Raw genomic sequence first — 57,671 nt, 5'->3', positions numbered from 1 at the left:
AACATGACTTTTTTGGGCTCAACTTTTGTACTGTCTTTGTCTGTCATTTTGGCTTCAAATGTATTACTAAGATTGAAACCTAAATTATTTGCATAATTATTACTTGGTGCTCCAAAAATACCTTGTTCAAAACGAGTATATTCTGCCATTCTTCCACTACCATCCGTTGCATAGGTATCAAAATACTGTTCAAAGCTAGGGGTGTAACTGTGAGATACAGAAGGTCTCATTACGTGACGAATGGCCTGAATTTTCTTCGTCTCACCAAAATTAAAAGTACCGTAAATAGTAGTTCCGACACTTGATGAAAAAGAATAGGTTCTAAAAGCATCAAAGCCATTCACATCTTCGGTTACAACATTATTACTTTCAGAATCAAAACTGCGGTTGATGGTTTTTAAATACCATACTTCATTGTAATTCGCACTAGTGGACACACTAAAATACTTAAATACTTTAAAATTAGTACTCAACGGAATCGAATGTTGAAAACCTACGTTAGCATCCCTAAACATTTCTGGCTTAAAAAATAGAGAATCTGTTGTGGCAATTCTGTTTTCTCCTCTCAAATTATATTGTAAGTTGATATTTTTAAAGAATCCTTTTTTTGCTCCGTCTTTTGGTGCAAAAGGGAAGATACGATCAACATTTACTTGCAAGGTTGGCAAAGTCATGTTTATTTCCTGCGTTCTTGAGTTTTGGTTGTGTGTAGCCGTCAAAGACATGTTCACTTGTGGGATAGAATTAAATGTCTTTGAATAGGAAATAGACGAACTTAAGTTATTGTTTAATGCTGAGCCTATATTGACCTGATTCAGTGATTGTTGAAAAAAAGTACTACTTCCCAAATTCACTGAAGCAGAAAAACGAGATGATGGATTTGACTTCGCATCTTGTGAATGCGACCATTGAATATTATAAATTTTTGACTTACTGTAATCAGGAAATCCACGTTCACTTTGAATAAGGTTTTCAAAGCGAATGTTAAAATTTCCTCGGAATTTATACATGTATGCATAGGAAGATTCAAATCGAAGTGCCCAACTCCCATTTGTGTAATAATCACCCATGATGGCCAAATCATAATAATCGCTCAAAGCGAGATAATAACCTCCGTTTTGCAATGAATAACCTTGTCTTTGAGTATCTTGAAAAGTGGGTACAATTAATCCGGACTGACTTGTTTCTGTCATCGGAAAAAAGGCAAATGGAATAGCGATAGGTGTTGGCACATCAGCAATAACCATGTTAGTTAAACCGGTCACTACCTTTTGTTTAGGAACCAATTTAATTTTATTGGTTTGAAAATAATATTCGGGATTTTCAATATCTTTTGAAGTAGTAAATCGTGCTTTTTTTAGAAAATAAACCGAGTCATTTTCTTTTTTTGTGATTTCTGCTTTCACACGAAACTCACCTTGATCAGTTCTAGAGTTCCAAATCAGTGCTTTTTGTGTTTTAGTGTTAAATCGAATAGAATCGGGCTCAACTACATTAGAACCTTGTTTAAAAACAGGTAGTTGGGTATAGGTTCCGGTCGAATCTTTAATTCTTCCGGCATATACTTCGTCTTTTTCATAATTCATCACAATAATACCGGCTTTTAATTCGATGTCTTGATAATAAAGTTCGGCTTTGTTGTATAACGTGAGGAGTTTATTTTTTTGATCAATTTTGGTATAATCTTCTGCGGTGTATTTTATTTTTCCCTCCAACAGCGATTTTTTTTCAAGCTTAGGCAGACTGTCCTTTTTTGTAGTATCTTTTATTTCTGTAAAATTTTCCTTGTTGATTATCAAGCTGTCAGGAGTTTTTTCAGCTTCAATTCGCAGCGACTTATTTGGCAAATCCTGACCGTAATTTTTTTGAATTCCGATTGTTAGGAAAAATGCTGATAAAACGATATGAAATAAGTTTGTACGCAAAGGTTTTAATGCTATTTTTGTAAAATTATGGCTTGATTTTTGGAGTGCCAAACTTACATATAATTTTTGGTCAAAAATAAGTAAATAATAAAATTTAAAACGTAGTGTTTTAATTAAAATTAACTTTTAAAAAAATGTATACCCTAAATAAAATCAAATTATTCAGTTTTCTTCTGGTTTTCATATCGGTAAGTTCTGTTTTTTCCCAGTCCAACAATAAATTTAAAGTGGTTTTAGATGCCGGTCATGGAGGAAAAGACTTAGGAGCCAATTATTATGGCTTTCTTGAAAAAAATATTGCTTTAGCTGTTGCTTTAAAAGTGGGAAAGCAGTTAGAAAAATATACTGATATTCAGGTAATTTATACCCGAAAGACAGATGTTTTTGTGGAATTAATTGAGCGTGCAAGAATTGCCAACCGAGCAAATGCAAACATGTTTTTGTCTATCCACTGTAATGCGGCTCCAAAAGGACAAGCTTACGGAACGGAGACCTTTGTGATGGGTTTAACAAAAAATGCCTCGAATCTTGAAGTAGCCAAGAAAGAGAATGCCGTAATTACATTGGAAAGTGATTATAAAATGAAGTATGAAGGCTATGACCCTAAATCACCGGAAAGTGTTATAGGAATTACACTTTTGCAAGAAGAGTACTTAGATCAAAGTATCACTATTGCTACTAAAATTCAAAATGAATATACCAATAAATTAGAGCGAAAAAATAGGGGAGTTAAACAAGGGCCTTTTTTGGTTTTAAATCAAACAGCTATGCCAAGTGTGCTCACCGAATTGGGTTTTCTTTCCTACAAACCGGAAGGAGCCTATTTGAATTCTGAAAAAGGACAAGATGAATTAGCAAAAGGAATTGCAGATGCCATTTTATCTTATAAAAAAGAATACTACGGAAGTTCGGGACAAGTGATTGAAGAAAAACCGGAAAAAACGAGTGCAGAAATTCCGGATGTTCAAGAAACTCCAACACCAAAAGTAGAGTCTAAAGTTGTTGAAAACAAATCCCAAGATGTAAAAGGGGTTGTGTTCAAAGTCCAAATTTCTGCCAGTGGAAAAAAATTAGAACTACAACCTAAAAATTTTAAAGGTTTGGATCCTACCTCTATGATTGCAGAAAATAGTTTATATAAATATTATTATGGAGAAACCTCAAATTATGATACTGCAAAACAGAACTTAGCCGAAGCAAAAAATAAAGGATATGATTCCGCTTTTATTGTAGCATTCAAAAACGGAAAAAAAATATCCATTCAAGAGGCATTAAAACTGTAATGTGAATTTAGTTTTATAAATTTGTATAAAAACACCATCCATTGAAATTATCCAGAGAAATAAAAACAGCCATTTTAGTCATATCTTCCGTCTTATTATTCATTTGGGGATATAGCTTTTTAAAAGGAACCGATATTTTATCAAACCATAAAACTTTTTATGTGCTTTATGACGATGTAGAAGGACTTATTGCCTCAGCACCGGTAACGATTAACGGACTTACAATTGGAAAAGTAAAATCTATTAATTTCTTGGATAACTCAGGAAAATTGAAGGTTGAATTACAAATTGATACCGATTTTAAAATATCCAAATCTAGTGAAGCGAGGATATACGAACCCGGATTAATTGGTGGAAAACAAATTCAGATTGTTCCTGATTTAAAAGATACTAATCTGGCTCAAGACGGCGATTATTTAAAAGGTGGCGTAAAACCCGGTTTAACTGAACTGGTTTCAGAACGTTTAACGCCATTACAAGAAAAAATTGAAAAGGCCATGTTGAGTGCAGATGGTGTTTTAGTAAATATCAATGATCTTTTAGATGAAAAAGCTAAAAAAGACCTAAAAAATAGTTTTGCGGAGTTGAATAAAACCTTGACGGCTTTAAGTGAAGCGTCCAATTCTGCTAATGAGATTTTAAGTAATAATAAAGGTAAATTAAATAATGTAGTGACCAATTTTGAAAAAGTATCTACTAATTTTGAAAAACTTTCCGATTCTTTGGCACAGACAAATTTGAAACAAACAGTTGAAAATTTAGAAAAAACATTAGCAAGTGTCGATAAAATAATGGCTAATTTGGAATCAGGGAATGGAACAATGGGCAAATTGCTAAAGGATGATAAAATGTATGCCAATTTTACTAAAGCATCTAAAGAACTAGAACTTTTGTTGGAAGATTTACGTTTAAACCCAACCCGCTATGTTAACGTTTCTTTGTTTGGTAAGAAAAATAAACCTTATGTTGCTCCAACAGAAACCGATTTAACCAAAACGAAAAACTAACTTTTATGAGTTATTTAGATAATATATTATTTGCAGTTATTCTTGCTCTTGGTTTTGGCTATTTTGCAATGAATGTAAAAAAGTTAATTCGCAACATCAAATTAGGTCAAGATGTAAATCGAAAAGACAATGCTGCCGAGCGTTGGAAAAATATGGCAATGATTGCTTTGGGACAATCAAAAATGGTCAAACGACCTATTGCAGGAATTCTTCACATAATAGTCTATATTGGATTTATAATCATCAATTTAGAACTATTAGAAATTATTATTGATGGCCTTTTCGGTACTCATAGAGTATTTTCTTTTATGGGAGGATTTTATGATGTACTAATTGCCTCTTTCGAAATATTAGCCGTTTTGGTAGTAGTATCGGTTATAATTTTTTGGTTGCGAAGAAATGTTATCAAACTCAAGCGTTTTGTTAATTCCGATATGAAAGCTTGGCCCAAAAGTGATGCCAATTATATTTTGTATTTTGAAATTGTACTTATGTCACTTTTTTTGGTTATGAATGCATCCGATTATTGGTTACAACAAATGGAGGTTTATCATTATGACGAAGCCGGAAGTTTTCCAATCAGCCAATTCGTTGCACCTTTGTTCGATGGCTTATCAGAGGGTGTAGTTGTAATCATTGAGCGAACCGCTTGGTGGTTGCACATTTGTGGAATTTTAGTGTTTTTGAATTATTTATATTTCTCAAAGCATTTACATATTTTGTTGGCTTTTCCAAACACTTATTTTGCGGATTTAAATGCAAAAGGAAAATTTGACAATCTTGAAAGTGTTACCAATGAAGTGAAATTGATGTTAGACCCGAGTGCTGACCCATTTGCTGCTCCTGCCAATCCGGATGCGGTACCAGCCAAGTTTGGAGCCAGTGATGTACAAGATTTAAATTGGGTTCAGTTACTCAATGCGTACACTTGTACAGAATGTGGTCGTTGTACTTCTTCTTGTCCGGCGAATCAAACCGGAAAGAAACTTTCTCCAAGAAAAATCATGATGGATACACGAGATCGTTTGGAAGAAGTGGGTAAAAATATCGATGCTAATAAAGGTGTTTTTGTGCCTGATAATAAGTCATTATTAAACGATTACATTACACCTGAAGAACTTTGGGCCTGTACATCATGCAATGCATGTGTGGAAGAATGCCCCGTAAATATCAGTCCATTATCAATCATCATGGATATGCGTAGGTATTTGGTCATGGAGCAAAGTGCGGCACCGATGTCGTTAAACGCGATGATGACAAATATAGAAAACAACGGTGCTCCATGGCAATACAACCAAATGGATCGCTTGAATTGGAAAGACGAAAATTAATATATAATCCAAACAAATTCCCATATATGTGAGGCTTGGGAACGTGTTTAATGAATGTGAAACTAATATAAAATTTAAAATGAAAGCGGAAGACATTGAAAAAAAGTTGCAAACCGTAACCGAAAACGGTCAACACCTAAGCCCGATTTTACCGGAGGGAATTAAAAATTATTTAATCGATATCGACGGAACGATTTGTGATGATATTCCCAATGAAGAACCGGAACGAATGCTTACAGCGGAAGTTTATCCGGACGCATTAATCACGTTGAACAAATGGTATGATGAAGGACACATCATCTTCTTTTTTACCTCAAGAACAGAAGCTCACCGTGAATATACTGAAATTTGGCTAAAAAAGCACGGATTCAAGTACCACGGAATGGTAATGGGAAAACCAAGAGGAGGAAACTACCATTGGATTGATAATCATTTGGTTAAAGCAACCCGATACAGAGGGAAATTTACAGATTTGGTAGAAAAAGAAGTTACAATTCAAGTTTTTGATGATGAACATCATGAATAAAACGATTTTTAGATAGTTAGATTTTTGGATTAGTAGACTTTTCGAACAATCTAAGAATCTAACTATCTAATAATCGAACAATCCAATAATCATAAAAGAATATGGCAGAAAATCTAACAGTGCCAACCATGGCAGAAATGATGGCTCAAGGCAAGCAACCCGAAGTTTTATTTTGGGTTGGATGTGCCGGTAGCTTTGATGACAGAGCAAAAAAAATTACGAAAGCATTCGTCAAGATTCTAAATCGTGCCAATGTTCCTTTTGCGGTTTTGGGCACCGAAGAAAGTTGTACCGGAGATCCGGCAAAAAGAGCAGGAAACGAATTTTTGTTTCAAATGCAAGCCATGATGAATATTCAGGTAATGAATGCTTATGAAGTGAAAAAAGTAGTGACAGCTTGTCCTCATTGTTTCAATACCATTAAAAATGAATACCCGGAATTAGGTGGTTTGTATGAAGTAATGCATCATACTCAATTTTTAAAATCATTATTGGATGATGGTCGTTTGACAATTGAAGGCGGTCAATTTAAAGGAAAACGGATTACTTTTCACGATCCTTGCTATTTAGGGAGAGCAAACAATGTATATGAAGCCCCACGCGATTTAATTCAAAAATTAGATGTCGAATTGGTTGAAATGAAGCGTTCACGAGCCAACGGTTTATGCTGTGGAGCTGGTGGAGCACAAATGTTCAAAGATGCTGAACCCGGTAACAAGGAAGTAAACATCGAACGAACAGAAGATGCTTTAGAAACAAAACCGGATATAATCGCAGCCGGTTGTCCGTTTTGCAATACCATGATGACCGATGGTGTAAAAAATAAAGAAAAAGAAGCTTCCATTAAGGTTATGGATGTAGCTGAGTTAATAGCAAATGCTCAAGATCTATGAAAATAAAGTATACACTTTTTTTATTTTTAATTTCATTTTCCATTTTTGGACAAAATCGTGATGCAATTTATGATATCATTGCCAAAGAAACTTGTGAGTGTGTTTCCAATAAAAAATTAGATTTGAAAAACGATAATTCAGAAAAAATACAACTTGATTTTGGATTGTGCATAATCAATAGTTTTTCTAACCATAAAAATGATTTTGATGAACCAATTAATTTAGATTTTAATGATTCTAATTCGATGGGAAAATTGGGTGAAGATATTGCAATGAAAATGGTTCATCATTTTCCTGATATAATTATAGCGTTGGGAAGTCGAGACGACATTACGGGCACAGAAGAAGAAATTCCAATTATTACTTTGGAAGCTGTATTTATTGAATCAAAGAAGAATGAATTTCTAACTATTAATGTGAAAGAGAGTAATGGTAGAATACATACTATGCTTATATTGTCCTACTTTGAAGGAATAAGTATAATCACTGAAGAACAAATTAAAAAAAATGATAAAATTATAGTTGAATATTTTGAAGAGGAGTTTTATGATCCAAAAGTCAATGATTTCAGACACTATAAAGTAATTCAAGGCATTAAAAAACTATAATTCATCCTCAAAAATGTATATTCCATTTGAAAATCTTCCCGAAGAATCCAGAATTTGGATTTATCAGTCCAACCGAAAATTTTCGGATGTTGAAATAGCTGAAATTGAAAGTGATTTAAAAAATTTTATAGAAGATTGGGCTGCTCACGGGACTTCATTAGAAGCATCTTTCATTATAAAATATAATCGTTTTATCATCATCGCGGTGAATCAGGAAGTACAACAAGCTACTGGTTGTTCCATTGATAAATCGGTTGAATTTATTCAATCATTAGAACAAAAATACAAGGTTGATTTGTTGGATAAAATGAATGTGACCTATAAACAGGGAGAGTTTCTCACACACAAATCGCTTTTAGATTTCAAAAGAATGGCGAAAGAAAAAGCTGTTTCACCTAATACAATCGTTTTCAATAATCTTGTCAATACGATTGAAGAATGGAGAGAAAGCTGGGAAGTTCCTGCAGAAGACAGCTGGCATAGCCGTTTCTTTTAAAAACATTTGATATTTAATTTAATTTCCTTTACTTTATTTTTTTAAGTCTATTTTGTGATAGAACTATACAACTAGGCATTAAGTTTGATTATTATCAAGAGAGAAACTCAATTGTATGAAATCCAGATTTGTTCAACTTATTCCGTTACTGCTCACACTGATTGTTGTTGTTAATTGTTCAACAAACAAAGTCAGAAATAATTCTGTTAAAAATACCGAGCCGGTTTCTGTGCGAATAGATGAATCCGGGAAGGAAAAAAATGAAATCCCAAAGTTTGATTATATCTCCGTATCATCAGCAGAAAAAAAATGGATAGATAGCGTTTATAATTCGCTCACAATCGAAGAACGAATAGGACAACTTTTCATGGTTGCGGCCTATTCTAATAAAGATTCTGCTCACATCAAATCCTTAGATAAATTAATTGACGAACAAAAGATTGGGGGCTTGATATTCTTTCAAGGAGGGCCAGTTCGCCAAGCTGAAATGACCAATCGTTTTCAAAAACGTACAAAAACACCTTTGTTTATAGGTATTGATGCGGAATGGGGATTAAGCATGCGTCTCGATTCTGTGAACCGTTTTCCATGGAATATGACTCTTGGTGCCATTCAAGATCTCAAATTAATAGAAGAAGCCGGTAAGCAAATGGCTCTTCAATCAAAAAAACTGGGAATACATTTTAATTTTGCACCCGTTTTGGATATTAATACTAACCCAAAAAATCCAATTATCGGCAATCGCTCTTTTGGTGAAGATAAAGAAAAAGTTACCGAGCGAGCGATGGCTTTAATGACAGGATTACAAAGTAATGGCGTGTTTGCAACTGGAAAACACTTTCCCGGTCATGGAGCAACTTCAACCGATTCACACTTTACTTTGCCGTTCATTGATTTTTCGCAAGAACATATTCGGGATGTGGAATTTTATCCATACAAAAGACTAATTAATAAAGGTTTAGCTAGTGTAATGGTCGCTCATCTTGAAGTACCAAGTTTTGAAACTCGAAAAGGTTTTCCTTCTTCCATTTCAAATGTTATTGTGACTGATTTACTGAAAAATGAATTAAACTTTAAAGGCTTAATATTTACTGATGCTCTCAATATGAAAGGAGCTAGTAATTTTAAAAGTCCCGGTGACATTGACCTAGCCGCTTTTCAAGCCGGAAACGACATTTTACTTTTTCCTGAAAATGTTCCGGTTGCAATTCAAAAAATAAAAGAAGCTTATGAGCAACAATTAATTTCAGAGGAGCGATTAGCTTATTCAGTGAAAAAGATTTTGCAATTTAAATACAAAGCGGGTTTAAATAAGTATAAACCAATTGATATTCTAAGTATTTCTACCACTATGAATACCCCCGAAATGGTAGCTTTGCAAAACAGATTATATGAAAATATCGTAACGGTTGTTCGTAACAAAGCCTCAATTATTCCCATTAAAAATTTAGAGAAAGATAAAATTGCCTATGTTAAATTGGGTGATGATACAAATGGTATCTTTTTAGAAATGTTAAAAAATTACGCTGATGTTACTGAAATTTCTAACTCCAATCTTGATTCGCTTTTAGCTGATTTAACCGATTACAGCAAAGTCATTATCAGTTATCACAAAGCCGATGGAGCATGGAAAAAACATGATCTATCCTCAGAAGAAATTCGCAGCATAAATGAAATTGCTAAACGGAAAAAAGTTATCTTATCCAGCTTTGTAAAACCTTATGCTTTGAGTACTATTCCAACTTTTGAAGATATTGATGGTGTAATTTTAGGGTATCAAAATAATGAAATGGCACAAACTGCCGTCGCTGAACTTATTTTTGGTGCAATTCAAGCAAAAGGAAAACTACCTGTTTCCATTAACGAGGAGTTTAAAGTAAACCATGGTTTAACAACCGAAAAAATCAATCGATTAGGGTTTACACATCCTCAAAATGTTGGTGTAGATGCATTAGTGCTTCAGCGAATAGATGCAATTATGCAAAAGGCAATTCGGGAAAAAATGACTCCAGGCGGTCAAATACTAGTAGCCAGAAAAGGAAAAGTAATTTACCAAAAAGCATTTGGTTTTCATACCTATGATAACCAAGTTATGGTTAAAAATTCGGATATTTATGATGTTGCCTCTTTAACTAAAATTGTTTCTACTTTACCTAATGTGATACAACTATATGATGTAAAAAAGGTTACTTTAGAGACAAAATTAGGCGATATGTTACCTGTTTTTAAAGGAACTGATAAGGAAAATATTATTTTTAAAGATTTGCTTTCTCATTATGCCCGTTTGCAGGCTTGGATTCCATTTTATAAAGCAACCTTGAATGACGAGAAAAAACCATCCGACAAGTATTATAGAAAATTATACAGCGAAGATTTCCCTTTTCAAGTAGCAGAAAATTTATACTTAAGAAAAGATTACCAAGATTCCATTCTGTCTGCTATCGCTACGAGTAAGTTATTGCCCAAAAAAGAATATAAATACAGTGATTTTACATTTATCATTCTCAAACATTTTATTGAAAAATCTACCGGAAAAACCTTAGATGAATTAAGCGAAAAGAATTTTTATGCAAAAATTGGAGCTACTAACACACTTTATAATCCATTAAAAAAAGTGGATATGAGCATTATTCCACCTTCTGAAGAAGATGCTTATTTTCGCTACCAAACCATTCAAGGTTATGTACACGACATGACTGCTGCAATGGAGGGTGGAGTAGGTGGTCATGCCGGAATTTTCTCCAATTCAATGGATATGGCGAAAATCATGCAGCTTTTTCTTCAAAAAGGAAATTATGGTGGTCAGCAATTTTTTACACCGGAAACGTTTGATATTTTTAATACGTGTTATTATTGTCCCGAGGGAAATCGTCGTGGAATAGGGTTTGATAAACCGCAATTAGGAAAGTCCGGGCCAACATGCGGATGTGCCTCGATGACAAGTTTTGGACATACCGGATTTACAGGTACAATGGCGTGGGCAGATCCAGATAAAGAATTGGTTTATATCTTTTTGTCCAACCGAACATATCCCAATGCGGATAAAAATTTATTGTCCCAAAACAATATTCGGGAGGATATTCAGCAAGTGATATATGATGCAATACTTCCTGAGAATTAATTGGTTCTGAATGTTTTTCGAATAATATCATTAGGAAAAACGACCACACTTTCATATCCGTTTTTTCCAACGGTAGCAACACCAAAATAGTAGTTGTCTATAACAATTCCTTTCAATTCAAAATTATCCACATTTCCCACAAAGCGACTATATTCCCATTGTGGTGAAGTGGTGTTTCTCCAGTAAATTTTATAACCGGAAATTGTTTCATCAGTTGACTTTTCCCAACGTAATTTGGTATTTGGTTCTACAATTCCTCCAATCAATACATTGGTTGGAGGCGGTGGAGACCAAGCTAAATTTGCAAGAACTACTGCATTCACCGCAGTTAATTTGGCTACGTAATCAAAATTGACACCGTCTAAAACATCACCGTAGGCAATACCATTTTCGGTTCGCAAATTTTGATGTTGACGGTTGTAATTTTCATGGGCTTCCATAATTCGAATCCCGGCATATCCTAAATCATTAAATGGGCGATGATGACCACCACGACCAAAACGGTCTAATCGGTAAATCATCATGGGATTCATTTCCGGCATATAAGTTTGAATTTGTTTGTGAGTATAACGTGCCAATTGACGCGAAATTCCATCGACTTCCCCACCATAAAAGCGACGTTGATTTCTTTGCTTTTCTGTTTCATTTGGTGGAGTTGGCTCTGAAAAAATTCTGAAACTTCGGTTATCAATCACACCATCTACACCTTCGATGTTACCAATCATATCATTGTTTAACACTCCAATAATTTCCCAATTGTTTTTCTTAGCAAACTCGGCAAAACCTTTTCCGCCAAACAAACCTTGTTCTTCTCCGGACAATCCTAAATAAATGATGCTATTTTCAAAGGTATATTTTGATAAAACCCGAGCGGCTTCAATCGTTCCTGCCATTCCTGTTGCATTATCGTTTGCACCGCGAGCATCTCCTTCATAATCCATTGTATCTGAATTTCTAGAGTCAATATCACCCGTCATAATGATATAGCGATTAGGGTATTTTGTTCCTTTTTGAATTGCCACTACATTCACGATCCAACTGTCTTTAGGTACACGTTCACCCACATTAGTTGTCACATAATCTTTTTGGTAAAAAACCTCTAAACAATTTTTACATTGTTTGGAAATGGTTTCAAATTCTGATTTTATCCAGCGACGTGCTGCTCCAATTCCTCTTGTGTTTGAAAGTGTATCACTAAAGGTATTGCGAGTACCAAAATTAGCAAGTGTTGTAATGTCTTTTTCTAATCTTTTTGTAGAAACAGCATCTATGATATCATAAATTCGACTGTCCGTTTGAGCAAAAGAAACAATTGAAAGAAATAAAAGTATCGGAAGAAAAGAATATTTCATGTCCTTTTCTTTCAAAGATACAAAATATGTATTTTCAAAAAGAAAAGGACTGAATAAATAGAATTGATTTTGTTATAGTTTGTGCATATTTGACGCCAATGTTTCAATAAATTTTGAAATTGGACCTTTAATCATCATCGCCATCATAGGGTTGAATTCGCCTTCAAAAACCAATTGTACTTCCGAACTATTTTCGGATAACGAATTAATATTTCCTGTTAGGGTAAAAGGGAGTTTATCAGAAGCTGCTCCTAAAATCACTTGGCTTGGAGCATTTTTTTCTTTCATTTTTAATTTTATTTCCGGCATTCCTTTTAGTCCGAAAATAAACGAATCTTCTCCGGTTACTTCAAATTTGGCAATGCTATCTGGCATTAATTTTTCAAAATTGCGAACATCACTCAACGATTCAAATAAATAGGGAGCTGCTTTTTCTACGGTAACTTTTGGACTTTCTAAATTCATTTTTTATTGTTGTCGGTTGTTTGTTGTCGGTTGTCTGTTTTCCGAAAGCTGATTAAATTTATTCTGTTTTTATCTATTCTCAAAACTAAACTTCTACACCCCAAGTTGAAGGACTCACTCGCCATTCCTGTAAAGTGTGCTGTTCTTCCTCTGTGATGTATTTTTTTGCAACAGCCAATTCCAATAAATTATCGTAGTTCGAAAGGGTGTGCAGTGTTACGTTGGCTTTTTTAAAATTCTCTACTGAAATATCAAAACCGTAAGTAAAAATTGCAACCATGCCTTTTACATTTGCTCCAGCCTCTTTTAGAGCTTCAACGGCTAGCAAACTGCTGTTTCCCGTGCTAATTAAATCTTCAACCACCACAACGTTTTGACCTTTTTGTAAAAAGCCTTCCACTTGATTTTGGCGACCGTGTTTTTTGGGTTCAGGTCGAACATACACAAAAGGAAGTCCCATGTATTCTGCAACAAGCATGCCAATGCCAATAGCACCCGTAGCAACGCCCGCAATCACATCTGGTTTTCCAAATTCTTTTTCAATATGTTTGGAAAATTCTTCCCGAATATAATTTCGAATCGGTGGAAATGAGAGTGTTACCCGATTATCACAATAAATTGGCGATTTCCATCCTGAAGCCCATGAAAAAGGATTTTTAGGATTTAATTTAATTGCGTTTATTTGTAAAAGCAATTCGGCCGTTTTTTTAGCTGTATCTTTATTAAAAATCATAGTACAAATGTATAAAGTTTTTGTGAACGACAAGCCACTTTTTTTGACAAATCAAATTCAAAAAGAAACAGATTTTCAGCTGTTTTTATTGGACAGTGTTGATATCAAGCAACTTATTATAAAAATCTTTAAAAATAAAGTGGATAAAGCTTTTTTATATCACCCGGATGAAAAGGAAATTCTTAAAAAACTTAAATCAAAAATTCCGATTGAAAAAGCAGGTGGGGGGTTGGTTTACAATGATAAAAACGAAGTTTTATTTATTTTTAGGAATAAAAAATGGGATTTGCCCAAAGGCGGAATCGAAAAAGGAGAGGAAATTGAAGACACCGCTCTACGCGAAGTAGAAGAGGAAACCGGCGTAAAAGGTTTAAAAATTACCCGAAAATTATCTAAAACCTACCATATTTTCAAGCGAAACGGTCGTTATAAATTAAAAATTACCCATTGGTTTGAAATGAAAACTGCTTTTTCCGGAAAAATGGTTGCTCAATTAGACGAAGGAATCGAAAAGGTAGAATGGATCAAACAACAAGATATTTCAACTTGTTTGACCAATTCCTATGAAAATATTAAACTATTGTTTGAAAAAGAAACGGTTTAATTAATTCAAAACCCTGTAAACCGGATAGGTGAGGTGAGAGGACTCATAGTATTGTGAGTTTTTATAAATCCAATCCAATTGGGCTGAACCATTATCTGCAAACGATTTGTCTTCCGCTTTTTTCTTTTCAAATTTTTCTTTCAAAGGTGGGTTTTTAGTTAAAATTTCAACTGCTAAATCTTCAAATACATAAGCTGAATAGCCTTCTTTTTGTTGTAAAATAGCGTCAAAAAAGTTCCAATTAAAAAACGAATCCGGTGCTTCAGGTTCTAGTGTTTCCAATAGATATTTTACGGCAAATTGTTGAGTAGAAATAATAAAGTCTCCTTTTTGGAATAGAACTTTTTCAATCGATTTTGTAACTGTTGTATTCGAATGTTGATAATGACCTTCATAAGCGGCAGTACCGGTTTTGTAATCGGCAATCTTATATTTTTCCACTTCAATCAATGTGTCGTTTTTCAATTGAATCATTTCTACTTTGTTCAATTTTAATAAATCAATCACATTCCACCACGATTTCGGGATGATATAAGCTGAAGGAATTTCAACTTGTTTTTGTGGTTTATAGAATTGGTAATAGGGAATTTGCTTTTTAAAGAGCTTCTTTTGGTCATAAAAAAGGCGTTCTTTTCCCGAAATATCACTTTTTTTATAACCCGATTCAAAACCTAAAAATTCAATTTGTTCCACTTTTGTACTATCAATTTTCCATTGCAAAGTATAGAGCGATTTTGGTTTAAATTGAAATTGATTTTTATTTCTTAAATCTTTTATTTTTGAATAATTTGCGTCTGTATGAGCAATAGTCTCCAACATAAATTCGTACGTAACTTTCACCCGATCTTCATATTTTTTTAGCATATGTGTTTCCGGCATGTATCCAATGGTATGAAAAAGTGATGCATAGCCTGTGGAATACCTCGGAAAGTCCATCATTTGAGTGAACCCTTTTTCGGGTGTTGCTCCATAAACAGTAACATACGGAATACTTTCAATCTTCTTTTTCAATAATTGTGTTCTGATGGCGGGCGTCATTTCATCTTTTAAATAATTTCCCAAATCAGTTCCTAATTTTTGATGTTGGGTTTGAATGTAAGTAAAGACGTATTGATAATCGGCACCATTACTCACGTGATTATCAATAAAAACATCCGGTTTTACAAGATGAAAAATTTCGGCAAAACTTCTAGCGTTTTTGGTATCTGATTTTACAAAATCACGATTCAAATCATAATTTCTGGCATTTCCTCTAAAACCATACGCTTCCGGTCCGTTTTGATTGGCTCTTGAAAAGGAATTTCGATTGTATGTTCCACCTATGTTATAAAATGGAATCATCGCTATAATCGTGTTCTTTGGAATTGGAATAGTATTGAGAACCAAGTCTCTAAAAAGCATCATCGAAGCATCTACACCATCGGGTTCACCGGGATGAATGTTATTATTGATAAGTAAAACCGCTTTAGATTGTTTTTTCTTTAAATCAAAATCTCTGTCCGGATTAAAAATTAGTAGATGGAGCGGTTCACCCGAATCGGTTTGACCCATTTCTATCATTTTAATTGTTTCGAATTGATTATCTAAAGCAATGTAAAAATCAATAGCTTCTTGGTAGGTTGCGGTTTGATTTTTGTTCCCTTTTTCATAGGGAGTAAGCCATTTGTTTTGTTGTCCATACACTGAAAATAGGCTTACCATCAGCATGGCAATAAGTAAAATTTTCTTCATTAAAAATTAGTTAACTTTTACAGAATCAGGCACCAAAACAGTGTAATCTCCACCGTTTCTAATCACATCACGAACTATGCTGGAACTGATGTAAGATGTTTTAGAAGCAGTCAACAAGAAGACCGTTTCAATTTTTGATAATCGTCGGTTGGTATGGGCAATGGCTTTTTCAAATTCAAAATCGGCAGGATTTCGAAGTCCACGCAAAATAAAATCGGCATTTTCTTTTTTGCATAAATCGATGGTTAAGCCTTCATATGAAATCACGCGAACCTTTGGTTCATCTTTGAAGGCTTCTTCAATAAACTTTTTTCGCTCCTCCAGCGAAAACATGTATTTTTTTTCAGCATTCACGCCAATGGCAACTACTATTTCATCAAACAGCGAAACACCACGTTTTATGATATCAAAATGACCTAAGGTGATGGGATCAAACGAACCGGGAAATATTGCTTTTTTCATAATTAATCTCGATCTATAGTATAAATACTGTCTTTTCGATATAAATCTACTAATTCTTTTTTTGAATACGATTTTATTTTATCAGAATAATATCGATCATCTGTAATAAAAAATACTTTTTTAAACCTAGAAACCGCTGTGTCGTTAAGAATAAAATAAACAGAATCTTTTTCAACTGCTGCAATTTTCATAGTGGTATATTTTGAAGGAATACAATTTAAAAAATATACATCGCCTACTTTTGGATTGTTAATATAATTTCCTTTTCTTTCATCTGCATTCGCCGATTGCAAAAATGCCCAAGGAATTAATATTGCTAATACAATTAAACCGGAAAACATCCAAACTTTGTGACGAGCTGGATGTAATTCATTTTCTCGTTGCAATTTGATTTTTATATTTTCAGAGAATTGTTTCTTTTGGAAAACTGAATCGCATTCGTTGCAAAAAACATGTGTAACTTTTTTATATGGAAAAATGGGAATCCAATATAAATGAAAATACGTCGATTCTATAATATATATCATAGAAACATGTTCTTTACACTCACTACAAGTCACGTTTGAAAGTAAGCTTTGCTTTATTATTTTTTCTTTTATTCCAAAATTAACCATTGGCTTATTTCAAAGCTAATTCAATAGCATTATCAAATAATTCCATCAACGAAATTCCTGCAACTTTGGCTTGTTGTGGCAAAATACTTTCAGTTGTCAACCCTGGTACGGTATTCATTTCCAGCATATACGGTTCATTGTTTACGATGATGAATTCACTTCTTGAAAATCCTTTCATTTTTAAAACTTCGTATGCTTTTTTTGCTATAGCAGAAACTTTTGAATGGACTTCATCTGTTATTCTAGCCGGTGTAATTTCTTTCGATTTTCCCAAATATTTGGCTTCGTAATCAAAAAAATCGTTTTCTGAAACGATTTCTGTAATAGGAAGAACGGTCACTTTTCCTTTATAATTAATCACTCCAACTGAAACTTCTACACCATCTAAAAAACTTTCGATGATGATTTCATTGTCTTCCTTGTAGGCATTTTCAATAGCGGGAAGCAAATCATCCTTCGTTTTTACTTTTGAAATTCCAAAACTGGAACCGGATTTGTTTGGTTTTACAAAACAAGGCAATTGAACTGTTTCAATAATTTTATCTAAATCAATTTCATCACCCAAATTCAAATAAAATGAAGTTGCTGTTTTAATTCCATATGGTTTTAAAACTGAAAGTAAATCCCGTTTATTAAATGTTAGAGCAGATTGATAGTAATCGCAACTGTTTTGCGGAATTCCTATTAATTCAAAATAGGCCTGCATCAAACCGTCTTCGCCCGGAGAACCATGAATAGCATTAAAAACAACATCAAAAGTTACTTTTTTACCCTCTACATCAACTGAAAAATCATTTTTATTGATTGGAAATTCTTCCTTTGATTCATTCACATAAACCCACTTATCTCTAGAGATATGAATTTTATAAGGAGAATATTTTGTTTTATCTAGATAGTGATAAACAACACTTCCGCTTGTGAGCGAAATTTGATATTCACTGGAATATCCACCCATGATGATGGCAACATTTTTCATTGAATTGCGTTTGTAAGTTAGGTTTATGTCAAACAAAATTATCATTTATTTATCGAAACAAAAAACGGTTTATAATTTTATATCTTTGCAACAAATAAAATAGAATGAGTTTAAGAAAATATCTCACCAGTAAAGTCTTTTTTCGACAATTTTTGGCAGCTTTAGGAATTATAGCAATTTTAGCTTTTATTTTTTTTAACATGCTATCCTATATAACCAACCATGGTGAAGAAATAACTGTACCAAATCTCAGTAAATTGAGTGTGGATCAAGCGGAAGAAAAACTGGAAAGTTTGGATTTGGAATATGTTTTACTGGATACGCTGGATTTTAAAAAGGACTTTCCAAAGTATGGCGTGGTAGAACAAGATCCAAAACCTGGATCTAAAGTAAAAGCCAATCGAAAAGTTTATATTAAGATAAATTCTGATGGATTTGCTTATGTAAGTTTGCCTAATCTGATTGAAAAAACGTATCGTCAAGCGGAACCGACACTTAAATCGATTGGTTTAGAAGTAGGAACCATTACCTACAAACCTTATTTGGGTAAAGACATGGTTTTGGAGATGAAATACAAAGGAGCACCGGTGAAACCGGGCACCAAAATCATGAAAACTTCAAAGATTGACTTGGTTTTAGGTGATGGAAAAGTCGCTTTTGACGAAACAGAGATAGACAGTCTTATGCAACAACAAGACTTAGAAAACACGGATGAATAACTTGCCAACTGTAGAATTAGAATCTGACGACGAATTATTTGAACACCATCGTTTTGATGTGCCGAAAGGTCAATCGATGGTTCGGATTGATAAATATCTAATGCAAGTTGTTGAAAATACCACACGTAACAAAATTCAACAAGCGGCCACCGCCGGAAATATTTTGGTAAATGATGTTCCGGTAAAATCAAACTATAAAGTAAAACCGTTTGATGTGGTTCGGTATTTAATGGCTCATCCGCCTTATGAATATTTGTTGGAACCTGAAAATATTCCTATTCATGTCGTCTACGAGGATGAGCAATTGTTAATTGTGAATAAAGAAGCTGGAATGGTGGTTCATCCCGGTCACGGAAACTACAGCGGTACATTAGTAAATGCATTAGCATTTCATTTTGAAAATTTACCGATGAACAGTTCCGAACGTCCCGGGTTAGTCCATCGAATTGATAAAAACACCTCCGGTCTATTGGTTGTCGCCAAAACGGAATTTGCAATGTCTTATTTAGCAAAGCAATTTGCTGACAAAACTTCTGAGCGTGAATACATTGCATTAGTGTGGGGAAATCCTGTGGAAGAGGAAGGAACCATTGGTGGCTTTATCGGTAGACATCAAAAAGACCGAATGCAAATGGCCGTTTATGATAGTGATGCTTTTGGAAAGCCGGCCGTAACGCATTACAAAGTGCTAGAAAGATTAGGATATGTTACGCTGATTTCCTGTAAGTTAGAAACAGGAAGAACACATCAAATTCGTGCACACATGAAGCACATTGGTTATCCTTTGTTTAATGATGAACGCTATGGAGGCCATCAAATTCTGAAAGGAACAACCTTTACAAAATACAAACAATTTGTTGAAAATTGTTTCAAAGTTTTACCTCGACAAGCTCTACATGCCAAAACATTGGGTTTTGAGCATCCTACAACCAAAGAATTCATGCGTTTTGATTCTGAGATTCCACAAGATATGGTAGATTGCATTGAAAAATGGAGAAACTATTCAAAATCAAATACATTTGAAGAAGAATAGTAATCTGTAAAAAAATAAAAGCAGCAATCTCATTTGTGATTTTGCTGCTTTTGTTTTAGGATGTTATAATCAGTTTAACCTCTTCTGAAAGAACCAGACGAATCACGAGTTGCAGAACGTTCTGATCTTGAAGAACTTTTTGTTGGTGCACTTATTTGACTGGAAGAAGAACGAGGTGTTGATTCTACTTTCGGTGCTGAACTTCTAGGTGTGCTTATTTGACCGGAATAAGAACGTGGCGTTGATTCTACTTTCGGAGCAGAACTTCTGGGTGTACTCATTGGACTTGAAGAAGAACGAGGAGTAGATCTCACTTTTGGCTCATTAGTAGAATTTCCGGAACCAATACTATTTGTTATCGGTCTATTTCTTGGTGTTGAAAATATACTACTTTCAGATGAAGAATTATTTTTCACTCTTGGTTTAGGGTTTTCTATTGTTGAAGATGTATTATAACTAAATTCTGAACTCCTTGTACTATTTCTTGGTGTGTTAATAGCCATTTCTCTAGTATCAGTAGATGAATTTTCTCTTATTCTTGGTGAACTTTGGTATGTATTAGAACGAACACCGCTGTTTCTTGTTCCTGTATAGGAAGTTTCAGAAAGTTGGTTATTTCTTGTATTTCTAACAGACGCATCAGCTGTAAATTCTTGACTTCTCGTGGCTCTGGTTTGAGTTAATTCATGACGGTTATTTACTCCTCTATTTCTTGTTGAAAACGAACGAGTAGGGTATTGCATTTCATAGGAATTAGCTCTTCGGGTTTGATGCATTGCAATTGCTCTGGAGCTTCTTCTGTAATTCACATAATGACATGTATTATTTACATTTACAAAAACATTTACATGATTTCTGTATCGAAAAATTGGCCAAGGATTCCAAGCGTAGTAATAGGTAGGATAATATCCCCAAATCCATGGTGAACAATACGGACGATAAGTGTTTACCCAGAATGAATTAAATATAATTGGTCTATGGATATAAATCGGTTCATAAATATAATTCGAACCATACATGTAAACATCACCCACCACTTGGACTTGTACGTTATTGTTTCTGTCTCTTTCAACTTCAACGGTAGCTACATCCTGAAAGACATCTCTTCCTAAAACAGATTGAACAATGATAAGATGTGTGCCGTTTTCAACCACTTCAATTACTCGCAAATAATCCACTTGGTTATCGTTGTTTAGATCCAGATTAGAAATTGGATTAGACGGGTCGTTTAATCTTCTTTCAAAATCTTCTAAATCGACAGCTTCACCAAAAATGTGAGCCACTGCTCTTAAATCTAAATTATCACTGATATCAATAGAATTTGCTCGCACTGTTGTTCTATCTTGGGCATTACTACTTGTCATCCCGACAAACAAAATGCAAAGGGTAAATAATGTAGTTTTCATAATGTAACGTATTAAAAGTTCATCGTATTTTTACTATACATTTTTAACGTTACAATTTCTGTGCCAATAGTTTTTTGATGATTTTTTTTATAAGAATATTTTGTAAAATCATATTTGTATAACTCATTTTTGTTATTATATTTGCATAAATTTTTAACAAAATGCGTAAAATTTGTGAAATTCTATTGTTAATCCTATTGATATCTTGTAAAGATGTTGAAAAGAAACCAATAACGAACTTACGTGCTCCGTTCACTGGAGTAGAAATTGACACACTTCTATCAGATACCATGAGTGTACGTGCCATAACCTTAGAAAAAGACAGAGTATGGTATGCAACCGATAAAGGAACGTATGGATATTGCAAATTTGATAAGTCAAAAAATTATATTGGTCAAATCACGTTTGATACTTTAAATCCTCATTTTAGAGGAATAGCCAAAAACAGTTCTTCCATTTTTATGATAAGTACTGAAAAACCGGCTTTAATTTATCAGGTTTCTAAAACGGATAACTTGGTAACAAAAGTATTTGAAGATAAACATCCGAAAGCATTTTACAACGGAATTCAATTTTGGAATGATTATGAAGGAATTGCCATGGGAGATCCCCAAAACGGTTGTCTTTCGGTTGTGATCACAAGAGATGCCGGTAAAACGTGGATAAAGACACCCTGCAATAATTTACCAAAAATAGAACAAGGAGAAGCCGGTTTTGCAGCCAGTAATTCGAGTTTGGTAGTGAAAGGGGACAATACTTGGATAGTAACCGGAGGCACAAAAGCAAGGATTTTCTTTTCGAAAGATAAAGGAAAAACATGGTCAGTGCATAATACGCCCATAAATCAAGGTAAACCAATGGCCGGAATTTTTACGGCTGACTTTTACAACGATACCATCGGAATAATTGCCGGAGGTGATTATGAAAATCAGGATGAAAACACTAAAAATAAAGCCTTAACCATTAACAGCGGACAAACGTGGGCTTTAATTTCTGATGGAGAAGGATTTGGTTATACTTCATGTATTCAGTTTGTTCCTGAATCCGGTGGACTTTTAACGGTGAGTGTTGGTCCGCAAGGAATCTACTTTTCTGATGACAGTGGTAATTTTTGGAAAAAAATCAGTAAGGAAAAAGACCTTCATACCATTCGTTTTATCGACGAACGAAACGCCATTGCTGCCGGAAACAATAAGATTGTCAAAATAAAATTCACCTCAAATTAGTTTCGTTTTGAAGAACGATTTTCACGGTATTGTTTCAAGAGATTTCGATTAAAATCTTCTTCAGCTTTTTTGAGTTTAATAATTTTATGCGAGCTGATAACATTCTTTAAATCAGCCACCAATTTTTTTCTCAATTGATGTGTTTCTTCTTCAACACTTTCCATTTGAGCAAGTAAAACAGCCGCTTCTTTTTCAGACATTGTATCTAAATCAGCTTCCATACGTTTCATATACGACTTCATTTTTTCATGGCGTAACTCAAATTGCTTGTATTCAAAAGCATTATAAATTGGCCAAAACTTTTCGGCTTCTTGCGAGGTTAAACTTAATTCACTCGTAATAAAAGCAGTTTTTAAAGCTTTTACTTTATCTCTTTTACCACCTTGGGCAAAACCAGTTGATGCAAAAACTAAACAAATAAGTAATGTATAAATGGAACTTTTTTTCATGGTATTCTTTTTAATCAATGAGATATTGTTCAAACGTTTCGTTTTCAAGTAAATATTTTTCAATAGTTTCAGTTTCTAATGACTGTTGTTTTTGCAAAGAAATTAAATCAGATTCGTCTAAATGACTAATGATATCTTCCGTATAAATAGTTGGATGATAGCTTAAATACTGTTCAATAGATTCATCATCAAGTGGTGCAGTATTCATTTTCCAATTTTGATATAAGGGAATAGTAATTGCCAAAATTACAATAGCAACAGCAGCAGAGAACCAATATTTTCGATTTGGATTCAGTTGAATAACTTTTGGTTCTTCGATAGCTAATTGAGCTGAAATTTTAGATTCGAGTTCTTCAAAGTAGTTTTCAGGCACTTTAAAACCCGATTTAATTTTTGGTTGTTTATGTAAATCTATTGGATTCATACTAATTTGACTTTAAAAATAATAAATGGTTTAATCAACGTTTAAATATTCTTCAATTTTTTTTACTGCAATGTGGTAGGAAGCTTTCAATCCTCCCACTGTTGTTCCAAGAATCTCTGATATTTCTTCGTATTTTAATTCTTCAAAATATTTCATTTTAAACACGAGTTGTTGTTTCTCAGGTAGTCGAGCAATTGCCTTTTGCAGTTTTACTTGAATTTCATCGCCATCAAAGTATTCATCGGCTTGCATTTTTTCGGTTTGTTGTTGCAAATATTCTTCGCTGGTCGTTTGAAATCGTTTTGATTTTTGCTGCAAAAAGGTGAGCGATTCATTGGTCGCAATGCGATACATCCACGAAAAGAGTTTACTTTCCCCTTTAAACCCGTTTAAGCTTCTAAATACTTTAACAAAAGTATTTTGCAAAACATCATCGGCATCATCGTGATTTAAAACCAAGTTACGAATGTGTGAATACAAGGGTCGCTGGTATTGAGATACCAACTGCTGAAAGGCATTACGCTGCGTTTTGGGATTTAATAACGCTTCTAAAAAAGCTTTTTCGTCTTGCACAACCGTGTTTATCCATTAGACTGTGAATGTACAAAAAGGTTTAATAGTATTTTTTAAAAATAAAACACCAAACTATTCAATAGGAGTGGAGTTTACAAGAGAAGGAGCAATCACTCTACTTGTTTGTTGTTTTACCGGAATATAAATTTCGGTTAACCATTGCGAAGGTTGCTTAACATCGGCTCTATTTTTTACATATACCTCACGAAAAGCACCATTAAAATTTTGGTCTAAATTGTTTTTTTTGAGGTAGTCAAAACCTTTGTCCCATGCTTCTTTACTGTGTGAATAATCACCTTTTAAAACAATTTTTAACGCTTGATGTGGTTGAATACTATCTACTGTAAATTCACTTTCAGGTGTGGTATATATAATTTCTTTTAATGTTGTGGCGATAGAAAAAACCGTTTTGTTTTTTGCCACATCGTAAGTATCAAAAACGACAAACTTTTGGTTGTTGGTTTTAATTTTATTATCTGACACAAAATTATGAAGCAAAGGCAACGATTTTTGAAGAAAACTATAAAAATCAGAAACCTTACTTTCACCTTTTCGTTTTAGGTATTTTTGAGGTAACACTTCAACAATTCCATTCAAATCTATTGAGTAAGTTGAAATTTCTTTACGAAGTACTTTATCTAAAGTAGCTAGATTATTTTCAAAATCGGCACCTAATTTTTTTTCAAATCCGCCGTAAAATAAGGATTGTAATTTCCCCATGAAATCTAATTCTCCACTTGAATTCATAGTAACTTTTGTTCCGCCAATTGTATCTTTAAATGTAATATAAGCATCACCAGATTCACCATTCCAATTAACTTTTTGGGCAATACTGTCGTTTTCTTTTAAATAGATAGTTTTCACAACACCTTCACCATCTGTTCCAGACCAACTAAATGATCCACCCACACCAATTGTATTTTTGGGGTAGTTAATTTTCATTTCCTTGTCATCCAAACCACAAAATGATTCCCAATTTTGATAATCATTTACATATTGAAAAAGAGCTGATTTATCAATGTTGATTACTTTGCTTTTAGTGACAGAAAACGAACCTTCTTTGGTTGATAAATAAACCGAAAAAGCCAGTAAAATCAATAAAATTAGTAGTAATATATACTTTAATATTCTCATTGCGAATGGATGTTATTTTAATAACGATGTAAAGGTAGGAAATTTATTTTTGTTTTAACAAATAGGTTTTTTTGAAGAAAATTTAAACCATAAAAAAACGCCAAGAAATTCGTGGCGTTTTTAAGTATAGATAGGTTTAGAAAATTATTTTCCGGTTTGTTTTTTCATTTCTTTTTCAATCATGTCATAAAACTGATCGATTTTTGGCATTACAATAATTCTTGTTCTTCGGTTAGCGGCTCTGTTTTCAACCGTATTGTTTTCAACTAAAGGAAGGTATTCGCTTCTTCCTGCTGCAATTAACTGACGTGGATTTACTTTATGCGTGTTAGTAAGCACTCGTACTACAGCGGTAGCACGTTTCACACTCAAATCCCAGTTATCAACTAAAACACCATTTTTGTATGGAACGTTATCTGTATGGCTTTCTACCATACATTCAAAATCGGGTTTGTCTTTCACAACTTTAGCTACTTTACCTAAAATTTCTTTGGCACGATCGCTTATTTCATAACTACCTGATTTAAAAAGCAATTTATCAGCGATAGAAATCATAACAACACCTTTATCAACATTAATTTCAATATCCGGGTCAGAAATACCGACAGCACCTTTTAAACTTGTTACCAATGCTAATGTAACGCTGTCTTTTTTGGTCAAAGCATCTTGTAAACGCGAAATTTTTAAATCTTTTTCTTTTAAACTTTCTAACGATTTTTCAAGATTTTCTGCTCCTTTAGTGGTTAGGGTAGTTAAATTACCCATGTTGTTGATTAAATCTGAATTGTTTTTCTTTAAATCATTAACTTGATTGGCAAGTAACTCTTTTTCACTTAAACACAAGTTTAATTTTGATGTTGCAGTGTTCAATAAATCTTGACATTCTTTGTTTTTTGCCTCCAATTCTGCTATTTTCTTCTTGGTGCCACATGAGCCCAACGTTAAGGCAACAATTGATAGTAATAAAACTACTTTTCTCATAATTATGATTTTTTATTTTTACAAAATTAACGTCATTCTGTGAATAGAATTACATTTTAATAGATAAACTAATGTTAAAATTTATCAGCAAATATCGTGCATTTTTTTACAAAATAGCTGTAAACAATGCTTGTTGTTTGATAATAAGTATTTTTGACTTTAGCATCTCGTTTTCGTATTGTTTTGATTAACAATGCATAAAATGAAATATGGGCTTTAATTATCGCTAAAATATGCTTATGCTTTCCTGTTGTTAAAAATTGAATTCCGGCAATACCATCTAAAATCAACCTTTCAAAAAGTATAAATAGTAATGATTGAGTTGGTAAATTCTTAGTAAGCATTAACAATGAATTCCTAAAATTCAAAAATGTTTTTCTCGGATTGGAATTCGATAAAGTTCCACCACCAAGATGATAAACGGTTGATTGTCCACAATAAAAAGTATCGTAACTTCGATTGAAACTCCTCCAACATAAATCGATTTCTTCTTGATGAGCAAAAAAATCCGCATCAAAACCCTTTAACTCACGAAACACATTTTTTCGGATAAAAAAACAAGCACCGGATGCCCAAAATATTTTTCGAGTGTCATTGTATTGTCCTTTGTCTTCCTCAATTGTATCAAAAATGCGTCCACGACAATACGGATAACCAAACTTGTCAATAAATCCACCACCGGCACCGGCATATTCAAAATGAGTTTTCTTTTTATAATCTAAAATTTTGGGTTGTACAATCGCCGTATTCGGATGTTGCTCAAAATGAGATAGAATAGGAGTGAGCCAATTTTCGGTTACTTCAATATCAGAATTGACTAAACAATAAATTTCTTCTTCAATGTTTTGTAAACCTTCATTATAACCTTGTGCAAAGCCAAAATTTTCTTTGTTTTGAATGATTTGAACAGACGGAAAATCTTCTTTCAAAACCAATATTGAATCATCTGTGGAAGCATTATCAATCACATAAACCGTTCCTTCTTGCGAATACTTGACCACCGAAGGCAAAAACTCTTTTAAAAGTTTGGCTCCGTTCCAGTTCAAAATGACGATTGCAATTTTTTTCAAGATGATTTTGTTATTGCGTTGTAACTTGGAATGTCTTTCAAAAACAAATAACTTTCCTTCTCCAAATCCATTTGGCAAAAATAGTGATTCAATCCGTTGGTTACCATTAAATAATTCGCTTTTAAAGTCAAATTATACCGGGCAATTTGATCAAAAACGGTTTGTGAAATGGCTACGTTTGGTTGTTTGCATTCAACTACTAAAAAAATAGTTCCATTGGGTTGAAAAACAACAATATCGTAACGTTTGGTTAAACCGTTAATTTTAATGACTTTTTCTACATTAATCAACGATTTCGGATAGTTTTTTTCGACCATTAAAAACTGCACTACATGTATGCGTACCCATTCCTCCGGAGTGAGTACCACAAATTTTTTCCTGATTTCATCAAAAACCAACAAGTTATTTTCACTATTTTTGAAGCGAAAGGAATAGTCGGGAAAATTAAGTTTTTGCATACCGCAAATGTACTTATTTTAAACAAAAAGCCAACTTATTCGCCAAGACAAGCTCTATCATGGATGAAATTGTAAAAATTATAAGCGATATTAAAAACGGAAACATCAAACCTATTTATTTTTTAATGGGTGAAGAACCGTATTATATTGATAAATTAACGGAATATATTGAAGATAATGTATTGTCGGAAGAGGAGAAAGGATTTAACCAAATGGTGCTGTACGGACGTGATGTAACCGTGGAAGACATTGTAGGCAATGCAAAACGCTATCCAATGATGGCCGACCGACAAGTGGTGATTGTGAAAGAAGCACAAGAACTTTCCAGAACCATTGATAAATTGGAAAGCTATGCCGAAAACCCTCAACCCACAACGGTTTTGGTGATTGCATACAAATATAAAACGTTGGATAAACGTAAAAAATTAACCAAAACCATTGAAAAAAACGGACTCCTTTTTGAGAGCAAAAAGTTATATGAAAACCAAGTCGCCGCTTGGATTTCCAGAGTGTTAAAACCAAAAGACTATTCCATTGAACCCAAAGCTGCCGCGATGTTGGTAGAGTTTTTAGGAACCGATTTGAGTCGTATCAGCAATGAATTAGACAAACTACAAATCATTTTACCCAAAGGCATTGTTATCAATCCCAATCATATTGAAACGAATATCGGGTTCAGCAAAGATTTTAATCAGTTTGAATTCCGAAAAGCTATTGGCGACCGCAACGAATTACAATCCTACCGAATTGCACAACATTTTTCGCAAAACAAAAAAGAGTATCCGATGGTATTGACTGTTGGAATGGTATTTAGTTTTTTCTCCGCTTTGTTACAATACCATGGTTTAAAAGACAAATCACCGGGAAATGTTTCAAAAGTGATTAAAGTAAATCCGTACTTTTTAAAAGATTATGATGTTGCTTTGAAAAATTATCCGATGAAAAAAGTCAGTTCCATCGTTGCCAAACTTCGCGAGATTGATGTGAAAAGCAAAGGAGTAGGAGCCAATCAACTCAACGATGAAGATTTATACAAAGAGTTGTTAACTACCATTTTTGCAAAATAAAAAACCACCAATCGGAGGAGATTGATGGTTGATATATTATTTGTAAGAAATTAGAATTTCACTTTCACTGTTTTTGTTTCCCCATTACGTTTAAACGTAACCGGTAGTTCATCACCTGAATTGATTTTTGATAAACAGTTCATGTAACCATACACTTCTTTAATTTCACAATCGCCAATTTTTAGAATCACATCACCACCCTGTATTCCGGCCAATTGAGCCGGTCTGTTATCCGTTACACCATCCACATGTAATCCATCGCCGTGATCGGTATAATCCGGCATGATGCCTAACGTGACTTTGTATTTTGGAGCGGTTTTAGGAGCGTCAGTTTTGGTGGGAACAAATTCAACTTTGTCTAAGGCTGCAATTTCGTTACACACTCTAAAAACATAATCGGTAATGTTGCGGACTCCATAATAACTGATTTTTTCTTCATCATCTGATGGTTTGTGATAATCGGCATGGGTTCCGGTAAAGAAAAATAACACCGGAATATTTTTCAAATAAAAAGAAGTATGATCCGAAGGTCCCATGCCGCTTTCGTCCAACGTAACACCAAATCCGGCCGGTTTATTTCGTTCCACAATCGATTTGAAGTTGGGATTGGTTCCAATTCCACCCACTGTCAAGTTTTTCATTTCGTTCAAGCGACCAATCATGTCCAAATTAATCATGCTGATAATGTTCGGATGATTGTTTTTCAAGACATTGGCCAATTGTTTTGAACCGATTAGTCCGTCCTCTTCACCCGAAAAAAAAGCAAATAAATAATTTACATTCTCAGTAGTTTTATTTTTAGCATACATACGAGCCAATTCCAAAACTGCAGCAACACCCGAAGCATTGTCATCCGCACCGTTGTGAATTTCTCCTTTTGAATTGGGTTTAGAAGAATGGTTGTGCTCATTCAATCCTAAATGGTCATAATGTGCTCCAATCAAGATGGTTTTGGTCGCTTTATTGTCTAAAAAGGCTACCACATTTTTTCCTGAGTTTTGTTTGATTTGTGTGGAATCATGCGGATTCAAACGTACTTTATAGTCAAATTTTTGTATGTAATTTTTCCCGTCATACGGCTTTAAACCTAAACTTTTCAATTCTTTCACTAAATAATTAGCAGCCAATTCTTCACCTTTTGAACCGGTTAATCGTCCTTGTAATTCATCAGAAGCTAAATAGGAAATATGTTTTTTCAACGATTTTGGTTGCGTCAATTCTGCTTCGTCTTGATCTACCCAATCCGCTATGAACACATTGGTTTCTCTAGGTTTCGACTGCATTCGATTACTCGAAAAAACTAATTTTTTTCCATCCGGTGAAAACATTGGAAAGGCATTGAATTCACTTTCCCACGTAATTTGACGTAAATTTTCACCATTAATATCAATCATGTACAATTGAAAATCATATCCTCTGGTAGAATGATGGTTAGATGAAAATATAATTTTTTGGTCTGATGGATGAAAGTAGGGAGCCCAATTGGCTTTTCCTAAGTTGGTAATTTGCTTTAAATCAGACCCGTCAATATTACAAGTATAAATTTCCATTTCGGATGGAGCAACCAAATTTTGACTCAACAAATCTTTATATTCTTTGATTTCTTCCTCTGTTTTAGGGCGAGATGAACGGAATACAATTTTCTTGCTGTCATGCGAAAAGAAACAACCCCCGTCATAGCCTAAACCAAAAGTGATTTGTTTTAAATTGGAACCATCAATATCCATGGTGTAAATTTCTAAATCTCCACTTCTTACACTGGTAAACGCAATTTTTTTTCCGTCAGGTGAAACTACAGCTTCAGCATCATAACCCGGAGAATCGGTTAATTTTTTGGTGATATTTCCATTTAAATCAGCAATGTAAATATCAAATTCAGGATAAATCGCCCAAAGATATTTTCCATCGGTTGATTTTGGTGGAGCGGGACAAGCGTGGTTGTCTGCATGTGTGGAAGCATACAAAATGTGTTTTCCATCCGGCATATAATAAGAGCAAGTGGTTCTTCCTTTTCCGGTAGAAATCAATTTCAAACTTTTTTCATTGAATTCTTGTTCTTGTAAATCCAACATAAAAATTTGATCACACGGAACACCAAACGCTTTATTAGTCACTTGTAAGGTTAATTTTTTTCCATCCGGACTAAAATAAGCTTCCGCATTATCGCCACCAAACGTAAGTTGTTTGATGTTTTTTAAGTGACGCTCTTGTGCTCCTAAAACGAAGGATAGTAATAAAAATAAAACGATTAATCTGAATTTGAACATGATAATTTTTAATTTGAAGTTGCAAATATATTAAAACATCACGGCTCAATAAATTATTCATACTAGTTTATGATTTGTTCACGATTATTTTGATTTTTTATTATGACATTATTAACGATATTTGCAACTCCAAAACAAATAACTAAATTATGGGAATGAATAAGAATACAGTCTTAGCATGGGCTACTTTCATTATGATTATTATGGGAATTATCCTTATCGGATTAGGCATCTATCGATATGCTGATGTAGCCGGTTGGGGTTTTGCTACGGTAGGCATAGGATTTTTAGCAATTGCATGGGTGTTTAATGCATTAAAAGGAAGAGTTTAATTTAAATTACACAACAATGTCAGACGATAAAAAGGTCATCTTTTCGATGTCAAAAGTGAGTAAAACTTACTCCAGCACGAACAAACAAGTTTTAAAAGATATTTATTTAAGTTTCTTTTATGGAGCCAAAATTGGAATTTTAGGTTTAAATGGTTCCGGAAAATCTTCTCTTTTAAAGATTATTGCAGGAATTGATAAAAATTTTCAAGGTGATTTGGTTTTTGCACCCGGTTATAAAGTGGGTTATTTAGAACAAGAACCACAATTAGACGAAACCAAAACAGTGATTGAAATTGTTCGCGAGGGAGCTGCAGAAATTTTTGCACTTTTAGAAGAATTCAACAAAATCAATGATATGTTTGGTTTGCCGGAAGTCTATGAAGATGCGGATAAAATGCAAAAATTGATGGATCGTCAAGCGGAATTGCAGGATAAAATTGATGCAGTGGGAGCATGGGAAATTGATAATAAACTGGAAGTAGCGATGGATGCTCTTCGCACTCCTGATTTGGATACGCCAATCAAAGTATTATCCGGTGGTGAAAAAAGACGTGTGGCTTTGTGTCGATTATTATTGCAACAACCGGATGTATTATTGTTGGATGAGCCAACCAACCACTTAGATGCGGAATCAGTATTGTGGTTAGAACAACATTTACAACAATATCCCGGAACCGTAATTGCCGTAACACACGACCGTTATTTCTTAGACAATGTGGCCGGATGGATTTTAGAGTTGGATAGAGGAGAAGGTATTCCGTGGAAAGGAAATTATTCTTCTTGGTTAGACCAAAAATCAAAACGAATGGAATTGGAAGAAAAAGTAGCTTCCAAACGCAGAAAAACACTGGAACGCGAGTTAGATTGGGTTAGACAAGGAGCAAAAGGTCGTCAGACTAAACAAAAAGCACGTTTGCAGAACTATGATAAACTCTTGAACGAAGATCAAAAAGAGTTGGATGAAAAATTAGAGTTATACATTCCAAACGGGCCACGATTAGGAACAAATGTTATCAATGCGAATGGTGTTTCAAAAGCATATGGCGATAAATTGTTGTATGAAGATTTGAATTTTACCCTTCCTCAAGCCGGAATTGTGGGAATCATTGGTCCGAATGGAGCCGGAAAAACTACTATTTTCAGAATGATTATGGGAGAAGAAGCTCCGGATAAAGGAACTTTTTCGATTGGAGAAACCGTTAAAATTGCCTATGTTGACCAATCTCATTCCAATATCAATCCAGATAAATCGATTTGGGAAAACTTTTGTGATGGTCAGGAATTAATCATGATGGGTGGAAGACAAGTGAACTCAAGAGCTTATTTAAGTCGTTTTAATTTTGGCGGAAGCGATCAAAATAAAAAAGTAGCCACACTTTCCGGTGGAGAGCGGAACCGTTTGCACTTAGCGATTACCTTAAAAGAAGAAGGTAATGTTTTACTTTTGGATGAGCCAACCAACGATTTAGATATCAATACCTTGCGAGCGTTAGAAGAAGGATTGGAAAACTTTGCCGGTTGTGCCGTGATTATTTCTCACGATAGATGGTTTTTAGATAGAGTTTGTACGCACATTCTAGCCTTTGAAGGCGATTCTCAAGTCTATTTCTTTGAAGGAAGCTTCTCAGAATACGAGGAAAACAAACGCAAACGATTAGGTGGCGATTTGACACCCAAACGAATTAAGTATAAGAAATTAGTAAGAAATTAAAATTGAAAATCCTGAGCAATCAGGATTTTTTTTCAATACTTTGTTTTATATTTGATAAATTATCCATTAAGAATGTCCCAAAAATTTGGTTACCTACTACTTATACTTTTGTCTTTTTCTGTTTTTTCACAAGAAAAAAAAGTAACCAGAGATGAAGTATTGAATCTGTTGACTACTTCAGATAGTTTGATGTTTAAAGCAAAATATAAACAATCACTTTTACTATCAAATGAAGCTTTAAAAAAGGCCATACAATTAAAAAATGACAACCTGATTGCTTTGTCATACAACTCGATTGCCGGAAACTATGAAGAAATCTTAGAAGAAGACAAAGCTCTTGATTTCTACAAAAAGGCAGTGTTTTATTCTGAAAAAGCAAGAAATGATACCTTAAAAATTTGGTTTTACAACAATATTGGTAATATTTATTTGTATCGCAAAAATAACATTGATGTTGGAATAGAATATTACGATAAATCATTAGAATTTTCCAATCGTTTGAAAGATACTGCCTCATCGGTATTAACAAAAATAAATCTCTCGTGGGCATATTTTCAAAAGAAAAATTACACCAAAGCTATTCAAAACCTTGATTTTGCTGAAAAACATATTGATTTTATGCGTTTTCCTGATACGGAAACCTATCTCAATTTGTTATTAGGAATGAAGTTTAGCCATTTAAAAGAGAATGATAAAGCCAAATTATATTATCAAAAAGCCATTGAGATTAGTATTGAAAATCAATTAGATTCCTATTTGTCAGACAGCTATGAGCAATATGCAAATCATTTATTTGAAATTGGAGATTATAAAAATGCCTACCTAACCTTAGACAAGCATGAAGATGTTAAAGATAGGGTTTTTCGTTCTGAAAACATTAAAAATGCTGAATTAGTAGCCCTAAAAATTGAACTTGATGAGTCAAAAAAAGAAATTCAAGAAATAAAAAAAGAAAGAAGTCTACAATCAGATAACCTAAAGAAAACCAAAATTATTGTCACTTTGATACTTGTTTTTTTAATGTTGATGATGTTTTTGCTTTACATTTTATATAGAAACAATATTTTTAGAAGAAAAATTAATGATTTTCTGGAATCTAAAAATGAAGAATTAAATGTTGCCAAAGAAAAAGCGGAAGAAGCATCTAAATTAAAAACACAATTCATTTCTACCATTAGTCACGAATTACGAACACCATTATATGGCGTAGTTGGAATAACAAATATGCTTTCTGATGAGCATAAAAAATTGGCTAATAGTCCACATTTAAATTCTTTAAAATTTTCAGCACGCTACCTTCTCTCGTTGGTAAACGACTTACTTCAGATTAATAAAATTGAAGAAAATAAAGTGGTTTTAGAGCATGTAACCATGAATGTGGCTGACGAAATCAACATGGTTTCTAATTCTTTGTCGTTCATTGCTACACGTAACAACAATATGGTTATCACGGAAATTGACCCTACAATTCCTGAGTTTCTAGTGGGAGATAAAATCAGACTCTCACAAATTTTGATGAATTTGGTAAGTAACGCTTTGAAGTTTACACAAAACGGTGAAGTAAAAATAAAAGCAAGTTTAGACCGCAGTGAAAATTCACTTTGCTACATTAAGTTTGAAGTAATTGATACCGGAATGGGTATTGCTGAAAAAGATTTAGGAAAGATTTTTGATAAATTTGTTCAAATTGATCGTAAAGAGGATGATTACCAAGGTGCCGGATTAGGACTTTCTATTGTGAAAAAATTGGTAAAACTCTTTGGAAGTGAAATTTTTGTAAAAAGTGAAGAAGGTAAAGGAACCGCTTTTGATTTTACAATCGCCTTTGATTCGGATCGCTCTAAAGTGAATGAAATAATTAATAATATTCCGGTTGACCTTTCTAATGCACAAATTTATAAGGTTTTAGTGGTTGAAGACAATAAAATCAATCAAATGGTTACCCGAAAATTTATGGAAAAAAGCAACTTCAAAACGTTAATTGTAGATGATGGTTATGCCGCTATTGAAGCTTTGTCTAAAGAACCTTTTGATGTTGTTTTAATGGATATAAATATGCCATTAATTAATGGATTTGAAACGACTAAACTTATTCGTAAGAAAGGATTAACAATCCCAATTATTGCATTAACAGCCTTTGCAAAAGATGAAATTTCGGAGGAAGCTTATGAGGCCGGAATGAATGATGTGCTCATTAAACCATTTGAACCCACAAAATTAATTTACAGCATTGAAATGTTGGTAAAAAGAAAAGACGATTAATACCAACGTTTTTTATTCTTTTTCGAAGCATCGGATTTTCTCGATGGTGCTGCTTTTTTTGTATTTCTGTAATCTTTTTTTTCAGGTTCAATGACCGTTTCAGCCTCATTCCATGGATAAGGATGATCTTTGATGGTTTTTACATTCACTTTCACCAACTTTTGAATGTCTTTCCAATATACTTCTTCGTCTTTTCCACAAAAAGAGATGGAAATTCCGCCATTTCCTGCACGACCTGTTCGACCAATTCGGTGTACATAGGTTTCAGGAATATTAGGTAAATCGAAGTTTAAAACGTAGGGCAGACTTTCAATATCTATTCCACGAGCAGCAATATCTGTGGCCACTAAAACAGAAATTTCATTCTTTTTAAAAGCCTCCAAAACACGTTGTCGAGCGGATTGCGATTTGTCTCCGTGAATCGCCTCGGCATTTACGCCGTTTTTCTTCAAGGCTTTCACCACATTATCTGCTCCGTGTTTGGTTCTGCTAAAAACCAACAATTGTTTTAAACCTTCATTTCGAATGAGATGGTATAATAATTTTCGTTTATCTTCTTTATTGACAAAGTAAATGCGTTGCTCCACCGTTTCAGCAGTAGACGAAATAGGTGTCACGGAAACATATTTGGGATTGGTTAAAAAACTATCCGCTAATTCTCTAATGGCAATTGGCATCGTAGCCGAAAACAATAAAGTCTGACGGTTGTCGGGCGTTAATTTGATGATTTTTTTAACATCATTAATAAAGCCCATGTCTAACATTTGATCAGCTTCGTCTAAAACCAACGTATGCAAATGATCTAAATCGATAAAACCTTGTTTATGCAAATCCAATAAACGACCGGGCGTAACAATCAAAACATCAACACCTTTTTTTAATTGATCTACTTGTGGTACTTGGCTCACGCCCCCAAAAATGGTTAATTGACGGATATTGGTATATTTGCCATAGGTTTCAAAACTTTCTCCAATTTGAATAGCCAATTCGCGAGTGGGCGTAACCACTAAAGTTCTAATGTATTTTCTTTTTTGAGCAGAACCTACAATTCGATGCAACGTATTCAGAATAGGAATGGCAAAAGCGGCCGTTTTTCCGGTACCGGTTTGTGCACATCCCACCAAATCATTTCCCTCTAAAATTACCGGAATGGCTTGTTGTTGAATAGGAGTAGGGGTTGTGTAGCCTTCGTCAGACAAGGCATGTTGTATATTAGAAAGAAGATTTAAATCTTGAAAAGTCATAGTATTTTATTTGCCGGCAAAGATAGGGTAATTATTCTACTGACTTAAACAATTTGCAGCTAAATGGTTTTTACACCTCCAACACACCCTTTGCTTTTATAAAATCTGTAATCAAATAACCAATCAATTTTCCAATCAATTGTGGATTTTTCTCATCTGATAAATCAGGAGCCCCTTCGCAAATATGAAGATAAGCTGCATTTGCATGTTGCCCGAAATGATGAATGAATTGACGGGTTTGTTCCACCGAAAATCCGCTTGGTGTCATGGCACTGCTAGCAATATTAGGCAAAGAATCCAAATCAATTTCTATTCCAAAAAAATCATTCTTTATAAAAGTTAAGGCTTGATTCAGCTCTTGCTCAAAGTTTTTGACTTTTCGAATGGCAATTTCATCATAGGTATTAAAACGAACTCGATCCTCTAAATCTTTTAATCGTAACAACACATTTTTAGAAGTATAACTTTCGTGTAAGCCGTAGATAAAGTACTTTTTTAAAAATCCCTCGTCAAACGCATAGGAAAATCCATTGCCACTGTGTCTTCCTTCTAAAATTCTAAAATCAGAATGAGCATCTAGATTCACGGCATTAATTGGTTTTCCTTTTGCTAAAGCCGTCCCTTTAATGTTACCGTAGGCATTGTTATGTCCGCCTCCAACAATAATCGGAATTTTTCCGGCTTTTACGATGGTAAAGACGATATGGGAAACTTCTTTGTCAATTTTTTCAACCAAAGTGGAAAAAGTCTTGCGGTCGTCTACGTTATGAAAATCTAAACTTTCAGCAATTTTCATGTCATTTTTTACATTCAATGACCCCAAAATCAGAAGTTGACTTCCTTTACAAAAACGGTTGTGTTGAATGTTGGCAATACTTCTGATAGCACTTTCCCATGCTGAAGCGGCACCGGGACGACCAAAATTTGCCCGAACGCCAATGTCTTCGGGAATGCCGAATAAAACAAACTTGGCTTTGCTTTCGGTTAGAAACGTTATTGGGTCCACTCCTTTGGGAATGGTAAGCATTTTTTCGCCAAATTTTATTTCACCACTTCTGTGATTGGTTATCTTTCCCAAATCAATGGAAGTAAACGGAACAAGGTTTTCCATAAAAAAATTATTGCATTCAAAAATACTATTTTTAAATAAATTACGTTAGAAAAATGCATATCGAATCTAAATTAAAATTAACTTTGCCTAAAATCAACTTAAAATGGAAAACCAAAACAACAACAATTCAAAACTAAAAGCGATAATACTGGTATTGTCACTTTTGCTATTAGCCAGCTTGGGCTATATGTTTAAAATGAGTTCTGATGCTAAAAAGGTGGAAACAGAATTATCTTCTGTAACAACAGAAAAAGAAACGGCTTTGGCTGAATTAGCTCAACTAAAAACAACTTATGATGCAGCCATTGCAGAAAACACGTCGATGTCTGAAGAATTAATCGCAGAACGTGACAAAGTGGTTAAATTAATGGAAGAAGTTAAAAAAGCAAAAGGTGATGTTGCTGCTATGAACAAATACAAATTACAAGTACAGCAATTACAAACTAAAATGAATGCCTTGATTCAGGAAAATGATGAATTGAAGAAGTTGAACCAAGATTTAACTACTGAGATTGACAGTACGAAAACAATTTTAGTAGAGGCACAACAATACAATCAAGTATTGACCGGTCAAAACGAAGAATTATCTAAAACTGTTGAAAAAGCTTCTAAACTTTCAGTTTTAAATTTAAAAACCGGAGCTTATAAAGTGAAAAATTCCGGTAAAGAAGTAGCTACAGAAAGAGCAAGTAGAGCAGATATTTTGAAAGTAAGCTTTACCATTGCTGAAAACAAAGTAGCTAAATCAGGCGATAAATCATATTACATACAAGTAATTGACAGCAAAAACAATGTGTTGGGTGAGAAAAAACTAATTGAATTTGGCGACCAATCGTTAACCTATAGTTTTATATCAACTGTTCAATACGAAAACAATACTGTAAATGTTTCTGAAAACCTTCCGGGTGAAAACTTTGAAAAAGGTACTTACTTCGTAAACATTTTTGACAAAGGAGAATTAGTTGGAAAAACAAGTTTCTCTTTGAAATAAGAATTAATTTAATAGAATAGAAAAGGAGCAATGTGATGTTGCTCCTTTTTTTATTGAATCTATTTAATAACTTATATTAAAGTAAGTTTCAATACTCGTCATTTTATAATTGAATGTATCAATTTCTGTCACTTTTTCTTCAGTAATTAAATAATATTTTTCATTTGAATGAAGGTAAATTTCATTTTTATTTATAAAGCAAATACTATCAATATTTTCAATTATAACTACACCTGCATTATCATTTTGACAGTCTTTTTTTATTAAACAGAAACTGTCATGTGAATATTCCGTTATTAAATAACTTTCATTGATTTCCTCTCTGAATGGTTCACCATCAATAAATGATGGTACAATGAATTGACAACTTGCCAGTGTCACTAACAATAATATTGAAATATAGTATTTCATAGTATATATTTTTAAATAACTTTCCCTTCAATCATAACCGTTTCAATCAAATTACTTCCAAACTCATACGGCAATTGATAAAATGAATGAATGGGTTTAGTAATGATTATATTGGCTTTTTTACCTTTGGTAATACTTCCATGCGTAGCTGAAATTCCCATCGCATACGCTCCGTTGATTGTGGCTGCATTAATGGCCTCTTCGGGAGTCATTTTCATTTTGATGCAAGCGGTGGCTACCACAAAATTCATATTTCCCGAAGGTGTGGTTCCCGGATTATAATCCGTTGCTAAGGCTAATGGCAATCCGGCTGCCATCATTTTACGTGCTGGTGTGTATGGAATGCTGATAAAATAACTGCATGAAGGCAAAGCTACTGCCATTGTCTCTGAGTTTTTAAGCACTTCAATATCTTCATCGGTTACAATTTCTAAATGATCGACCGATAAAGCATTGTGTTTAACGCAAGCCGAAATTCCGTTGATGGCCGTGAACTGATTGACGTGGATTTTAGAAATTAAACCGTATTTTTTTCCGGCTTCCATAATTCGTTCGGTTTCTTCAACAGAAAAATAGCCGGTTTCGAGAAAAGCATCAATATAATCGGCTAAGTTTTCTTCAGCGATTTTTGGTAGCATTTCATTAATAATTAAATCAATATAACCGGAATGATTTTCTTTATATTCTTTCGGAAAAGCATGAGCTCCTAAAAAAGTAGCTTTGATTTTAATGGGATAATTTTCTGCTAAACGTCTGATTACCCTAAGCATTTTGATTTCGCCTTCTACAGTCAAGCCATAACCGGATTTAATTTCGATGGCTCCGGTTCCCAATTTCATGACTTCTTCTAAACGAACTTTTGATTGTTCGTAGATCTCCTCATCGCTGGTTGCGTTTAGTTTTTCTGCTGAATTTAAAATTCCACCCCCTCGATTAGCGATTTCTTCGTAACTCAATCCATTAATTCGGTCCACAAATTCCTGTACCCGGTTTCCGGCATAGACCAAATGCGTATGACTGTCGCACCAAGTGGGTAAAACGACTTTCCCGGTGGCATCCATGATTTTTGCATCGGGTAGTGTTGGGCAATTATCCATTAACCCAAAATCAGCAATCAAATCATTTTCAATCAACAAAAAGGCATTTCTCATTAAAGGTAAATTAGCCATTTCTCTACCGGAAACTTTCTGAATTCCATTTTCCCTTATTTGAATAAGCTCCTTGATATTGATGATGAGTGTTTGCATGAGTAAAAATATTTTCTGTAAAAATAGAATGAAAAAATTAAATCCCTTAATTTTATAAAAAATATAACCGTGAAACGATTAAAATATAAAAAGGGAAGAAAGGTTCAACCTAATCATTTTGAATATACCGGACAACACAGTGATCAACCGATTGAAATGCAATTGTTTGTGTATAATTCAGATTCTTATACTGAAACTAAAAACCTACAGTTAGATAAAGTGGAGATTGAAGAATTATTAACCTCCGGAGATGTTAAATGGCTCAATGTTCATGGTTTACACGATGGTGAGCTCATTAAGCGTATTGTTGAAGTTATCGGTATTGACGGTTATATTGCAGGTGATATTTTAAATGTGGCCAAACGTACCCGAATGGAAGAGCTGGAAAATGCTTTATTTTTCAGCATTAAATCCATTTTACCGGAAAAAGATACCAGTGTGCGAATAGAACAAATTAGTTTTCTTTTAAAAGATAATATACTGATTTCGTTTCAGGAAAAACGAGGCGATTTTTTTACACACATTCGCGAAAGAATAAAAACCAATACCGGTTTGGTCTGTAAAAAGAAAAATGATTTTTTGTTGTATTTAATGTTGGATGCCGTTATGGAAAATTTCTACATAACGATTGAGAAATATGAGGATATTATTGAGCAACTTCAAATTGAGGCAAAAGTAAACGAAAGTCAAGAGGTTTTGGTTAGAATTGAAAAATGCAGTGAAGATTTAAATTACTTAAAACGTTCCATTATTCCTTTGAAAGATTCGCTTTTCAATTTAAAATCAATGCAGGATGATGATGATTTTAATGGAATCGAAAAATCAAATTATTCTTTTTTTTCAAGACTATACCAAAAAAGTTTAGAGTTGTTAGACCAAGTTGATTATGATATTAATTCGTTAGAGAGTGCGTCCAGTTTTTATTTTTCGGCTCAAAGTCATCGCATGAACGAAATCATGAAAACACTAACGATTGTGTCTGTTGTGTTTATTCCGCTTACATTTATTGTAGGTGTTTATGGAATGAATTTTGAAAACATGCCGGAATTAAAAACTCCCAATGGCTATTTCATCACATTAGGGGTTATGTTTGTTTTGGTTTTAGGAATGATTGTTTATTTTAAACAAAAAAAATGGTTTTAGTTAACTGTAAAATTATAAAATCCGCTACCATCAGGAGCATTAAAAGCTGTAGTAGCAATAGTTAGGAAAGTAGAACGATTGGCACTTTCTGAAATAATATCAAAATTAAAACCGTTGTGACCACTAAAAAATCCTAATCGATATTGTCCTGGCTGAGTTAACAATAGACCACCTCTGTATTCGTAAGTTTCCGTTATATCGTTATAAAAAGCAATTCCTGTGATATAATTACCAATACTCATTTCGCCTTTATCTTCTATAAAATTACTACCGATTGCAACATTTTCCCATTCTCCGTTAACTTGTTTCTCCAATCGATACAAAAAACTAAATGTTTCTGAATTTGTTGTTCTGTAAACATCTAAAGGAGTTGTTTGATTAGGTTCGGTTAAGTACCTGGAAAAGGTATTCGTATTCAACCAAAGTACGTCGTTCACAGCAAAACTGGGTTGAGCTTCAATTGTAACTAATCCGGGAATAGTGGTATAAACCGCATTAAAAAATTCTTCATCTTCCTTACTACAAGAAATTGAAAAAGTGATTAACGCAAATAGAATTATATTTTTTAATGTTTTCATAGTCAAATTTGATTAAAATCGGTATCCTAAATTAACGCCAACTCGTGAAATAATGTCAGGACTTTCGCCGCTACTGAACAAGTTTTTTCCCATACCCACAAAAATGTCGACACCTAATTTTTCTTTAATATAAAATTTGTGACCCAGAGCAGCACCTATGGCATAATCAGCGTAGTCTTTTTGAACGGCTTCATAATAACCATTGTTATTTTGATCTAATAATCGTTCTAATTCACGGTATTTACCTTGATTAGCAGAAACAAAAACTTCCACAAAATAATAGCGAATCTGACTTTTGGATAAGGAATAACGAACAAATGGAATGATTTGATATTCTTCTAACGTTCTGTTTTTACCACTCTCAAAATCTTCTTCTCTTGACTTACTTTGGTTAAAATTACCACTGATTCCAATTGAAAAATCATTACTGATAAAGCGTTCATAACTAACATGAATTTTTCCTAAAGCAACTAACGAAACAACATCAAACTTGATTTCATTTTTACCCAAGTTAAATGTATTATTTTCCTGAGCAAACAAAACCTGTGTGAAAACTAAAAAGATAAAAATAATTTTTTTCATTTTTTGGGGTTTAATGATGTAAATATATAAAAAGCTTGGTAGTAAAGAAAAAAATTAACCAAAATCTCTTCAAACATATTAGTTTAGGGTTAATGCACCCAAAATTTCTTCCGACATAAACGGACCTCCGGGATAACGAGCAGTGTAATCTAAATTTAGCCAAATTTGACCTCGCTCGTCAATGTGGTAATGAATTTCTTTGTCTTTACTTTCGGCAATAAACAATACTTCTTTGATGAGATATACAGCCGCTTCCAAATCACTTTTTTTGCCCACCAACATTTCTGGATAAATATGACCTCCCGTGTGAATGAGTCTTGGTGTACCGCCGACTGCACGAATACAAGCCGCCATCAAAATTGCATGATCGTCACAATCACCTGAAAAATGAATTAAACTTTCCGTTGCATAAGCAATGTATTCTTGTCCTTTTGGATCGTTTACATAGTTCCAACGGTTTCTGATTTCTTTAAAAACAGCAAAACATTGAATCATTTTCCGATGCTCTTTTTTACCTGTTAAATCCTTGAAATGTAATGTCGTAGCGGTTAAGGCAAAATTACGTACTTGTGGATTATCATATTCTATTGCGTTGATTATCTGATTTTTATTAGGAAATGGCAGTAGTTTTGAAATAACAATGTCTTGCGGATTCGGATTTTCTGTCATCGAATAAATCATATAACCGTAATCCTGAAAAACAGATTGAAAACCATATCCGCTAAAAACAGTTCCATAAATTAAAATAATCAAATAGGCCACAATACCTAGAATTAAGATGGTTCGAATGAGTCGTAAGATAAGTTGAATCAGAATTAAAAGAATAATCCCGATTAGAATTCTATCAATATTAAAAAACCACTCCGGGTCTTTTAAATTTTGATGAATGATGATAAAAATTGGAATAGCAATCAGTACATTTAAAACAAAAATGATTACATCATCCCAAGGTTTTTTGACTTGGAATTTAGTTTTTAACTCTTGAAAATTAAGTGTCCCGAATAAATTCATTTTAATTGAAACGGCAAAATGCTAAAAGCGATGCACGATTTCAGCAAAAGTACTTTTTTTATCGATAAGACTTAGTTCAAAGAGTTGATTTTGAACTTTGTTTAACGTTTCGGGTGTTATATTTTTTTGCGACCATTTGGTTTGCGAGAGCCAAGCATCAATATCTTCCGTTTTTTGATTAAATCGATTAGCTAACGTTCGGTTAATACTCGGAATATCTTTAAATTCTTCTGTCGTTGTATTGATAATATCTAAAATCAATGCAATGGTTTGCGGGTGTTTTTCAAGCATTTCATTGCGAACAGCAATCACAAAACACGGCCAAGGAGTAGGGCAGTCGGCAATTCTACGAAATGTTCCGTTGTCAACTAGAGGTTTTGTCATAAACTTTTCCCACATGAAATAATCAGCCTTTCCATTGGATAAAGCTTCCACCGCACCATCAATGGTGTTGACAATTTTAAACTGTATGTCATTGGTGTTCCAACCTTGATTTTGTGCATTTACAATTGACATCAAATGCGAACCGGAACCCATTCGACTAATCGCTACTTTCGTGTTTTCTAAATCAGAAAGCGAAGTATAGTTTGATTTCGCATCCACATGTATTCCCCATATTAAGGGGCTTTCCACATAAATTTGAACGATTTTACAAGGATTTCCTGCACTAATATCTTTCACAATTCCTTCGGAAAGAATCACGGCAATATCGGTTTCACCTTCGCGTAACATTTGGCACATTTTTCCGGTTCCTTCTGGAACGTCAGTCCACTGTAGATCGATTCCGGCTTCTTCAAATTCACCGTTTTCTAGGCACAAATGCCAAGGTAAATTGAAATGTTCGGGTACGCCTGCGATTTTGATGGTTTTCATTTTTTTAGTATTAAGATGGGAGTATAAAGTATTAAAAGGATAGAAAAATGTTTATTCAGAAAGTTTTAAAATACAACGCTCTCTGATTTTCCAAATTTCTTCAAAAGTATTTTTTTGATCAGATTCAATAATCCATTTTTTCAAAAATGCTTGATGATATTGAACTTTGAAATCGCTTACTTGATTTGGATTGATTTCAATTTCCTCAATGATTTCATCTCTAATTTTTTCATAAAATGAATCAGTTGTGGTCACATCAACGGGAATTCCATTTATTTTTAAATAACAATGTGCTTCAGGAATATACGCTATATTGCTTTTTGAAAGAATGTTGCACAATTTAGGTGTATTAGTTTCATTCATTTTAAAAACACCGATGTAAAGTTTTACATTACCAATGTTATTTTTGTCTGCAAAACCCTTTAAAAATGCGTGCTTAGAGCTACAGGTTCCTTTATTTTCTGAAAGAACTAATGAAAAATCATATCTGTTGGTATTTCTTCCATAAGGTATATGCTTTACTTTTTCAATTAACTCATCAAATTTCATAACATAACATAAACTACTAATTAACAAATGTGTTTTTAATCTGAAAATTCATGTTTCGACTTATCTAACTAAATATTTTCCTTTTGCCACCATTTCCAAATCACACCCTCCGTGTCTGGATAATCTTCCATAAATTGAAAGCCAACTTTCTTTAAAACTTGGTTGGAGGCTCCGTTTTGAGCGTGTGTGTAAGCATGCATTTTTTCAATATTCAGTTGGTTGAAACCATAGTCTAACCAGGCTTTGGAGGCTTCAGTGGCATAACCTTTATTCCAAAACTTTTCATTTAAACGATAACCATAATCGTAGAAATTAGTGTTTCCGTTTTCTACATGGTCATTTACAAATTTAATTCCTGTCCAACCAATGAATTCGCCTGTTTCTTTCAGAATCGTTGCAAAACGCCCAATTTTATTGTCCACATAATGTTTTTGCACCATTTCAATAATCTTGAGGGTTTCGCTTATTTCCTGCGTTGGACTTTGCCACAAGTAACGATGTACATTGGGATTGTTATCCATTTCAAACATGGCTTCGGCATCGCTTAATTCAAGTGGGCGAAGGAGGAGGCGATTAGTTTCTAGTGTAAGATTCATTATTCGATTCTTTCTGCAATTACAATTAATAAAATAAATATAAGTATTCCTGCAAAGAAGTTCTTTTGTAAATTAGAAAATCCATTTTTATCTTTTTCTTGATTTTCAATTTCTAAATAATAGTCTAAATCGCTAGGATAGTTTTTATCAAAAAATATATTTATCAGTTTGAAAAATAACCATCTAATTATTCCTCCAATTCCATTAAAAAAGCTACGCAACAAATAATTCATTACTCAGCCAATTTATCCAACGCATATTCAATCAACGCATCCACCGCTTTATACGGATCTTTACTAAATGTTCCGTTTGCTCGATTGGCTATAATTGCATTCAACGATAAACATTCGTGTCCTAATAATTTTCCAAGACCATAAATGGCTCCGGTTTCCATTTCTAAATTGGTCATTTGAATACCGTTGTAATTAAAAGAATCCATTTTTGAATTTAGGTCTGCATCTTGAATATTTAACCGTAAAACACGTCCTTGTGGACCATAAAAACCACCTGCTGTTCCGGTGAAACCTTTCTTAATCTGATTGCTCTCAAATTTTTTAATTAGTGAATTACTTCCTTTGATTACATACGGACGACCTTTTCTCAAATCCCAATTCGTTTGATTGATAAACGCATCTTCAATGTCTTTTTCGGAAATAGTATCAATTAAATAAGAACGAAGCATGTTGTCTAATCCTAATCCGTAAGCACTCATCACAAAACTTTCTACCGGAATATCAGCTTGCAACGAACCCGATGTTCCGATTCGAACAATGTTTAACGAAGTTAATTTTTCTTTTATCGTTCTGGTTTTTAAATCGATGTTGACTAATGCATCAAGCTCATTCATCACAATATCAATGTTATCCGGACCAATTCCGGTGGACATTACCGTGATGCGTTTGCCTTTGTAGATTCCGGTTTGCGTTTTGAATTCTCTTTTTTGGGTGGAAAATTCAATCGAATCAAAATGCTTGGTAATCTTTTCAACGCGGTTTTGATCCCCCACAAAAATAATGTCGTGAGCAATTTGTTCCGGCAATAAGTTGATGTGGTAAACACTGCCGTCGGGGTTTAATATTAATTCGGATGATTGTATCATTTTTTTAGGTGCTAAGGTGTAAGTAGCTAAGGTTCTGAGGTTAGTTTTTTAAACTTGAAACAAAAAATCACCCTCCTACACGTTTGGTTTTAAATCCTTTATCTTTTAAAAATTGCATTATTTTATCACGGTGATCACCTTGAATGATGATTTCGCCGTCTTTGAAACTTCCGCCTACGGCAAATCTACTTTTTATTTCTTTGGCTAAGATTTTAAAATCTTCATCTGTTCCTTCATAGCCGGAAATAATAGTGGTGGGTTTGCCTTTTCGCTTTTCGTACTGACAAATCATCGGTTCTTTTTGAATGTATAATTCGTGTGGCGTATCCTCAACTTGTTCCGGTTCGATGGAGGGTTGATGGTCTGGGAAGAGTTTTTTTAGTTGTTCGCTTAAGTCATTCATTCTACAGGTTCTAAGTTTCTAAGGTTCTGAGGTACTGAGGTTTTTGATTATCTACTATTAAACCTTAGTGCCTTAGCTACTAAGTACCCCAGAACCTTCACAAATCAAAAAAGACATCAAGCCAAAACTCAATGTCTTACTTTTATGAGTTATTATTTATTATTTCTTAATCAATCCCAAATCAACCAAACGTTCATGCAAGAACTCTCCGGCTGAAATGTCTTCATATCGTTTAGGATTATTATCATCAATGCAATCTTCCAACACATCCAGACGCATATCGCTCACCGGATGCATGAAGAAAGGAATGGAATAACGAGATGTTCCCCATAATTCTCTTGGTGGATTGACCACTTGATGAATGGTCGATTTTAATTTATTGTTCGTATGACGGGACAACATATCGCCCACATTGATCATTAATTCATCCGGTTCGGCCATCGCATCAATCCAATCGCCATTGTGGTTTTGCACTTGCAATCCTTTTCCTTGTGCTCCCATTAATAACGTAATCAAGTTGATGTCGCCATGTGCTGCTGCTCGCACGGCATCTTTTGGCTCATCAGTGATAGGTGGATAATGAATCGGACGTAGAATACTGTTACCGTCTTTGATGTAGTTATCAAAGTAGAATTCATCCAAACCTAAATACAAGGCTAACGCTCTTAATACATAAACACCTGTTTTTTCCAACATTTGGTAAGCTTCTTTGCCGACTTCATTGAACTTTGGTAATTCGGTTACTTCTACATTATCAGGGTATTCTCCGGCATATTTTGAACCTTCACTTACATATTGGCCAAAGTGCCAAAACTCTTTTAAATCTCCGGCTGAACGACCTTTGGCATGTTCTTTTCCAAAAGAAACATAACCGCGTTGTCCGCCAATTCCGGGAATTTCATATTTGGATTTGGTTTCTACAGGAAGTGAGAAGAAATTACGCACTTCACTATATAACTCATCCACCAAACGATCATCTAAAAAATGACCTTTTAGGGCTACAAACCCTATATCTGAGTAAGCTTTTCCGATTTCATTTACAAATTTTTGTTTGCGTACCGGGTCATCCGATAGGAAATCACGCAAGTCAACACTAGGAATTTTTTGCATAGTAAATTATTGTTTGTTAATAACTCAAAGTGAGTTGAATGCTTGTAAATACAAATGTAAATAAATATTTTAGATTGTAAAATTGAAAGTTATCAACACTCAAAAAAACGATTTATAAAAAAGTATCACAAAAGAAGTAGAAATTGTTATTTTTTGTACTTTTGGGAGCATTTTAAAACACCCAAACTATGCTTTTCGACAGAAAAAATCTTTCCGACACTACACTTCTTGATTTATATATTCGTTTGTTAAAACCTCGTTTGATTGAAGAAAAGATGCTTATTTTGCTTCGTCAGGGTAAGATTTCCAAATGGTTTTCCGGTATCGGACAAGAGGCCATTTCGGTGGGTATTACTTCAGCTTTGGACAGAGATGAATACATTTTACCAATGCATCGAAATTTAGGCGTCTTTACCACTCGTGACATTCCTTTGCAACGATTGTTTGCTCAATGGCAAGGAAAGAAAAGCGGTTTTACCAAAGGTCGTGATCGTTCGTTTCACTTTGGTACACAAGAATATAAAATCATAGGTATGATTTCGCATTTGGGTCCGCAATTGGGTGTGGCCGATGGAATAGCTTTAGCCAATAAACTCAAAAAGAACGGAAAAGTTACCGCTGTTTTTACAGGTGAAGGTGCTACCAGTGAAGGTGATTTTCACGAAGCCTTAAATATTGCCGCTGTTTGGGAATTACCGGTTTTGTTTGTTATTGAAAATAATGGTTATGGACTTTCAACACCAACGAATGAGCAATACCGTTGTACGCATTTGGCTGATAAAGGCATTGGCTACGGTATGGAAAGTCATATCATTGACGGAAATAATATTTTGGAAGTATTTATAAAAGTCTCTGAATTAGTGGCTTCTTTACGCCAAAATCCGAGACCGGTTTTATTGGAATTTTTAACGTTTAGAATGCGTGGACATGAAGAGGCGAGTGGTACCAAATATGTTCCACAAGATCTAATGGACGAGTGGGCTCAAAAAGATCCAATCGATAATTATCGTGAATATTTAAAAGAAATCGGACTGCTTACCAATGATTATGATGAAGCAATTCGAATGGCATATAAGCAAGAAATGGAGGAGCATATTCGTCTCGTTTTTGATGAGCCGGATTTTACAGCTGATTTAAGTGAAGAATTAAATGATGTTTACAAACCATATGAATTTGAGGAATTTACACATTCAAATTCTACAGAAAATATTCGTGTAATTGATGCAATAACACAAAGTTTAAAGCAATCGATGGAACGTCATCCTAATTTGGTGATTATGGGTCAAGATATTGCTGAATATGGTGGAGCGTTCAAAGTAACCGATGGTTTTGTGAATTTGTTCGGGAAAGAACGCGTTCGCAATACACCAATTTGTGAAAGTGCAGTGGTTTCTGCCGGAATGGGATTATCGATAAACGGGCATAAAGCAATTGTAGAAATGCAGTTTGCCGATTTCGTTTCTACCGGATTTAACCCTATTGTTAATTTATTAGCCAAGCAACATTATCGTTGGAATGAAAAAGCCGATGTAGTAGTTCGAATGCCTTGTGGTGGTGGAACGCAAGCCGGTCCATTTCACTCGCAAACCAATGAAGCTTGGTTTACCAAAACACCCGGTTTAAAAGTAGTTTATCCTGCGTTCCCGTATGATGCAAAGGGATTATTGAATACGGCTATTAACGACCCGAATCCGGTCATGTATTTTGAACACAAACAATTGTATAGAAGTATTTATCAAGATGTACCAACCGATTATTACACTATTCCGTTTGGTAAAGCAGCTTTGTTGAAAGAAGGGACACAAGTGACCATCATTTCTTTTGGAGCCGGTGTACATTGGGCTCTAGAAACCTTATCCAGACACCCGGAAATTAGTGCAGATGTGTTGGATTTACGAAGCTTACAACCGCTAGATACCGAAACTATTTACAAATCTGTTAAGAAAACAAACAAATGTATCATTTTGCAAGAAGATACTATTTTTGGTGGCATTGCCAGTGATATATCTGCGATGATCATGGAAAATTGCTTTGAGCATTTGGATGGTCCGGTGCGTAGAGTAGGCAGTTTAGAATCGCCGATTCCTTTTGTGAAAGCATTGGAAGAGCAATATTTACCGAAAGAGCGATTTGAAAAGGAATTACTTGAATTAGTTGCATATTAATTTTAAAGAGGCGTTTGCCTCTTTTTTTTTGCTTTATTTTATCAACCGAAAACGATTGAAATTCATTTTTTTTGGCTTTTATGAATAGAAGTCAACAAACCTGATATTTATCAGATTTTACTGTTTTCCTTCCTCTTAACTTTGTTTAAAATTTAAACATTGTTTATTATGAATCTATCTCATATTGAACACATTGGAATAGCTGTAAAAAGTTTAGAAGAAGCTATTCCGTTCTGGGAAGAAAAATTAGGATTAAAATGCTACAGGATTGAAGAAGTAAAAGAGCAGAAAGTAAAAACGGCTTTTTTTCAAATTGGGCAATCCAAAATTGAGTTGTTGGAATCCACTGACCCGGATGGACCGATTGGAAAATTTATTGAAAAGAAAGGCGAAGGCATTCATCATTTAGCCATTGCCGTAAAGGATATTCAACAAAATTTAACAGAACTTGCTTCTAAAGATGTTCAACTGATTAACACCACTCCTCGAAAAGGAGCAGAAGGGTTGGATATTGCTTTCTTACATCCAAAATCAACACACGGAGTTTTATTGGAACTCTGCGAAAATAATAACCGGTAAATCACTCATCATGGAAAGTGAAAAACAGATCAAAAAACTCTTAGATAAGCGAGCAGAAGCCCGTTTAGGGGGTGGTCAAAAACGAATTGATACGCAACATGCTAAAGGAAAATTAACTGCTCGTGAACGCATAGAACTCTTATTAGATGAAAATAGCTTTGAAGAGTTTGATATGTTTGTGACACATCGCAGTACAAATTTTGGACTGGAAGAACAAAAATATTTGGGTGATGGAGTAGTAACCGGTTTTGGCACCATTGATGCTCGGTTGGTCTATGTATTTTCTCAAGATTTCACTGTTTTTGGAGGTTCTTTATCAGAAACGTTTGCTCAAAAAATTTGTAAAGTGATGGACATGGCTCTCAAAATGGGAGCCCCCATTATTGGAATCAATGATAGTGGTGGAGCTAGAATTCAGGAAGGTGTGACCAGTTTAGCCGGTTATGCCGAAGTTTTTCAACGCAACATCATGGCATCGGGAGTGATTCCGCAAATATCAGCGGTGTTTGGGCCTTGTGCAGGTGGTGCGGTTTATTCGCCGGCGTTGACTGATTTTATCATGATGACCAAACAAAACAGTTATATGTTTGTGACTGGTCCTAAAGTGGTGAAAACCGTTACCGGAGAGGTTGTGACTGATGATCAATTAGGAGGAGCAATGGTTCACGGTACTAAATCCGGGGTGACTCATTTCATTGCTGAAGATGAACAAGAAGGTTTGCTGTTGATTCGTAAATTGTTAAGTTATCTTCCTCAGAACAATTTAGAAGAACCGCCTTTATCTGTTTGTTTAGACCCAATTGAACGAATGGAAGACGATTTGAACTCTATTATTCCGGAAAATCCCAACAAGCCATATGATGTAAAAGAGGTGATTTATGCCATAGCAGATGAGAAAGAGTTTTTTGAAGTACATCGTCATTATGCTCCAAACATTGTTATTGGTTATGCCAAATTTAACGGACAACCGGTAGGCATTATCGCCAATCAACCCAGTTATTTAGCCGGTGTGTTAGACATTAATGCTTCCCGAAAAGCGGCTCGTTTTGTGCGTTTTTGTGATGCCTTCAACATTCCGTTAGTAACGCTGGTGGATGTACCCGGATTTTTACCCGGCACCACACAAGAGTATGGCGGAATTATTCTTCATGGGGCTAAATTATTGTTTGCTTATGGTGAAGCCACCGTTCCGAAAGTCACGATTATTTTACGTAAAGCCTATGGTGGAGCCTATGATGTAATGAGTTCCAAACATTTGCGTGGCGACATCAATTATGCCTGGCCTAATGCTGAAATTGCTGTAATGGGTCCCAAAGGTGCGATTGAAATTCTCTATCAAAAAGAATACATGCAAATAGAAAACTTAGAAGAAAGAGCACAATTTATTGCAGATAAAACGGAAGAATACAAACAAAAGTTTGCCAATCCTTATAATGCCGCCAGTTATGGTTATATTGATGATATTATTGAGCCAAGAAATACGCGTTTTAGAATCATTCGAGCTCTTCAATCGTTGGCCACTAAAAAAGTGGTGAACCCTCCCAAAAAACACTCTAATATCCCGCTGTAACATGAAGGCATTATTTTTTTTAGTTCAAGTGAGTTCGCATAAAGATGCAGCGGAGTTTGCCCGTTTGGATCCTTATGGAATTGGGATGACCTTAGTAGCCATGACCGTTGTTTTTCTATCCTTACTTATTTTGTATTTACTATTTAAAAACATTGCGAAACTTTTTGCTCATGATTTTAGGAATAAAGCTTCCAAAAAAGATCACCCTATAACCGATGATGGCACGGCCACTCTAGAGTTAGGAGCAGCGGTAGCCATGGCTATTCACCTCTATCAGCAAGAGTTGCATGACCACGAGACGGCCTTGCTGACCATCAAAAAAATAAACCGAAGTTATTCGCCATGGAGTTCAAAAATTTACGGCATGCGAAAAGAATTAAAATAAACCGCTATGAAATCATTCAATTTTAAAATAAACGGAAACCGATACGAAGTAGTTATTGACAACTTAGAAGAAGACTTGGCTCACATTCAGGTCAATGGAATGGACTACACTGTAGAGTTAGAGAAAAAATCAACGGTGGTCAAAACACCAAAATTGGTTCGATCCGTTGCGGTGCCTTCTACCGATTCTTCTGAAGCTACTGTGAAAACCAGTTCACCTTCTGCCCCTAAAGGTGGCGGTACGATTCAATCACCACTACCCGGTGTAATCTTAAAACTGCATGTTAAAGTGGGCGATACGGTGCAACTATCTCAAGAATTAATTACGCTTGAAGCCATGAAAATGGAAAACAGTATCCAAGCCGATAAAGCAGGAATAGTGGAAGCGATTCATTTTTCTACCGGTGATGCAGTAATGGAAGGGGATGTGTTAGTGACTATAAAATAAGCAATCATGAACGAGTTTTGGAGTTTTTTAGTTGAACATTTGGAGTTGTTTTTTACCTACACCGCCTTTGCTAATTTTACCTTTGGTCATGCTGTGATGATTCTTGTAGGGTTGGTTTTTATTTATTTGGCCATATTTAAGGAATATGAACCCATGCTTTTGGTTCCCATAGGTTTTGGTATTTTGATTGGGAATATTCCCTTTTTTCCTGGACTTCAAATTGGGATTTATGAAGAGGGTAGCGTGTTGAATTACCTCTATTTTGGGGTAATGAAAGGTATTTATCCGCCTTTAATTTTCTTGGGAATAGGAGCCATGACTGACTTTTCAGCTTTGATTTCCAACCCGAAATTAATGTTGATTGGTGCTGCGGCTCAATTTGGTATTTTTGGAGCGTATATGGCTGCTTTAGCCTTAGGGTTTTTACCGGAACAAGCGGGAGCAATTGCTATTATTGGTGGAGCTGACGGACCTACGGCTATCTTTTTATCGTCTAAGTTAGCACCGGAACTCATGGGGGCAATTGCAATTTCTGCTTATTCGTATATGGCATTGGTACCGGTGATTCAACCCCCGATTATGCGATTGTTTACTACTTCAAAAGAACGATTAATTCGAATGAAGCCTCCAAGAGTGGTTTCCCGAAACGAAAAGATTATGTTTCCGATAGTCGGTTTATTACTCACCACGTTTATTGTTCCTAGTGGATTACCCTTGTTGGGAATGTTGTTTTTTGGTAATTTATTAAAAGAAAGCGGCGTAACGAAAAGGTTGGCTGATACTGCCAAAGGTTCTTTAATTGATATTGTAACGATTTTAATTGGTTTAACTGTTGGGGCTTCTACACAAGCCACTACTTTTTTAACCGGTAAATCAGTGGGTATTTTTGCATTAGGTGCTATTTCATTTGTCATCGCTACAGCAGCAGGGGTTTTATTTACCAAATTTTTTAATTTGTTTTTAAAAGAAGGCAATAAAATTAATCCGTTGATTGGAAACTCAGGTGTTTCTGCCGTTCCGGATAGTGCGAGGGTTTCGCAGATAGTTGGATTAGAATACGACAAAACGAATCATTTGCTTATGCACGCGATGGGTCCGAATGTGGCCGGTGTGATAGGTAGTGCGATAGCAGCAGGGGTGATGTTGAGTTTTTTGGGGTAGAGGTTGACAGTTGTCAGTTGTCGGTTTTTTGAAGAGGATTAAACTGGTAGTTTTCTCAAAAAATTGCTATTTTTATTTTTTCAAACAGCTATGCAAAATTCTATAATTCATATTCATCATTATTCATCTCCGGTCGGCGAGCTTATTTTAGGCGATTACAACAATCAATTGTGTTTATGTGACTGGCAATACCGCAAAATGCGTAAAGAAGTCGATAAACGCCTTTTAAATGGCTTACAAGCGACCTTTGAAACACAATTAACACCGTTGTTACAAGAAACAGTATTGCAGTTAGGAGCTTATTTTGATCATAAGTTAAAACATTTTGATTTGCCGCTGCTTTTGGTGGGAACTGATTTTCAACAATCGGTTTGGAAAGCTTTGCAACAAATTGAGTATGGTAAAACGCAAACGTATTTGGGTTTAGCGAAACAATTAAACAACCCAAAAGCCATTCGAGCGGTTGCCTCAGCTAATGGTGCCAATGCCATTTCAATTATTATTCCGTGTCATCGAATTGTGGGAAGTAATCAGGAATTGGTGGGTTATGCCGGTGGATTATCCGCGAAAAGAAAATTATTAGCGTTGGAGCAGGGGAGTCAGTTGACGTTGTTTTAGGTTGTCGGTTGTCGGTTGTATGTTGTGGGTGAGTAATTAATTTGCGAATTGGCGGTAAACTATTAGTTTCATTTGCTTGGAACGCGGATGACGCGGTTTTTGTGGATGTAAATGTTTTTTTGTTTCTCATAGCGAAAATGGATGTAAACGGATTCGTGTGTGTTATCCTTTTCCTTTTTAGAAAAACAGCTCTCTTCCTCAGCACAAACAAACCTTAGTACCTCAGCCACTCAGCACCTTTAAAATTTTGACGCCATTTGACACCATTTGACGGCATTTGACAACGTTTGAGCCACTTTGACGATTTTCTTGACTTTTACAGGGGTTTTGTTCGGTAATTGTTCGAACGGGCTTCGGAAAAAGGGGGTGTTTTCCGAACAAATGTGCAGAATGTGAAAGGAAACCCGAAAAAGACTGTTTTTTTAGTGATTTTTCATAGTATTATGAGTTCATTGGAGTATTACCGCCAAACGTATTAAACACAAAAATATGTATTTGAAGGACAATTTGCAGGAGAACCATATAGTGTTGGCAGCGTTCAGGCGGTGATGCGTGAGGCATTGAAGAAATCAGGATTAGAAAAAAAAGCTACGGTACATACGTTACGCCATAGTTTTGCAACGCATTTGTTAGAGAATGGAACAGACATTCGTTATATCCAGCAGTTTTTGGGTCATTCAAGTATCAAAACGACCACGATTTACACGCACATTAGTGCCAATGCTGTAAATAAAATTGTGAGCCCGTTAGACCGATTAGCCGATGAAAGTTATAAGAAAAAACTTGATTAAAATTTGAAAACGATAAAAAAGTTGTATATATTTGATGATATTTACTAGTTTATGCCTCACCCTAAAAGACGACAAGACAAGAAAAAAAGACCGTTAAATTAAACCTTTGACAATTTTAAGAGTCAAAACGAATGTAAATTTTAAACAATTTGACAAGATGAAAAAAATAATAATCATTTGCCTTATAGCTCTACAAAGTAGCAACTTAAAAGCCCAGTTCAATTTTACTCCAATAACACAATTAATTACGGACAGTATTAGCGTTATCGGTCAGTCAGGACAAAGCTGCGGATTTATGATAGTGCAAGGCGACAGTGTAATCTACGAGCAGTATTGGGGTAGCTGGAACAACACAACTTATCAGCCAATCGCTTCGGGTTCAAAAATGCCATCTATGGCATTAATCATGAAACTGATAGACGAAGGATATCTATCGCCAAACGACACCGTTCAAAACTTTCTTCCAAGCTTCAGCGGCAAGCCTGTCATTACTCTTCACCAGTTGATGAATCATACTTCTGGACTTCCGGTACAATCGCCTTTTATCTCTGATAATAGTATTACTTTGCAACAAGCAGTAGACAATATTGGGTTGAATACTCCCATGTCATTTACGCCTGGTACTGAATTTCGATACGGTGGTGTAAGTATGCACGTAGCAGGAAGAATGGCTGAAATTGCAACAGGAATGAGTTGGGATAGCCTTTTTCAGCAAAAAATTGCAATTCCTCTCGGAATGACAAATACAGATTATGTTGCTTTAGGTGCTACAGCAAATTATCGTATAGCAGGTGGAATGGGTACCACTATGCCAGACTTTTCTAAACTCCTTACTATGCTTCTGAACTATGGGGAGTTCAACAACGTTCAAGTTATTGACTCTTTGACCGTGAAAATGATGCAAACTGACCAGACAAATGGTGTTCCACTAAATGGTACTCCTTATTCAGGTGACCCTTTAAGAGAAAATTTCAGATATGGCTATGGTGTATGGGTTGAACAAGAAACCAATGGTGAAACAACACAATACGGTAGTCAAGGTGCTTTTGGTTTTACTCCTTGGATTGACCGTTGTCGAAATATTGCCTGCATATTTTTTGTACGAAGGTCATTAGGAATTATTCAACCAACCCATACTCAATTGAGAAATCTCGTTGAGCAAATTATACCAATAAAATTACAGCAACCGACAATAACACTTAACGGCAATCAATTGCAATCAAGCTACCAAAACGGTAATCAATGGTATTTGAATGACACACTACTGATAGGGGAAACAAATCAATTCATTAACCCAACGCAAAGCGGTAGTTATTCGGTTAAACATGTTTCTGAAGAAGGCTGTGAGATTTTTTCAGATGACTTCAATCATATAGTATTGAGTGTAACTGAACATCCAAATCAAGGTACTGTTTCTATTTTTCCTAACCCTGCAAATACAATTATCAATTTTGACTGCAAAAAAGGCTTTCAAATTTATAGTTCAACAGGACAATTGGTTAAACAGAGTAGCCAAGCAACAACCCAAATAAATATTTCAGACTTGCCAACTGGACTTTATATTCTTAAGACAGAAAATCAACTGGGACGATTTATAAAGACTGAATAAGCAACGCAAGACAAAACCAACATGACATAAAGATTTTTGATTGTCCGCAATTACCCATAATTAAATAAAAAGCCTTATATTTGATAAAAAAAAGCGATGAATTTATTCAGTTTTACGGCAAATTTTGGAAGTGAAGAAGCTTGTAGACTTCATTTTAAA

General features: G+C 34.6%; 57 protein-coding genes and 1 pseudogene (1 of these 58 running past the window's edge). 27 read left to right on the top strand and 31 right to left on the bottom strand.

The features are described 5' to 3' along the window. Window positions 1–1,976: the 5' portion of a putative LPS assembly protein LptD gene (locus ACIQ0M_RS05130; protein ID WP_396150400.1), read on the bottom strand. It extends 751 nt beyond the left edge of the window; the window shows 1,976 of its 2,727 coding nt (coding positions 1–1,976); its start codon is at window positions 1,974–1,976; the stop codon falls past the left edge of the window. Window positions 1,977–2,059: 83 nt separating this feature from the next. Between ACIQ0M_RS05130 and ACIQ0M_RS05125 the strand changes: the two genes are divergently transcribed. The 8 genes from ACIQ0M_RS05125 to ACIQ0M_RS05090 all read left to right on the top strand — a co-directional run bounded on the left by ACIQ0M_RS05125 (window position 2,060) and on the right by ACIQ0M_RS05090 (window position 11,190). Then, window positions 2,060–3,208, top strand: a complete 1,149-nt coding sequence (locus tag ACIQ0M_RS05125; protein WP_396150398.1) for an N-acetylmuramoyl-L-alanine amidase — start codon at window positions 2,060–2,062, stop codon at window positions 3,206–3,208. A gap of 41 nt (window positions 3,209–3,249) precedes the next feature. Then, window positions 3,250–4,215 carry an MlaD family protein gene (locus ACIQ0M_RS05120; RefSeq protein WP_396150397.1) on the top strand — a complete coding sequence of 322 codons (966 nt, stop codon included), beginning with the start codon at window positions 3,250–3,252 and terminating at the stop codon, window positions 4,213–4,215. 5 nt (window positions 4,216–4,220) lie between these two features. Continuing rightward, complete coding sequence (locus ACIQ0M_RS05115; RefSeq protein WP_396150395.1) at window positions 4,221–5,546, top strand: 4Fe-4S dicluster domain-containing protein; 1,326 nt, start codon at window positions 4,221–4,223, stop codon at window positions 5,544–5,546. A 79-nt stretch (window positions 5,547–5,625) separates the two neighbouring features. After that, a complete protein-coding gene (locus ACIQ0M_RS05110; protein ID WP_396150393.1) occupies window positions 5,626–6,072 on the top strand; it encodes a phosphoheptose isomerase in 447 nt (148 codons plus the stop codon). Window positions 6,073–6,173: 101 nt separating this feature from the next. Further along, window positions 6,174–6,965 (top strand): (Fe-S)-binding protein, encoded by a 792-nt coding sequence (locus ACIQ0M_RS05105; protein WP_396150391.1) that lies wholly within the window; start codon window positions 6,174–6,176, stop codon window positions 6,963–6,965. Beyond that, window positions 6,962–7,573 (top strand): hypothetical protein, encoded by a 612-nt coding sequence (locus ACIQ0M_RS05100; RefSeq protein ID WP_396150389.1) that lies wholly within the window; start codon window positions 6,962–6,964, stop codon window positions 7,571–7,573. Before ACIQ0M_RS05105 ends, ACIQ0M_RS05100 begins: the two co-directional genes overlap by 4 nt. Window positions 7,574–7,586: 13 nt before the next feature. Beyond that, window positions 7,587–8,069: an ABC transporter ATPase gene (locus tag ACIQ0M_RS05095; RefSeq protein WP_396150387.1), complete on the top strand. Its 483-nt coding sequence runs from the start codon at window positions 7,587–7,589 to the stop codon at window positions 8,067–8,069. Window positions 8,070–8,184: 115 nt separating this feature from the next. Next, window positions 8,185–11,190 carry a glycoside hydrolase family 3 N-terminal domain-containing protein gene (locus ACIQ0M_RS05090; protein ID WP_396150385.1) on the top strand — a complete coding sequence of 1,002 codons (3,006 nt, stop codon included), beginning with the start codon at window positions 8,185–8,187 and terminating at the stop codon, window positions 11,188–11,190. On the opposite strand, the gene ACIQ0M_RS05085 is transcribed toward ACIQ0M_RS05090, so the two are convergent. The 3 genes from ACIQ0M_RS05085 to pyrE form a co-directional block, all read right to left on the bottom strand. Beyond that, window positions 11,187–12,542, bottom strand: a complete 1,356-nt coding sequence (locus ACIQ0M_RS05085; protein ID WP_396150383.1) for a M28 family peptidase — start codon at window positions 12,540–12,542, stop codon at window positions 11,187–11,189. The two genes, ACIQ0M_RS05090 and ACIQ0M_RS05085, sit on opposite strands and share 4 nt — an antisense overlap. 72 nt (window positions 12,543–12,614) lie before the next feature. Further along, on the bottom strand, window positions 12,615–13,007 hold the full coding sequence (locus ACIQ0M_RS05080) for an SRPBCC family protein (protein WP_396150381.1): 393 nt from the start codon (window positions 13,005–13,007) through the stop codon (window positions 12,615–12,617). 85 nt (window positions 13,008–13,092) lie between these two features. Next, window positions 13,093–13,740 (bottom strand): orotate phosphoribosyltransferase, encoded by a 648-nt coding sequence (pyrE, locus tag ACIQ0M_RS05075; RefSeq protein WP_396150379.1) that lies wholly within the window; start codon window positions 13,738–13,740, stop codon window positions 13,093–13,095. Between the two features lie 7 nt (window positions 13,741–13,747). On the opposite strand from pyrE, the gene ACIQ0M_RS05070 reads away from it, so the two are divergent. After that, a complete protein-coding gene (locus ACIQ0M_RS05070; protein ID WP_396150378.1) occupies window positions 13,748–14,344 on the top strand; it encodes an NUDIX hydrolase in 597 nt (198 codons plus the stop codon). Here the strand turns inward: ACIQ0M_RS05070 and ACIQ0M_RS05065 are convergent, their stop codons facing one another. From ACIQ0M_RS05065 to ACIQ0M_RS05050, 4 genes are read right to left on the bottom strand one after another with little or no spacing between them, the layout of a single operon-like run. Further along, the gene (locus tag ACIQ0M_RS05065; RefSeq protein ID WP_396150376.1) at window positions 14,345–16,075 is read right to left on the bottom strand and encodes a M14 family metallopeptidase; all 1,731 of its coding nucleotides are present in this window, start codon (window positions 16,073–16,075) and stop codon (window positions 14,345–14,347) included. A gap of 6 nt (window positions 16,076–16,081) precedes the next feature. Further along, window positions 16,082–16,537 (bottom strand): pantetheine-phosphate adenylyltransferase, encoded by a 456-nt coding sequence (coaD, locus tag ACIQ0M_RS05060; protein ID WP_396150374.1) that lies wholly within the window; start codon window positions 16,535–16,537, stop codon window positions 16,082–16,084. A gap of 2 nt (window positions 16,538–16,539) precedes the next feature. Then, window positions 16,540–17,151 carry a zinc-ribbon domain-containing protein gene (locus ACIQ0M_RS05055; protein ID WP_396150372.1) on the bottom strand — a complete coding sequence of 204 codons (612 nt, stop codon included), beginning with the start codon at window positions 17,149–17,151 and terminating at the stop codon, window positions 16,540–16,542. A 4-nt stretch (window positions 17,152–17,155) separates the two neighbouring features. Further along, window positions 17,156–18,127, bottom strand: a complete 972-nt coding sequence (locus tag ACIQ0M_RS05050) for a D-alanine--D-alanine ligase (RefSeq protein WP_396150370.1) — start codon at window positions 18,125–18,127, stop codon at window positions 17,156–17,158. Between the two features lie 104 nt (window positions 18,128–18,231). Here ACIQ0M_RS05050 and ACIQ0M_RS05045 point away from each other — a divergent pair, with 104 nt between their 5' ends. After that, window positions 18,232–18,846 (top strand): PASTA domain-containing protein, encoded by a 615-nt coding sequence (locus ACIQ0M_RS05045; protein WP_396150368.1) that lies wholly within the window; start codon window positions 18,232–18,234, stop codon window positions 18,844–18,846. Continuing rightward, on the top strand, window positions 18,839–19,879 hold the full coding sequence (locus ACIQ0M_RS05040; RefSeq protein ID WP_396150366.1) for an RluA family pseudouridine synthase: 1,041 nt from the start codon (window positions 18,839–18,841) through the stop codon (window positions 19,877–19,879). Before ACIQ0M_RS05045 ends, ACIQ0M_RS05040 begins: the two co-directional genes overlap by 8 nt. 74 nt (window positions 19,880–19,953) lie before the next feature. On the opposite strand, the gene ACIQ0M_RS05035 is transcribed toward ACIQ0M_RS05040, so the two are convergent. Continuing rightward, window positions 19,954–21,285, bottom strand: a complete 1,332-nt coding sequence (locus ACIQ0M_RS05035; RefSeq protein WP_396150364.1) for a hypothetical protein — start codon at window positions 21,283–21,285, stop codon at window positions 19,954–19,956. A 161-nt stretch (window positions 21,286–21,446) separates the two neighbouring features. Here ACIQ0M_RS05035 and ACIQ0M_RS05030 point away from each other — a divergent pair, with 161 nt between their 5' ends. Continuing rightward, window positions 21,447–22,511 carry an oxidoreductase gene (locus ACIQ0M_RS05030; protein ID WP_396150362.1) on the top strand — a complete coding sequence of 355 codons (1,065 nt, stop codon included), beginning with the start codon at window positions 21,447–21,449 and terminating at the stop codon, window positions 22,509–22,511. On the opposite strand, the gene ACIQ0M_RS05025 is transcribed toward ACIQ0M_RS05030, so the two are convergent. From ACIQ0M_RS05025 to ACIQ0M_RS04995, 7 genes are all read right to left on the bottom strand, one after another. Further along, window positions 22,508–22,960 (bottom strand): sensor of ECF-type sigma factor, encoded by a 453-nt coding sequence (locus ACIQ0M_RS05025; protein WP_396150360.1) that lies wholly within the window; start codon window positions 22,958–22,960, stop codon window positions 22,508–22,510. The genes ACIQ0M_RS05030 and ACIQ0M_RS05025 overlap by 4 nt on opposite strands. A gap of 10 nt (window positions 22,961–22,970) precedes the next feature. Beyond that, a complete protein-coding gene (locus ACIQ0M_RS05020) occupies window positions 22,971–23,384 on the bottom strand; it encodes a hypothetical protein (RefSeq protein ID WP_396150358.1) in 414 nt (137 codons plus the stop codon). A gap of 30 nt (window positions 23,385–23,414) precedes the next feature. Beyond that, window positions 23,415–23,957, bottom strand: a complete 543-nt coding sequence (locus ACIQ0M_RS05015) for an RNA polymerase sigma factor (RefSeq protein WP_396150356.1) — start codon at window positions 23,955–23,957, stop codon at window positions 23,415–23,417. A 72-nt stretch (window positions 23,958–24,029) separates the two neighbouring features. After that, window positions 24,030–25,091, bottom strand: a complete 1,062-nt coding sequence (locus ACIQ0M_RS05010) for a GyrI-like domain-containing protein (protein ID WP_396150354.1) — start codon at window positions 25,089–25,091, stop codon at window positions 24,030–24,032. A 144-nt stretch (window positions 25,092–25,235) separates the two neighbouring features. After that, window positions 25,236–26,072, bottom strand: coding sequence for a flagellar motor protein MotB (locus ACIQ0M_RS05005; RefSeq protein ID WP_396150352.1), 837 nt, complete (start codon window positions 26,070–26,072; stop codon window positions 25,236–25,238). A 74-nt stretch (window positions 26,073–26,146) separates the two neighbouring features. Continuing rightward, a complete protein-coding gene (locus ACIQ0M_RS05000) occupies window positions 26,147–27,142 on the bottom strand; it encodes a glycosyltransferase family 2 protein (protein ID WP_396150350.1) in 996 nt (331 codons plus the stop codon). Further along, entirely contained in the window at window positions 27,139–27,600 is a 462-nt protein-coding gene (locus tag ACIQ0M_RS04995; protein ID WP_396150348.1) for a type I restriction enzyme HsdR N-terminal domain-containing protein, read from the bottom strand. The genes ACIQ0M_RS05000 and ACIQ0M_RS04995 overlap by 4 nt, the downstream gene beginning before the upstream one ends. A gap of 59 nt (window positions 27,601–27,659) precedes the next feature. On the opposite strand from ACIQ0M_RS04995, the gene holA reads away from it, so the two are divergent. Continuing rightward, window positions 27,660–28,667, top strand: coding sequence for a DNA polymerase III subunit delta (gene holA, locus ACIQ0M_RS04990; protein ID WP_396150346.1), 1,008 nt, complete (start codon window positions 27,660–27,662; stop codon window positions 28,665–28,667). A gap of 50 nt (window positions 28,668–28,717) precedes the next feature. Here the strand turns inward: holA and ACIQ0M_RS04985 are convergent, their stop codons facing one another. Beyond that, window positions 28,718–30,934, bottom strand: coding sequence for a M20/M25/M40 family metallo-hydrolase (locus ACIQ0M_RS04985; RefSeq protein WP_396150345.1), 2,217 nt, complete (start codon window positions 30,932–30,934; stop codon window positions 28,718–28,720). A 149-nt stretch (window positions 30,935–31,083) separates the two neighbouring features. On the opposite strand from ACIQ0M_RS04985, the gene ACIQ0M_RS04980 reads away from it, so the two are divergent. The 3 genes from ACIQ0M_RS04980 (at window position 31,084) to ACIQ0M_RS04970 (ending at window position 35,239) form a co-directional block, all read left to right on the top strand. Then, complete coding sequence (locus ACIQ0M_RS04980) at window positions 31,084–31,266, top strand: CAL67264 family membrane protein (RefSeq protein WP_129464167.1); 183 nt, start codon at window positions 31,084–31,086, stop codon at window positions 31,264–31,266. A gap of 16 nt (window positions 31,267–31,282) precedes the next feature. Further along, on the top strand, window positions 31,283–32,977 hold the full coding sequence (gene ettA, locus ACIQ0M_RS04975) for an energy-dependent translational throttle protein EttA (RefSeq protein WP_396150343.1): 1,695 nt from the start codon (window positions 31,283–31,285) through the stop codon (window positions 32,975–32,977). Window positions 32,978–33,049: 72 nt separating this feature from the next. Beyond that, complete coding sequence (locus ACIQ0M_RS04970) at window positions 33,050–35,239, top strand: response regulator (RefSeq protein ID WP_396150341.1); 2,190 nt, start codon at window positions 33,050–33,052, stop codon at window positions 35,237–35,239. On the opposite strand, the gene ACIQ0M_RS04965 is transcribed toward ACIQ0M_RS04970, so the two are convergent. Together ACIQ0M_RS04965 and ACIQ0M_RS04960 are read right to left on the bottom strand one after the other, a co-directional pair. Next, on the bottom strand, window positions 35,236–36,483 hold the full coding sequence (locus ACIQ0M_RS04965; RefSeq protein ID WP_396150339.1) for a DEAD/DEAH box helicase: 1,248 nt from the start codon (window positions 36,481–36,483) through the stop codon (window positions 35,236–35,238). The two genes, ACIQ0M_RS04970 and ACIQ0M_RS04965, sit on opposite strands and share 4 nt — an antisense overlap. A gap of 70 nt (window positions 36,484–36,553) precedes the next feature. Further along, window positions 36,554–37,594, bottom strand: coding sequence for a formimidoylglutamase (locus ACIQ0M_RS04960; RefSeq protein ID WP_396150337.1), 1,041 nt, complete (start codon window positions 37,592–37,594; stop codon window positions 36,554–36,556). A gap of 103 nt (window positions 37,595–37,697) precedes the next feature. Here ACIQ0M_RS04960 and ACIQ0M_RS04955 point away from each other — a divergent pair, with 103 nt between their 5' ends. Further along, on the top strand, window positions 37,698–38,585 hold the full coding sequence (locus ACIQ0M_RS04955) for a hypothetical protein (protein ID WP_396150335.1): 888 nt from the start codon (window positions 37,698–37,700) through the stop codon (window positions 38,583–38,585). A gap of 63 nt (window positions 38,586–38,648) precedes the next feature. On the opposite strand, the gene ACIQ0M_RS04950 is transcribed toward ACIQ0M_RS04955, so the two are convergent. Further along, entirely contained in the window at window positions 38,649–38,996 is a 348-nt protein-coding gene (locus ACIQ0M_RS04950; protein WP_396150332.1) for a hypothetical protein, read from the bottom strand. An 11-nt stretch (window positions 38,997–39,007) separates the two neighbouring features. Then, window positions 39,008–40,243, bottom strand: a complete 1,236-nt coding sequence (gene hutI, locus ACIQ0M_RS04945; RefSeq protein ID WP_396150330.1) for an imidazolonepropionase — start codon at window positions 40,241–40,243, stop codon at window positions 39,008–39,010. 69 nt (window positions 40,244–40,312) lie between these two features. Between hutI and corA the strand changes: the two genes are divergently transcribed. Continuing rightward, window positions 40,313–41,386, top strand: coding sequence for a magnesium/cobalt transporter CorA (corA, locus tag ACIQ0M_RS04940; RefSeq protein WP_396150328.1), 1,074 nt, complete (start codon window positions 40,313–40,315; stop codon window positions 41,384–41,386). On the opposite strand, the gene ACIQ0M_RS04935 is transcribed toward corA, so the two are convergent. The 10 genes from ACIQ0M_RS04935 to ACIQ0M_RS04890 all read right to left on the bottom strand — a co-directional run bounded on the left by ACIQ0M_RS04935 (window position 41,383) and on the right by ACIQ0M_RS04890 (window position 48,187). Further along, window positions 41,383–41,964: a hypothetical protein gene (locus tag ACIQ0M_RS04935; RefSeq protein ID WP_396150326.1), complete on the bottom strand. Its 582-nt coding sequence runs from the start codon at window positions 41,962–41,964 to the stop codon at window positions 41,383–41,385. The genes corA and ACIQ0M_RS04935 overlap by 4 nt on opposite strands. A 12-nt stretch (window positions 41,965–41,976) precedes the next feature. Beyond that, window positions 41,977–42,546, bottom strand: a complete 570-nt coding sequence (locus ACIQ0M_RS04930) for a DUF3575 domain-containing protein (RefSeq protein ID WP_396150324.1) — start codon at window positions 42,544–42,546, stop codon at window positions 41,977–41,979. 78 nt (window positions 42,547–42,624) lie between these two features. Beyond that, entirely contained in the window at window positions 42,625–43,557 is a 933-nt protein-coding gene (locus tag ACIQ0M_RS04925) for a transglutaminase (RefSeq protein ID WP_396150322.1), read from the bottom strand. A 21-nt stretch (window positions 43,558–43,578) separates the two neighbouring features. Next, window positions 43,579–44,430 carry a substrate-binding domain-containing protein gene (locus ACIQ0M_RS04920; protein WP_396150320.1) on the bottom strand — a complete coding sequence of 284 codons (852 nt, stop codon included), beginning with the start codon at window positions 44,428–44,430 and terminating at the stop codon, window positions 43,579–43,581. Window positions 44,431–44,481: 51 nt separating this feature from the next. After that, complete coding sequence (locus ACIQ0M_RS04915) at window positions 44,482–44,979, bottom strand: hypothetical protein (RefSeq protein WP_396150318.1); 498 nt, start codon at window positions 44,977–44,979, stop codon at window positions 44,482–44,484. A gap of 68 nt (window positions 44,980–45,047) precedes the next feature. After that, window positions 45,048–45,575, bottom strand: coding sequence for a GNAT family N-acetyltransferase (locus ACIQ0M_RS04910; RefSeq protein ID WP_396150316.1), 528 nt, complete (start codon window positions 45,573–45,575; stop codon window positions 45,048–45,050). Beyond that, a complete protein-coding gene (locus tag ACIQ0M_RS04905) occupies window positions 45,575–45,808 on the bottom strand; it encodes a hypothetical protein (protein ID WP_396150314.1) in 234 nt (77 codons plus the stop codon). Before ACIQ0M_RS04905 ends, ACIQ0M_RS04910 begins: the two co-directional genes overlap by 1 nt. Beyond that, window positions 45,808–46,674, bottom strand: coding sequence for a nucleoside phosphorylase (locus ACIQ0M_RS04900; RefSeq protein WP_396150312.1), 867 nt, complete (start codon window positions 46,672–46,674; stop codon window positions 45,808–45,810). The genes ACIQ0M_RS04905 and ACIQ0M_RS04900 overlap by 1 nt, the downstream gene beginning before the upstream one ends. 67 nt (window positions 46,675–46,741) lie before the next feature. Continuing rightward, on the bottom strand, window positions 46,742–47,077 hold the full coding sequence (locus ACIQ0M_RS04895; protein WP_396150310.1) for a translation initiation factor: 336 nt from the start codon (window positions 47,075–47,077) through the stop codon (window positions 46,742–46,744). Window positions 47,078–47,236: 159 nt separating this feature from the next. Then, window positions 47,237–48,187, bottom strand: a complete 951-nt coding sequence (locus ACIQ0M_RS04890; protein ID WP_396150308.1) for an isopenicillin N synthase family dioxygenase — start codon at window positions 48,185–48,187, stop codon at window positions 47,237–47,239. A gap of 188 nt (window positions 48,188–48,375) precedes the next feature. Between ACIQ0M_RS04890 and ACIQ0M_RS04885 the strand changes: the two genes are divergently transcribed. The 9 genes and pseudogenes from ACIQ0M_RS04885 to ACIQ0M_RS04845 all read left to right on the top strand — a co-directional run bounded on the left by ACIQ0M_RS04885 (window position 48,376) and on the right by ACIQ0M_RS04845 (window position 57,512). After that, window positions 48,376–50,352 (top strand): thiamine pyrophosphate-dependent enzyme, encoded by a 1,977-nt coding sequence (locus ACIQ0M_RS04885; RefSeq protein WP_396150306.1) that lies wholly within the window; start codon window positions 48,376–48,378, stop codon window positions 50,350–50,352. A gap of 168 nt (window positions 50,353–50,520) precedes the next feature. Beyond that, entirely contained in the window at window positions 50,521–50,931 is a 411-nt protein-coding gene (gene mce, locus ACIQ0M_RS04880; RefSeq protein WP_396150304.1) for a methylmalonyl-CoA epimerase, read from the top strand. 10 nt (window positions 50,932–50,941) lie between these two features. After that, a complete protein-coding gene (locus tag ACIQ0M_RS04875) occupies window positions 50,942–52,501 on the top strand; it encodes an acyl-CoA carboxylase subunit beta (RefSeq protein WP_396150302.1) in 1,560 nt (519 codons plus the stop codon). Between the two features lies 1 nt (window position 52,502). Then, window positions 52,503–52,886, top strand: coding sequence for an OadG family protein (locus tag ACIQ0M_RS04870; RefSeq protein WP_396150300.1), 384 nt, complete (start codon window positions 52,503–52,505; stop codon window positions 52,884–52,886). 6 nt (window positions 52,887–52,892) lie between these two features. Next, window positions 52,893–53,333 carry a biotin/lipoyl-containing protein gene (locus tag ACIQ0M_RS04865; protein ID WP_396150298.1) on the top strand — a complete coding sequence of 147 codons (441 nt, stop codon included), beginning with the start codon at window positions 52,893–52,895 and terminating at the stop codon, window positions 53,331–53,333. 6 nt (window positions 53,334–53,339) lie between these two features. Beyond that, entirely contained in the window at window positions 53,340–54,494 is a 1,155-nt protein-coding gene (locus ACIQ0M_RS04860; protein ID WP_396150296.1) for a sodium ion-translocating decarboxylase subunit beta, read from the top strand. A gap of 90 nt (window positions 54,495–54,584) precedes the next feature. Beyond that, window positions 54,585–55,112, top strand: a complete 528-nt coding sequence (locus ACIQ0M_RS04855) for a methylated-DNA--[protein]-cysteine S-methyltransferase (RefSeq protein ID WP_396150294.1) — start codon at window positions 54,585–54,587, stop codon at window positions 55,110–55,112. A 494-nt stretch (window positions 55,113–55,606) separates the two neighbouring features. Further along, window positions 55,607–55,903 (top strand): annotated as a pseudogene (locus ACIQ0M_RS04850) (tyrosine-type recombinase/integrase); the annotation flags it as partial. 157 nt (window positions 55,904–56,060) lie between these two features. Next, window positions 56,061–57,512, top strand: a complete 1,452-nt coding sequence (locus ACIQ0M_RS04845; RefSeq protein ID WP_396150293.1) for a serine hydrolase — start codon at window positions 56,061–56,063, stop codon at window positions 57,510–57,512. Window positions 57,513–57,671: the final 159 nt, after the last annotated feature.

The organism is Flavobacterium sp. (genome assembly GCF_044339515.1).
In the GTDB taxonomy this organism is placed as follows: Bacteria; Bacteroidota; Bacteroidia; order Flavobacteriales; family Flavobacteriaceae; genus Flavobacterium.
Note: the sequence above shows the minus strand (reverse complement) of the source record. Positions and strands in the feature narration are given on the sequence as shown.

Excerpts from the sequence above, each read along its gene's own strand:
- ACIQ0M_RS05125 (WP_396150398.1), top strand. The coding sequence starts at position 2,060 with ATGTATACCCTAAATAAAATCAAATTATTCAGTTTTCTTCTGGTTTTC.
- ACIQ0M_RS05115 (WP_396150395.1), top strand. The coding sequence starts at position 4,221 with ATGAGTTATTTAGATAATATATTATTTGCAGTTATTCTTGCTCTTGGT.
- ACIQ0M_RS05110 (WP_396150393.1), top strand. The coding sequence starts at position 5,626 with ATGAAAGCGGAAGACATTGAAAAAAAGTTGCAAACCGTAACCGAAAAC.
- ACIQ0M_RS05105 (WP_396150391.1), top strand. The coding sequence starts at position 6,174 with ATGGCAGAAAATCTAACAGTGCCAACCATGGCAGAAATGATGGCTCAA.
- ACIQ0M_RS05100 (WP_396150389.1), top strand. The coding sequence starts at position 6,962 with ATGAAAATAAAGTATACACTTTTTTTATTTTTAATTTCATTTTCCATT.
- ACIQ0M_RS05095 (WP_396150387.1), top strand. The coding sequence starts at position 7,587 with ATGTATATTCCATTTGAAAATCTTCCCGAAGAATCCAGAATTTGGATT.
- ACIQ0M_RS05090 (WP_396150385.1), top strand. The coding sequence starts at position 8,185 with ATGAAATCCAGATTTGTTCAACTTATTCCGTTACTGCTCACACTGATT.
- ACIQ0M_RS05085 (WP_396150383.1), bottom strand. The coding sequence starts at position 12,542 with ATGAAATATTCTTTTCTTCCGATACTTTTATTTCTTTCAATTGTTTCT.
- ACIQ0M_RS05080 (WP_396150381.1), bottom strand. The coding sequence starts at position 13,007 with ATGAATTTAGAAAGTCCAAAAGTTACCGTAGAAAAAGCAGCTCCCTAT.
- pyrE (WP_396150379.1), bottom strand. The coding sequence starts at position 13,740 with ATGATTTTTAATAAAGATACAGCTAAAAAAACGGCCGAATTGCTTTTA.
- ACIQ0M_RS05070 (WP_396150378.1), top strand. The coding sequence starts at position 13,748 with ATGTATAAAGTTTTTGTGAACGACAAGCCACTTTTTTTGACAAATCAA.
- ACIQ0M_RS05065 (WP_396150376.1), bottom strand. The coding sequence starts at position 16,075 with ATGAAGAAAATTTTACTTATTGCCATGCTGATGGTAAGCCTATTTTCA.
- coaD (WP_396150374.1), bottom strand. The coding sequence starts at position 16,537 with ATGAAAAAAGCAATATTTCCCGGTTCGTTTGATCCCATCACCTTAGGT.
- ACIQ0M_RS05055 (WP_396150372.1), bottom strand. The coding sequence starts at position 17,151 with ATGGTTAATTTTGGAATAAAAGAAAAAATAATAAAGCAAAGCTTACTT.
- ACIQ0M_RS05050 (WP_396150370.1), bottom strand. The coding sequence starts at position 18,127 with ATGAAAAATGTTGCCATCATCATGGGTGGATATTCCAGTGAATATCAA.
- ACIQ0M_RS05045 (WP_396150368.1), top strand. The coding sequence starts at position 18,232 with ATGAGTTTAAGAAAATATCTCACCAGTAAAGTCTTTTTTCGACAATTT.
- ACIQ0M_RS05040 (WP_396150366.1), top strand. The coding sequence starts at position 18,839 with ATGAATAACTTGCCAACTGTAGAATTAGAATCTGACGACGAATTATTT.
- ACIQ0M_RS05035 (WP_396150364.1), bottom strand. The coding sequence starts at position 21,285 with ATGAAAACTACATTATTTACCCTTTGCATTTTGTTTGTCGGGATGACA.
- ACIQ0M_RS05030 (WP_396150362.1), top strand. The coding sequence starts at position 21,447 with ATGCGTAAAATTTGTGAAATTCTATTGTTAATCCTATTGATATCTTGT.
- ACIQ0M_RS05025 (WP_396150360.1), bottom strand. The coding sequence starts at position 22,960 with ATGAAAAAAAGTTCCATTTATACATTACTTATTTGTTTAGTTTTTGCA.
- ACIQ0M_RS05020 (WP_396150358.1), bottom strand. The coding sequence starts at position 23,384 with ATGAATCCAATAGATTTACATAAACAACCAAAAATTAAATCGGGTTTT.
- ACIQ0M_RS05010 (WP_396150354.1), bottom strand. The coding sequence starts at position 25,091 with ATGAGAATATTAAAGTATATATTACTACTAATTTTATTGATTTTACTG.
- ACIQ0M_RS05005 (WP_396150352.1), bottom strand. The coding sequence starts at position 26,072 with ATGAGAAAAGTAGTTTTATTACTATCAATTGTTGCCTTAACGTTGGGC.
- ACIQ0M_RS04995 (WP_396150348.1), bottom strand. The coding sequence starts at position 27,600 with ATGCAAAAACTTAATTTTCCCGACTATTCCTTTCGCTTCAAAAATAGT.
- holA (WP_396150346.1), top strand. The coding sequence starts at position 27,660 with ATGGATGAAATTGTAAAAATTATAAGCGATATTAAAAACGGAAACATC.
- ACIQ0M_RS04985 (WP_396150345.1), bottom strand. The coding sequence starts at position 30,934 with ATGTTCAAATTCAGATTAATCGTTTTATTTTTATTACTATCCTTCGTT.
- ACIQ0M_RS04980 (WP_129464167.1), top strand. The coding sequence starts at position 31,084 with ATGGGAATGAATAAGAATACAGTCTTAGCATGGGCTACTTTCATTATG.
- ettA (WP_396150343.1), top strand. The coding sequence starts at position 31,283 with ATGTCAGACGATAAAAAGGTCATCTTTTCGATGTCAAAAGTGAGTAAA.
- ACIQ0M_RS04970 (WP_396150341.1), top strand. The coding sequence starts at position 33,050 with ATGTCCCAAAAATTTGGTTACCTACTACTTATACTTTTGTCTTTTTCT.
- ACIQ0M_RS04965 (WP_396150339.1), bottom strand. The coding sequence starts at position 36,483 with ATGACTTTTCAAGATTTAAATCTTCTTTCTAATATACAACATGCCTTG.
- ACIQ0M_RS04960 (WP_396150337.1), bottom strand. The coding sequence starts at position 37,594 with ATGGAAAACCTTGTTCCGTTTACTTCCATTGATTTGGGAAAGATAACC.
- ACIQ0M_RS04955 (WP_396150335.1), top strand. The coding sequence starts at position 37,698 with ATGGAAAACCAAAACAACAACAATTCAAAACTAAAAGCGATAATACTG.
- ACIQ0M_RS04950 (WP_396150332.1), bottom strand. The coding sequence starts at position 38,996 with ATGAAATACTATATTTCAATATTATTGTTAGTGACACTGGCAAGTTGT.
- hutI (WP_396150330.1), bottom strand. The coding sequence starts at position 40,243 with ATGCAAACACTCATCATCAATATCAAGGAGCTTATTCAAATAAGGGAA.
- ACIQ0M_RS04935 (WP_396150326.1), bottom strand. The coding sequence starts at position 41,964 with ATGAAAACATTAAAAAATATAATTCTATTTGCGTTAATCACTTTTTCA.
- ACIQ0M_RS04930 (WP_396150324.1), bottom strand. The coding sequence starts at position 42,546 with ATGAAAAAAATTATTTTTATCTTTTTAGTTTTCACACAGGTTTTGTTT.
- ACIQ0M_RS04925 (WP_396150322.1), bottom strand. The coding sequence starts at position 43,557 with ATGAATTTATTCGGGACACTTAATTTTCAAGAGTTAAAAACTAAATTC.
- ACIQ0M_RS04920 (WP_396150320.1), bottom strand. The coding sequence starts at position 44,430 with ATGAAAACCATCAAAATCGCAGGCGTACCCGAACATTTCAATTTACCT.
- ACIQ0M_RS04915 (WP_396150318.1), bottom strand. The coding sequence starts at position 44,979 with ATGAAATTTGATGAGTTAATTGAAAAAGTAAAGCATATACCTTATGGA.
- ACIQ0M_RS04910 (WP_396150316.1), bottom strand. The coding sequence starts at position 45,575 with ATGAATCTTACACTAGAAACTAATCGCCTCCTCCTTCGCCCACTTGAA.
- ACIQ0M_RS04905 (WP_396150314.1), bottom strand. The coding sequence starts at position 45,808 with ATGAATTATTTGTTGCGTAGCTTTTTTAATGGAATTGGAGGAATAATT.
- ACIQ0M_RS04900 (WP_396150312.1), bottom strand. The coding sequence starts at position 46,674 with ATGATACAATCATCCGAATTAATATTAAACCCCGACGGCAGTGTTTAC.
- ACIQ0M_RS04895 (WP_396150310.1), bottom strand. The coding sequence starts at position 47,077 with ATGAATGACTTAAGCGAACAACTAAAAAAACTCTTCCCAGACCATCAA.
- ACIQ0M_RS04890 (WP_396150308.1), bottom strand. The coding sequence starts at position 48,187 with ATGCAAAAAATTCCTAGTGTTGACTTGCGTGATTTCCTATCGGATGAC.
- ACIQ0M_RS04885 (WP_396150306.1), top strand. The coding sequence starts at position 48,376 with ATGCTTTTCGACAGAAAAAATCTTTCCGACACTACACTTCTTGATTTA.
- mce (WP_396150304.1), top strand. The coding sequence starts at position 50,521 with ATGAATCTATCTCATATTGAACACATTGGAATAGCTGTAAAAAGTTTA.
- ACIQ0M_RS04875 (WP_396150302.1), top strand. The coding sequence starts at position 50,942 with ATGGAAAGTGAAAAACAGATCAAAAAACTCTTAGATAAGCGAGCAGAA.
- ACIQ0M_RS04870 (WP_396150300.1), top strand. The coding sequence starts at position 52,503 with ATGAAGGCATTATTTTTTTTAGTTCAAGTGAGTTCGCATAAAGATGCA.
- ACIQ0M_RS04865 (WP_396150298.1), top strand. The coding sequence starts at position 52,893 with ATGAAATCATTCAATTTTAAAATAAACGGAAACCGATACGAAGTAGTT.
- ACIQ0M_RS04860 (WP_396150296.1), top strand. The coding sequence starts at position 53,340 with ATGAACGAGTTTTGGAGTTTTTTAGTTGAACATTTGGAGTTGTTTTTT.
- ACIQ0M_RS04855 (WP_396150294.1), top strand. The coding sequence starts at position 54,585 with ATGCAAAATTCTATAATTCATATTCATCATTATTCATCTCCGGTCGGC.
- ACIQ0M_RS04845 (WP_396150293.1), top strand. The coding sequence starts at position 56,061 with ATGAAAAAAATAATAATCATTTGCCTTATAGCTCTACAAAGTAGCAAC.